General features: G+C 37.9%; 53 protein-coding genes, 3 tRNA genes and 1 pseudogene (1 of these 57 running past the window's edge). 39 read left to right on the forward strand and 18 right to left on the reverse strand.

The annotated features are described in order from the left end of the window. The first annotated feature begins 286 nt into the window (after positions 1 to 286). From rpsF to dnaB, 4 genes are all read left to right on the forward strand, one after another. Complete coding sequence (rpsF, locus tag ASC84_RS03750; protein ID WP_004719337.1) at positions 287 to 673, forward strand: 30S ribosomal protein S6; 387 nt, start codon at positions 287 to 289, stop codon at positions 671 to 673. An 11-nt stretch (positions 674 to 684) separates the two neighbouring features. Continuing rightward, positions 685 to 912 (forward strand): 30S ribosomal protein S18, encoded by a 228-nt coding sequence (gene rpsR / locus ASC84_RS03755; protein WP_004719336.1) that lies wholly within the window; start codon positions 685 to 687, stop codon positions 910 to 912. 9 nt (positions 913 to 921) lie between these two features. Continuing rightward, entirely contained in the window at positions 922 to 1,368 is a 447-nt protein-coding gene (rplI, locus tag ASC84_RS03760) for a 50S ribosomal protein L9 (protein WP_004719333.1), read from the forward strand. Between the two features lie 219 nt (positions 1,369 to 1,587). Next, complete coding sequence (gene dnaB / locus ASC84_RS03765) at positions 1,588 to 3,033, forward strand: replicative DNA helicase (protein ID WP_004719332.1); 1,446 nt, start codon at positions 1,588 to 1,590, stop codon at positions 3,031 to 3,033. 57 nt (positions 3,034 to 3,090) lie between these two features. Here the strand turns inward: dnaB and ASC84_RS03770 are convergent, their stop codons facing one another. After that, complete coding sequence (locus tag ASC84_RS03770; protein WP_004719330.1) at positions 3,091 to 3,513, reverse strand: DUF4259 domain-containing protein; 423 nt, start codon at positions 3,511 to 3,513, stop codon at positions 3,091 to 3,093. A 283-nt stretch (positions 3,514 to 3,796) separates the two neighbouring features. Between ASC84_RS03770 and alr the strand changes: the two genes are divergently transcribed. Then, positions 3,797 to 4,870: an alanine racemase gene (gene alr, locus ASC84_RS03775; protein ID WP_056511930.1), complete on the forward strand. Its 1,074-nt coding sequence runs from the start codon at positions 3,797 to 3,799 to the stop codon at positions 4,868 to 4,870. Between the two features lie 66 nt (positions 4,871 to 4,936). On the opposite strand, the gene ASC84_RS03780 is transcribed toward alr, so the two are convergent. From ASC84_RS03780 to ASC84_RS03800, 5 genes are all read right to left on the reverse strand, one after another. Then, complete coding sequence (locus tag ASC84_RS03780) at positions 4,937 to 5,365, reverse strand: BLUF domain-containing protein (RefSeq protein WP_056511934.1); 429 nt, start codon at positions 5,363 to 5,365, stop codon at positions 4,937 to 4,939. A 333-nt stretch (positions 5,366 to 5,698) separates the two neighbouring features. Next, the gene (locus tag ASC84_RS03785) at positions 5,699 to 6,433 is read right to left on the reverse strand and encodes a proteasome-type protease (protein ID WP_004822453.1); all 735 of its coding nucleotides are present in this window, start codon (positions 6,431 to 6,433) and stop codon (positions 5,699 to 5,701) included. 73 nt (positions 6,434 to 6,506) lie between these two features. Further along, complete coding sequence (locus ASC84_RS03790; protein ID WP_004822455.1) at positions 6,507 to 7,286, reverse strand: transglutaminase family protein; 780 nt, start codon at positions 7,284 to 7,286, stop codon at positions 6,507 to 6,509. Beyond that, positions 7,283 to 7,891: an alpha-E domain-containing protein gene (locus ASC84_RS03795; RefSeq protein ID WP_004822456.1), complete on the reverse strand. Its 609-nt coding sequence runs from the start codon at positions 7,889 to 7,891 to the stop codon at positions 7,283 to 7,285. Before ASC84_RS03795 ends, ASC84_RS03790 begins: the two co-directional genes overlap by 4 nt. Before the next feature lie 38 nt (positions 7,892 to 7,929). After that, positions 7,930 to 9,531 (reverse strand): circularly permuted type 2 ATP-grasp protein, encoded by a 1,602-nt coding sequence (locus ASC84_RS03800; protein WP_056511936.1) that lies wholly within the window; start codon positions 9,529 to 9,531, stop codon positions 7,930 to 7,932. A 310-nt stretch (positions 9,532 to 9,841) separates the two neighbouring features. Between ASC84_RS03800 and ASC84_RS23020 the strand changes: the two genes are divergently transcribed. Further along, a complete protein-coding gene (locus ASC84_RS23020) occupies positions 9,842 to 10,837 on the forward strand; it encodes a YafY family protein (protein ID WP_004719313.1) in 996 nt (331 codons plus the stop codon). A 479-nt stretch (positions 10,838 to 11,316) separates the two neighbouring features. Here ASC84_RS23020 and mnmG read toward each other — a convergent pair whose 3' ends face one another. After that, positions 11,317 to 13,197, reverse strand: a complete 1,881-nt coding sequence (gene mnmG, locus ASC84_RS03810) for a tRNA uridine-5-carboxymethylaminomethyl(34) synthesis enzyme MnmG (RefSeq protein WP_056511939.1) — start codon at positions 13,195 to 13,197, stop codon at positions 11,317 to 11,319. Between the two features lie 259 nt (positions 13,198 to 13,456). Between mnmG and ASC84_RS23540 the strand changes: the two are divergent. The 7 genes and pseudogenes from ASC84_RS23540 to purD all read left to right on the forward strand — a co-directional run. Then, positions 13,457 to 13,690: pseudogene (locus ASC84_RS23540) on the forward strand (hypothetical protein); the annotation flags it as partial. Between the two features lie 517 nt (positions 13,691 to 14,207). Beyond that, positions 14,208 to 15,083 (forward strand): bile acid:sodium symporter family protein, encoded by an 876-nt coding sequence (locus ASC84_RS03820; RefSeq protein WP_056511944.1) that lies wholly within the window; start codon positions 14,208 to 14,210, stop codon positions 15,081 to 15,083. A gap of 127 nt (positions 15,084 to 15,210) precedes the next feature. Then, entirely contained in the window at positions 15,211 to 16,113 is a 903-nt protein-coding gene (gene prmA / locus ASC84_RS03825) for a 50S ribosomal protein L11 methyltransferase (protein ID WP_056511947.1), read from the forward strand. A gap of 21 nt (positions 16,114 to 16,134) precedes the next feature. Next, positions 16,135 to 16,995: a zinc-ribbon and DUF3426 domain-containing protein gene (locus ASC84_RS03830; RefSeq protein ID WP_004719306.1), complete on the forward strand. Its 861-nt coding sequence runs from the start codon at positions 16,135 to 16,137 to the stop codon at positions 16,993 to 16,995. 375 nt (positions 16,996 to 17,370) lie between these two features. Beyond that, on the forward strand, positions 17,371 to 17,640 hold the full coding sequence (fis, locus tag ASC84_RS03835; protein ID WP_001086304.1) for a DNA-binding transcriptional regulator Fis: 270 nt from the start codon (positions 17,371 to 17,373) through the stop codon (positions 17,638 to 17,640). Between the two features lie 94 nt (positions 17,641 to 17,734). After that, entirely contained in the window at positions 17,735 to 19,309 is a 1,575-nt protein-coding gene (gene purH / locus ASC84_RS03840; protein ID WP_056511950.1) for a bifunctional phosphoribosylaminoimidazolecarboxamide formyltransferase/IMP cyclohydrolase, read from the forward strand. A 144-nt stretch (positions 19,310 to 19,453) separates the two neighbouring features. Next, a complete protein-coding gene (gene purD, locus ASC84_RS03845; protein ID WP_056511952.1) occupies positions 19,454 to 20,737 on the forward strand; it encodes a phosphoribosylamine--glycine ligase in 1,284 nt (427 codons plus the stop codon). Positions 20,738 to 20,869: 132 nt separating this feature from the next. Here the strand turns inward: purD and ASC84_RS03850 are convergent, their stop codons facing one another. After that, the gene (locus ASC84_RS03850; protein WP_056511955.1) at positions 20,870 to 21,499 is read right to left on the reverse strand and encodes an alpha/beta hydrolase; all 630 of its coding nucleotides are present in this window, start codon (positions 21,497 to 21,499) and stop codon (positions 20,870 to 20,872) included. Between the two features lie 560 nt (positions 21,500 to 22,059). Between ASC84_RS03850 and ASC84_RS03855 the strand changes: the two genes are divergently transcribed. The 7 genes from ASC84_RS03855 to ASC84_RS03885 all read left to right on the forward strand — a co-directional run bounded on the left by ASC84_RS03855 (position 22,060) and on the right by ASC84_RS03885 (position 27,841). Beyond that, positions 22,060 to 22,932 (forward strand): MetQ/NlpA family ABC transporter substrate-binding protein, encoded by an 873-nt coding sequence (locus tag ASC84_RS03855; protein ID WP_056511959.1) that lies wholly within the window; start codon positions 22,060 to 22,062, stop codon positions 22,930 to 22,932. A 113-nt stretch (positions 22,933 to 23,045) separates the two neighbouring features. Next, positions 23,046 to 24,071: a methionine ABC transporter ATP-binding protein gene (locus ASC84_RS03860; protein ID WP_056511962.1), complete on the forward strand. Its 1,026-nt coding sequence runs from the start codon at positions 23,046 to 23,048 to the stop codon at positions 24,069 to 24,071. Beyond that, positions 24,068 to 24,763 carry a methionine ABC transporter permease gene (locus ASC84_RS03865; RefSeq protein WP_034613374.1) on the forward strand — a complete coding sequence of 232 codons (696 nt, stop codon included), beginning with the start codon at positions 24,068 to 24,070 and terminating at the stop codon, positions 24,761 to 24,763. The genes ASC84_RS03860 and ASC84_RS03865 overlap by 4 nt, the downstream gene beginning before the upstream one ends. A 233-nt stretch (positions 24,764 to 24,996) precedes the next feature. Then, a complete protein-coding gene (locus ASC84_RS03870) occupies positions 24,997 to 25,614 on the forward strand; it encodes a hypothetical protein (protein WP_056511965.1) in 618 nt (205 codons plus the stop codon). 204 nt (positions 25,615 to 25,818) lie between these two features. After that, positions 25,819 to 26,550, forward strand: a complete 732-nt coding sequence (gloB, locus tag ASC84_RS03875) for a hydroxyacylglutathione hydrolase (RefSeq protein WP_004719298.1) — start codon at positions 25,819 to 25,821, stop codon at positions 26,548 to 26,550. Between the two features lie 24 nt (positions 26,551 to 26,574). Beyond that, the gene (locus ASC84_RS03880) at positions 26,575 to 27,315 is read left to right on the forward strand and encodes a carboxylesterase (protein ID WP_056511968.1); all 741 of its coding nucleotides are present in this window, start codon (positions 26,575 to 26,577) and stop codon (positions 27,313 to 27,315) included. A 322-nt stretch (positions 27,316 to 27,637) separates the two neighbouring features. Continuing rightward, on the forward strand, positions 27,638 to 27,841 hold the full coding sequence (locus tag ASC84_RS03885) for a hypothetical protein (RefSeq protein WP_004719296.1): 204 nt from the start codon (positions 27,638 to 27,640) through the stop codon (positions 27,839 to 27,841). 173 nt (positions 27,842 to 28,014) lie between these two features. Here the strand turns inward: ASC84_RS03885 and ASC84_RS03890 are convergent. The 5 genes from ASC84_RS03890 to ASC84_RS03910 all read right to left on the reverse strand — a co-directional run bounded on the left by ASC84_RS03890 (position 28,015) and on the right by ASC84_RS03910 (position 30,764). After that, a tRNA-Leu gene (locus ASC84_RS03890) sits at positions 28,015 to 28,099 on the reverse strand. A gap of 36 nt (positions 28,100 to 28,135) precedes the next feature. Then, positions 28,136 to 28,209, reverse strand: a tRNA-Trp gene (locus ASC84_RS03895). Between the two features lie 41 nt (positions 28,210 to 28,250). After that, positions 28,251 to 28,335 (reverse strand) — tRNA-Leu (locus ASC84_RS03900). Between the two features lie 108 nt (positions 28,336 to 28,443). Beyond that, the gene (locus tag ASC84_RS03905) at positions 28,444 to 29,256 is read right to left on the reverse strand and encodes a protein kinase (protein ID WP_056511970.1); all 813 of its coding nucleotides are present in this window, start codon (positions 29,254 to 29,256) and stop codon (positions 28,444 to 28,446) included. After that, positions 29,253 to 30,764, reverse strand: coding sequence for a DUF3336 domain-containing protein (locus ASC84_RS03910; RefSeq protein WP_056511973.1), 1,512 nt, complete (start codon positions 30,762 to 30,764; stop codon positions 29,253 to 29,255). The genes ASC84_RS03905 and ASC84_RS03910 overlap by 4 nt, the downstream gene beginning before the upstream one ends. A gap of 201 nt (positions 30,765 to 30,965) precedes the next feature. Between ASC84_RS03910 and ASC84_RS03915 the strand changes: the two genes are divergently transcribed. The 6 genes from ASC84_RS03915 (at position 30,966) to ASC84_RS03940 (ending at position 40,786) form a co-directional block, all read left to right on the forward strand. After that, positions 30,966 to 31,838, forward strand: a complete 873-nt coding sequence (locus ASC84_RS03915; protein WP_056511974.1) for an ATP-binding protein — start codon at positions 30,966 to 30,968, stop codon at positions 31,836 to 31,838. A gap of 484 nt (positions 31,839 to 32,322) precedes the next feature. Then, positions 32,323 to 35,895, forward strand: a complete 3,573-nt coding sequence (gene dnaE / locus ASC84_RS03920) for a DNA polymerase III subunit alpha (protein ID WP_056511977.1) — start codon at positions 32,323 to 32,325, stop codon at positions 35,893 to 35,895. Positions 35,896 to 35,936: 41 nt separating this feature from the next. Next, positions 35,937 to 36,770 (forward strand): RNA methyltransferase, encoded by an 834-nt coding sequence (locus ASC84_RS03925; RefSeq protein WP_004719290.1) that lies wholly within the window; start codon positions 35,937 to 35,939, stop codon positions 36,768 to 36,770. Beyond that, the gene (gene cysE, locus ASC84_RS03930; RefSeq protein WP_004719288.1) at positions 36,770 to 37,594 is read left to right on the forward strand and encodes a serine O-acetyltransferase; all 825 of its coding nucleotides are present in this window, start codon (positions 36,770 to 36,772) and stop codon (positions 37,592 to 37,594) included. Before ASC84_RS03925 ends, cysE begins: the two co-directional genes overlap by 1 nt. A gap of 149 nt (positions 37,595 to 37,743) precedes the next feature. Further along, positions 37,744 to 38,670: an ABUW_2363 family tetratricopeptide repeat lipoprotein gene (locus tag ASC84_RS03935; protein ID WP_004719286.1), complete on the forward strand. Its 927-nt coding sequence runs from the start codon at positions 37,744 to 37,746 to the stop codon at positions 38,668 to 38,670. Between the two features lie 103 nt (positions 38,671 to 38,773). After that, positions 38,774 to 40,786, forward strand: a complete 2,013-nt coding sequence (locus tag ASC84_RS03940; protein WP_056511981.1) for an alpha/beta fold hydrolase — start codon at positions 38,774 to 38,776, stop codon at positions 40,784 to 40,786. Positions 40,787 to 40,894: 108 nt separating this feature from the next. Here ASC84_RS03940 and ASC84_RS03945 read toward each other — a convergent pair whose 3' ends face one another. Beyond that, complete coding sequence (locus tag ASC84_RS03945) at positions 40,895 to 41,314, reverse strand: GFA family protein (RefSeq protein WP_056511984.1); 420 nt, start codon at positions 41,312 to 41,314, stop codon at positions 40,895 to 40,897. A gap of 166 nt (positions 41,315 to 41,480) precedes the next feature. On the opposite strand from ASC84_RS03945, the gene ASC84_RS03950 reads away from it, so the two are divergent. Together ASC84_RS03950 and ASC84_RS03955 are read left to right on the forward strand one after the other, a co-directional pair. After that, positions 41,481 to 41,726, forward strand: coding sequence for a hypothetical protein (locus tag ASC84_RS03950; protein ID WP_004719281.1), 246 nt, complete (start codon positions 41,481 to 41,483; stop codon positions 41,724 to 41,726). A gap of 108 nt (positions 41,727 to 41,834) precedes the next feature. After that, a complete protein-coding gene (locus ASC84_RS03955) occupies positions 41,835 to 42,272 on the forward strand; it encodes a PaaI family thioesterase (RefSeq protein ID WP_004719280.1) in 438 nt (145 codons plus the stop codon). A gap of 36 nt (positions 42,273 to 42,308) precedes the next feature. On the opposite strand, the gene ASC84_RS03960 is transcribed toward ASC84_RS03955, so the two are convergent. Together ASC84_RS03960 and ASC84_RS03965 are read right to left on the reverse strand one after the other, a co-directional pair. Beyond that, entirely contained in the window at positions 42,309 to 42,998 is a 690-nt protein-coding gene (locus ASC84_RS03960; RefSeq protein ID WP_004719277.1) for a hypothetical protein, read from the reverse strand. A gap of 160 nt (positions 42,999 to 43,158) precedes the next feature. After that, a complete protein-coding gene (locus tag ASC84_RS03965) occupies positions 43,159 to 43,791 on the reverse strand; it encodes a hypothetical protein (RefSeq protein WP_056511987.1) in 633 nt (210 codons plus the stop codon). A 56-nt stretch (positions 43,792 to 43,847) separates the two neighbouring features. Here ASC84_RS03965 and ASC84_RS03970 point away from each other — a divergent pair, with 56 nt between their 5' ends. After that, entirely contained in the window at positions 43,848 to 44,420 is a 573-nt protein-coding gene (locus ASC84_RS03970; protein ID WP_056511990.1) for a hypothetical protein, read from the forward strand. A gap of 42 nt (positions 44,421 to 44,462) precedes the next feature. Here the strand turns inward: ASC84_RS03970 and yaaA are convergent, their stop codons facing one another. Beyond that, on the reverse strand, positions 44,463 to 45,242 hold the full coding sequence (yaaA, locus tag ASC84_RS03975; RefSeq protein WP_004719270.1) for a peroxide stress protein YaaA: 780 nt from the start codon (positions 45,240 to 45,242) through the stop codon (positions 44,463 to 44,465). Positions 45,243 to 45,366: 124 nt separating this feature from the next. On the opposite strand from yaaA, the gene ASC84_RS03980 reads away from it, so the two are divergent. Then, the gene (locus tag ASC84_RS03980; RefSeq protein ID WP_004719268.1) at positions 45,367 to 45,999 is read left to right on the forward strand and encodes an alpha/beta hydrolase; all 633 of its coding nucleotides are present in this window, start codon (positions 45,367 to 45,369) and stop codon (positions 45,997 to 45,999) included. Between the two features lie 49 nt (positions 46,000 to 46,048). Here ASC84_RS03980 and rtcR read toward each other — a convergent pair whose 3' ends face one another. Beyond that, complete coding sequence (gene rtcR / locus ASC84_RS03985) at positions 46,049 to 47,650, reverse strand: RNA repair transcriptional activator RtcR (RefSeq protein ID WP_056511994.1); 1,602 nt, start codon at positions 47,648 to 47,650, stop codon at positions 46,049 to 46,051. Between the two features lie 273 nt (positions 47,651 to 47,923). Here rtcR and ASC84_RS03990 point away from each other — a divergent pair, with 273 nt between their 5' ends. The 9 genes from ASC84_RS03990 to ASC84_RS04030 all read left to right on the forward strand — a co-directional run. Then, entirely contained in the window at positions 47,924 to 48,901 is a 978-nt protein-coding gene (locus ASC84_RS03990; RefSeq protein WP_056511996.1) for a ribonuclease Z, read from the forward strand. A 592-nt stretch (positions 48,902 to 49,493) separates the two neighbouring features. After that, on the forward strand, positions 49,494 to 51,125 hold the full coding sequence (locus ASC84_RS03995; RefSeq protein WP_056511998.1) for a TROVE domain-containing protein: 1,632 nt from the start codon (positions 49,494 to 49,496) through the stop codon (positions 51,123 to 51,125). Between the two features lie 1,169 nt (positions 51,126 to 52,294). Then, positions 52,295 to 52,576 carry a hypothetical protein gene (locus ASC84_RS04000; RefSeq protein WP_004719259.1) on the forward strand — a complete coding sequence of 94 codons (282 nt, stop codon included), beginning with the start codon at positions 52,295 to 52,297 and terminating at the stop codon, positions 52,574 to 52,576. 722 nt (positions 52,577 to 53,298) lie between these two features. Beyond that, positions 53,299 to 54,564 carry an RtcB family protein gene (locus ASC84_RS04005; RefSeq protein WP_056512106.1) on the forward strand — a complete coding sequence of 422 codons (1,266 nt, stop codon included), beginning with the start codon at positions 53,299 to 53,301 and terminating at the stop codon, positions 54,562 to 54,564. Positions 54,565 to 54,658: 94 nt separating this feature from the next. Next, entirely contained in the window at positions 54,659 to 54,841 is a 183-nt protein-coding gene (locus ASC84_RS04010; protein WP_056511999.1) for a hypothetical protein, read from the forward strand. A 26-nt stretch (positions 54,842 to 54,867) separates the two neighbouring features. After that, positions 54,868 to 55,329 (forward strand): DIP1984 family protein, encoded by a 462-nt coding sequence (locus ASC84_RS04015; RefSeq protein ID WP_004822548.1) that lies wholly within the window; start codon positions 54,868 to 54,870, stop codon positions 55,327 to 55,329. Positions 55,330 to 55,815: 486 nt separating this feature from the next. Further along, positions 55,816 to 55,995, forward strand: coding sequence for a CPCC family cysteine-rich protein (locus tag ASC84_RS04020; RefSeq protein ID WP_056512002.1), 180 nt, complete (start codon positions 55,816 to 55,818; stop codon positions 55,993 to 55,995). 410 nt (positions 55,996 to 56,405) lie between these two features. Then, on the forward strand, positions 56,406 to 57,437 hold the full coding sequence (rtcA, locus tag ASC84_RS04025; RefSeq protein WP_056512110.1) for an RNA 3'-terminal phosphate cyclase: 1,032 nt from the start codon (positions 56,406 to 56,408) through the stop codon (positions 57,435 to 57,437). Positions 57,438 to 57,623: 186 nt separating this feature from the next. After that, a protein-coding gene (locus tag ASC84_RS04030; RefSeq protein ID WP_056512004.1) for a DUF2147 domain-containing protein crosses the window boundary here: on the forward strand, positions 57,624 to 57,671 show its 5' portion. Its footprint extends 396 nt past the window's final position; 48 of the gene's 444 nt are visible here — the first part of the coding sequence; the start codon lies at positions 57,624 to 57,626; its stop codon lies off the right edge, out of view.

The following is a 57,671-nucleotide window of genomic DNA, read 5'->3' on the forward strand; positions in this document are numbered from 1 at the left end:
AGAATCAGAAAGCTTTTTTGAATCGAGATATTTCATACACAGATTATGCTTGAAAATCTTAATTTTTGCAGGATGAATATTGAATAAAAAGATGTATGTTTTTTGATTTATGAAAGAGGTTTAATATTAAATTGTGTTTACGCACAAACTTTCCTATAATAAGCGCTCGCAATTTTTGCGGCACAATCTATTGACTTTTAAACTGTTGTTTAAAGTTTATGCTGATTGTGACTCCTTGCTTCAATCTTTTTAAGGTTGGGGCTGTATAAACCGTAAGGAGCTGACAATGCGTCACTACGAAATCGTAATTCTGGTACACCCAGACCAAAGCGATCAAGTTGTGGGAATGGTAGAACGCTACATTTCTCACATCAAAGATGCTGAAGGTCAAATTCACCGTCTTGAAGATTGGGGCCGTCGCCAATTGGCTTACCCAATTAACAAAATCCATAAAGCGCATTACATTTTAATGAACATTGAATGTAACCAAACTACGCTTAATGAATTAGAAGAATTGTTCCGTTATAACGATGCAATCCTTCGTAACGTGATTATCCGTCGTGAAAACGCAATCACTGAAGAATCTTTACTCGCTAAGAGTGCTGAAGAAAAACGTGCGCGTAAAGCTCAACGTGAAGAAGCACAACAAGCTCAAGATTCTGTTGAAGCATAAGGAGAACATCAATGGCACGTTTTTACCGTCGTCGCAAGTTCTGCCGCTTTACAGCTGAGAACGTTACGTACATCGACTACAAAGATATCGACACTTTAAAACAGTACATCACTGAAAACGGCAAGATTGTTCCTAGCCGTATTACAGGTACTAAAGCTCGTTACCAACGTCAATTAGCGCTTGCTATCAAACAAGCTCGCTACTTAGCGTTGATTCCTTACACTGACAATCATAAGTGAGGTTGAGCCGTGGATATTATTTTATTACAACGCATTAAAAACCTTGGTAAATTAGGCGATAAAGTTTCAGTTAAAGCTGGTTACGGCCGTAACTACCTTATCCCTCAAGGTAAAGCAGTTGCAGCGACTGAAGCGAATACTGCTGCATTTGAAGCTCGTCGTGCAGAACTTGAGAAAGGTGAAGCTGAAGTTTTAGCTGCTGCTCAAGCACGTGCTGACCAATTGAACGAAGTAAACATCGTTATCACTGCGAAAGCTGGTGATGAAGGTAAATTATTCGGTTCAATCGGTACTCGTGATATCGCTGACGCGTTAACAAATGCTGGTCTTGTTGTTGACCGTGCTGAAGTTCGTTTACCGAACGGTGCACTTCGTCACACTGGCGAATTTAACATCGCAATCCAATTGCATCATGATGTTACTGCTGAAGTTCTCGTTACTATCGTATCTGAGTAATTTCTTGCAGAAAAAAAGAGCATACTTTTGTATGCTCTTTTTTTATCTTTAAATTTTACCTCGGATCAGCTGAAATTGTTTCTAGTTGATTCATTCCCCTACTTATCGGTATTACTGTTAGATACTTTTAGTATTTTGCATTAAGATAAGTGAGTACTTCAGTACACACGTACATTACGTAAATAATGTTTTTGCACGATTTAAAAATCAAGGTTTTATATGTCTCAGGCAACTGCCACAGCTCAACAGAATCCCTTCAGCACTGATGCAAAAAACAAAGACAATGCTCAGTTAAAAGAGTTTCGTACGCCTCCTCATAACTTGGCAATTGAACAAGCTGTACTGGCTGCATTGATGACGGTTGCTGAGTCTTTTGAACAAGTCAGTGATACTTTGAATGAAACTGATTTTTATGCAACACGTCACAAATATATCTTTCGTGCAATCGAAAAACTAGCACAAGAAAACTCTCCATATGATGCAGTTTTAGTCAACGATTGGCTGATTAAGCAAAACTTGCTTGATGCAATTGGCGGTGAAGAATATTTAATGCAATTGATGTCCGATTCACCTTCAAGTTTCTATAACCTAGAAACTTATGCGGGCAAAATCAAAGAATTTTCAACGTTAAGAAGCATGATTAAAGTAGGCAATGAAATCCTGCAAAATGCTTATGACACCAAAGGTCGTGAAGTGAGTGAAATTCTTGATCTTGCTGAAACCAATATTTTCTCTATTGCAGAACAACATAATAACAATGCCAAAGCACAAGGGCCAAAAGCCATTACCTCAGTTGTAGCAGACGTTTTTGATAAGTTAAATGAACTTTCTCAAATGGAAGGCAATATCACTGGTTTAACCACAGGTTTTATGGAGTTAGACAATAAAACCTCTGGTATGCAAGCTGGAGATATGATCATTGTTGCTGCACGTCCGTCGATGGGTAAAACAACCTTTGCCATGAACCTTGTTGAAAGTGTGTTATTTAACTGTGATCTTCCAGCACTGGTTTTCTCTATGGAGATGCCAGCAGACTCTATCGCCATGCGTCTAATTTCAGCATACGGTAAAGTCCATCAAGGGCATTTACGTTCAGGTAAACTTGATGGCGATGAATGGTCTAAAGTCACAGGAACCATTTTACAGCTACAAGAAAAACATCTTTATATTGATGATTCATCTGCACTGCCACCAACGGAACTTCGAGCACGTGCACGCCGTATTGCCAAACAACATGGTGGCAAGCTGGGTTGTATCATGATCGATTATCTACAATTGATGAAAGTGCCAGGCATGGGTGATAACCGTGTTGGTGAAATTGGTGAAATTTCACGAAGCTTAAAAGCCCTTGCCAAGGAAATGATGTGCCCTGTTATTGCACTATCACAGCTTAACCGTTCTCTGGAAAACCGCCCAAATAAACGTCCAGTAATGTCCGACTTGCGTGAATCAGGTGCAATCGAGCAGGATGCCGATTTAATTATGTTTATTTACCGTGATGAGGTTTATAACAAAGAGTCGAAAGAAGCAGGCACAGCTGAAATTATCATTGGTAAACAACGTAATGGCCCGATCGGGACTGTACGTTTAGCCTTTGAAGGCCAATACACACGCTTTAGTAATCTATCGCCTGAGTATTATGCGCAATATCAAGATGAAGAATAATGCTGATCAATAGAGTTAGCATCATTTAACACTGCTGTTGAGATGAGATTTTAATCCTCAAATCTTGGAACTTAAAGTCTCTCTCAACGTTTCAATATTCTTAGTCCATTCATCATAATCATCTGAATCTTGCCAAAGCTCATCCAATTCAGAGTTTTCACTGGTCAATAATAATAATGCAGTCAATGCTTTGGGAATAAGCGCATAATTGACATTGTTTTTATTCTGCTCAAGCCATTTTTCTACAGGTTCAGGATAATATTCATTTTCTTCAATCCCTTCACCAAATGATTTAGCTAAAACATCAGCCGCTGCATGCGCAATACAACCAATATCGGCATCAATAAACTCTTCGGTTGCCATATCAATCATTTCATCAAAAGCTTGTTCAATGACAACATGCCCATCTTGCTCTTCAAACTCATAGGCCCAATCACTTGCAGTATCATTTCCAAATGGTTCATGTGACCATGTTCCCATACACCCTCCGAAATAAATCCTTAAATTTAAATATAAAATGTACGATTTTATTTAAAAAATAAAGTGCAATATCTTTACAAATTATGTGCAAAGCGCTTAGCAAAAATTTTATCGATACAAAATCAATAAACCATTCAAAACACAAATGTTTATGTTTATTTAGAGCTGATAGGACTACAATATTTAGCGTTTTAAAGCTGCACTTTTTTTAAAGTTAGGCTTTTATCTCTATTTATGCGATTTAGCATTATTCAATCTTTGCCATTCCTCAGGAGTAACTAGGGTGCGTCAAGCAACAGTTTATATTGACAGTGCAGCACTGCAATATAATTTAAACCGAGTCAAACAACTTGCACCATACGCTAAAATTGTCAGTATGGTTAAAGCCAATGCATATGGACATGGCGTCAAGGACTGTTTAGCCGCCTTAAATGCGACTGATGCCTTTGGTGTCGCCTGCCTTGCTGAAGCCTTAGAGATTCGGGCATTAGGCTATCAACAATCGATTACTCTCATCGAAGGTATTTTCAGCGCTGATGAAATGATTAGTGTTCTTGAAAATAACCTTGAAATCGTTGTACATCATCAGCCACAATTGGCTTGGTTACGTGCACATAAAAAACAATATATCGACAAAGGTTTAAAAGTCTGGGTAAAACTCAATAGCGGTATGAACAGATTGGGTTTTAAGGTGGCTGAAATTATTGAAGTGATTCAATCACTCAAAGCAGAAGGCTTTACCTGTGTACTGGCAATGCATTTTGCCAATGCAGATGCGGATCATCACCCGTTAAATGAACAACAGAAAGATCAATTCTTACAGGTAAAAGCTGCTTGTGAACCGATCTTAGCTTCATGCTGCAATTCTGCTGCTATTTTTAAATGGCCTGAACTTAATTTTGATTTTGTACGTCCAGGTATCATGCTTTACGGCGCGTCTCCCTTTGCAGATCGAAGCGTTGCTGAGTTAGACATCAAACCTGTCATGAGCTTTACCGCTGAAATCATTGCACTCAATCATATTCAAGCAGGTGAATCTGTAGGCTATGGCTCTACATTTGTCTCCAAAAATGAAATGGATATCGCCATTGTTTCAATAGGTTATGGGGATGGTTATCCGCGTGCTTTTCCTCAACAAAACTATGTCAGCATCAATGGTCAAATGACAGCGATCATTGGTCGTGTCGCAATGGATATGATCGCAATTGATGTCACTGGCATAGATGCACCACTAGGTACAGTCGTTGAACTGTGGGGCAAGGATCGTTTGGTTGATGATGTGGCTGCTGCCAATGGTACGATCGGTTATGAGTTACTCTGTCGTATGAGTACACGTCCTATCCGTAAAAAACTTTGAGCAACCATTCTCGATTCAAGATGAAAATCCAAGCGATCGCTTGGATTTTTTAATGGTTTTCAAATTTTAAACAAATTCTTCTGGCTGTTCAATCTCATAGAGTAGTTTAAGTAATGTCGGGATATCCTGTTCATCTAAACCTAATGGGCGAAAATGGTTATAGCCCTTACTCTCGAAGTATTGTTGAATTTTGCCATTTCGTCTCACGTATTTCATAGACCACTGTGAAAAATGCCCTTGCTCAACATGGCCTGCTCTAAACAGCTTGATCTGATGATGTCTTGGATCTTTATGCAGTTTTTCCAATACATGTAAGATAACCACTTCCTCACCTTCTAGGCATTGAAAAAAATGCTCATCTGCAAAATACAGAACGCCTTGAACTTGATGAAGTATATTAAAATCTCTCGCTTCACCTAAAATATCTCTTAAATCATTGAGTATTTGGTGATGGGGTGAAGTTGTTTTACTTGCGTAGCATAATTGAAAAGTCATGTAATTCTTCTATTTTTAACTTTCATTATTTATAAACAATTATTTGCGATCATACAAGCCTTAACGTTTTATTATTTAATTGTTTATCTATTCTTTTATATGGATTGCTTTAAACTAAATACATAGCAACCGCGCTCTTTAATTTTTTAATTTAAAACAGTGATTTAATATATATTTATCATTAAAAACACAAAGTAAATCATGATCCACCTAGTCAATTGTCTCGATATAAATTTTAGAATAAAAGAAACATAGAATTGAATTTATGCGGCCTCTTTATAATTTTTAATATAAAAAAAGCGAGATTAAACTCGCTTTAAAGCACATACAGTATTATTCAAAATAATCATTGGTCGGTTTAGGTAAATCTTGCAAACCTTTCTTTAAAGTTTCAGACCATTGTTTGCTGATGTGTTGAAAATAAGGATCACTGTCGTTAATTCGCTTGCCTTTTGGTACCTCTAGGCTGTCTTTAAGATAAATCATAGCATCTAATGGCATACCAACAGATACATTTGAACGTAAAGTCGAATCAAATGAAATTAAACTACAGCGTAACGCTTCATCTAAAGGCATATCATAACTTAAGGCACGATCTAAAATTGGTTTACCATATTTACTTTCACCAATTTGGAAATAAGGTGTATCACTGGTTGCAGAAATAAAATTACCTTGCGGATAAATATTATAAAGCTGCATTTCCTCCCCACTGATCTGACCACCAACCAACAAACTACAATAATAATTACTTTGCTCTTGAGTATCTTCAGTGACATCTGCAATGACTTTGCGCAGAGTTTGCCCAACCAATCCTGCGACCTCGAACATCGTATTCACACTATACAAATTGGGTTCTTGCTTAAGTGCCAAATGATTTTCTAAATGCCCAATTACCGCTTGTGTCGTTGCAAGGTTGCCAGAAGTTTGAATACAAATAAAGCGTTCGCCTTTTACCCCAAACGTATAAAGTTTTCGATATACAGAAATGTGATCGACTCCAGCATTGGTTCGAGTATCACTAATAAATACTAAACCTTGTTTGAGTCTTAAAGCACAGCAATACGTCATGAAACTACCTATACAACTAAATTTGAGATTAATCACATTCTGCAATTATTCACACTATTTACCATTGCCACCACTAACATGCAAGCACTTGAACAATAGAGTACATGGTTTCAGTGCCACCTTGCTCTCTTACTCCACGAACGGGTGCAACATCCCAATAGTCGCGTCCAATCGCTACATAGACATGTGATTCTGGGCGGAATAATTGATTACTGACATCAATAACATGCCATTTACCATCTAAAAATACCTCTGTCCAAGCATGACTTGCTAAATGCGATTGATTATTTACATATAAGTAACCAGAGACATAGCGAGCAGGAACACCCAATGCTTTGGCCATCGCAATCAAGACATGACTATGATCTTGACATACCCCTTGCCGTGCTGAAAAAGACTCCATTGCGGTATGCGTTACTGTGGTACTTGCGCTGATATAAGGCATATGTTGCAACAAAGCTTCTGCTAATTTTTGGAAATTTGCCCAACGCTTATGCGTTATATATTGTTCAGCAAAAGCAATCATTTCTGTATTGCACAAGGTTGCAGTGGTTGGCTGTAAAAAAACCACAGGTGATACCTGATCTTCTATACCAAATTGATTGTCTACATTAATATCGACAATCCCCTGCGCCATAATGGACATTTGTTGATAAGGCTCAATTTGCGAACTGGTCAACCAGACATTATCAAAGGCATCTTTTTTAATGTGTTTTTCACCAGGAACGCTGACATGCCAACCCGTCACCTGTTGATGTAGATTAGACTGTGGTGTCATCTTGATATACTGAATACTATTTTTTGCCCATTCAGAATATTGGTAATGCGTTTGGTGATTAATCATCAGTTTCATAAGCGATCCAATTCAAATAATGAGTCAATATGGTCACTAAAATGATAATAATTCATACGGTCTGGTTGGTTTTTTAGTTCTTCCCAAACTTCAGGCAAACTACACATACCATGTTGATCTAAACGATCAATCAAATGATTCAATTGTGTCAAAGTCACTGATTTATCTTGATTCAGACGTAATTGACGATCAAATTGTTCCATTTTTTGCCCTAAGCTAAAAAATAGAAACAACAATTCATCATCCTCGGCCTCTAATACATCATTACACTCTTCACAAACATCACAAATAAAACCAGCATTTTGCTCTGCCTGTTGTAATAACTGATTTAATTCGGCAAAGGACTGTGCTGAAATCACCCCACGTAAATCATGAATATTATTTTTGGCACATAAAAAATGCTGATGAAATGATGCAGGTTGCTCATTATCTAAAATCAATTCATTTAAAGAACTTGCATCAAATGCAGGTAAACAAAAAGCATGTGCATAGTCTAAAGCCAATTCATTGGTTTTAAATGGAAATTGACTACATAAATATTGAATACGGGTTAAATAGCGTCCTAACCAAAATATATTCTGTGCATTGGTACTGAGTAAAATCATGTTTGCTCTCCTTTGGCTGGGATTATTTGAAGGTGGGGCTAAATTGAATATTCATCAATTACCCATGTATCCTTAATTCCACCACCTTGTGATGAGTTGACCACCAGTGAACCTTGTTGCATCGCAACACGAGTCAAGCCACCTGGAACAATTTCTATGCGTTCTGGTGAGCTGAGAATAAATGGTCGTAAATCAATATGACGTTCAGCAATTCCTTGGGAAGTTAGTGTTGGTGCAACAGATAAATTTAAGGTGGGTTGCGCAATATACGCAGAGGGTGAAGCCATTAACTTCATTTTAAATAGATCGATTTCTTGTTCAGTTGCTTTAGGACCGATGAGCATCCCATAACCACCTGAACCTTGAGCCTCTTTTACCACCAATTGATCCAGATTTGCCAAAACATAATCCAAAGCTTCAGCTTCACGGCATTGATACGTCGGTACATTGGACAAAATTGGTTTTTCATTTAAATAATAAGCGATCATTTGATCCACATAGGGGTAAATCGACTTATCATCTGCAACGCCTGTACCAGGTGCATTGGCAATCACCACATTTCCACTTAAATAAGCAGACATTAGCCCTGCAACACCTAAAGTGCTATCAGGTCTAAAGCTTAATGGGTCTAAAAAACCATCATCCAAACGCCTATAAATTACATCAACCTGTTGACGTCCACGGATGGTTTTCACATAAACCTTGTCGTTTTCAACAAAAAGATCACGTGATGTCACCAATGGCACACCCATTTCCCTTGCTAAAAATGAATGTTCATAATAGGCACTGTTATAACGTCCTGGCGTTAAAACCACAATTGTTGGGCTGTCTACCTTTGAATTTTCAGCCAAAACTTCACGCAACAATTGCGGATACAACTCAATATTGGCAACGTGTTGATTGCATAATTCAGGCATGAGTTTTTGACTCATCTTACGACTTTCAAGCATATAGGACACACCTGAAGGCGTACGTAGATTATCTTCTAAGACAAAAAATTCACCTTTGCAGTCTCGTACAATATCAATTCCACTGATTTGACTGTAAATATTTCCATTCAAGCGATGATTCATCATCACTGGTTGATAAGCTTCATGCGATAGCACTTGTACTGCTGGAATTAAGCCTTCTTTTAAAATATTTTGTTGATTATAGATATCAGCTAAAAATAAATTTAACGCTTGAATACGCTGTGTACAGCCTGCTGCAATCTTGTTCCACTGTTGCTTGGCAATCACGCGCGGAATTAAATCAAACGGTATGGTTCGATCAATTCCCGATGTTTCACCATAAACCGCAAAAGTAATTCCTTGATATAAAAAATGTGCTTTGGCTGTTTCATTCAGTTTTTCAAGTTGGTAAATACTGTGTTGAGATAACCAATCTTCAATTTTTTCAGCAGTTTCGGGCGAAAGAACGTGATCATCCGTCATTTCATTAAAAAAAACCGAATTCATCTGTTTAAGTAAATGATGTGAGGCTTGTTGTGCATCGATATTTAGATTAATGGCCTGTTGAATATTTCCTATCTGTTGTTGATTCGTCGTTTCAGTTTTTTCTTCTGTCTCAGCAATTGGCAAAGCGAAGCGATCTGCATAATTCTCATTACTTGAATTTGTATCTATGGTTTCTTTTAGCATACAAACCTCTTTTTATCTTCTCTAATGGCTTCTTTAATAATGCAATATCAATGCCAAAATATTATTAAATCGCCATATCCTGTATTCTTCACCTGTACAATTAAATCTTTCTGGCTCAGTTTTATTAATTCATTGTTTGCTATTGCACTCAATGTGAGTTTTGATCGAACTTGTTTCAAAATTTTTTAGCTAATATTTTCAACACCTAAGCAACTACTCACAGGATATAACTTGCAGAATCAGTTTTAATTTTCTATTGTGTAGCTGATTTATTTCCCTTAAACATTCACGATTCCATTGATACCAAACCATGTCTGCACAAGAAAAAGAAACTTCCAATAGCCTCTATCGCCAATGGCAAATCCTGTCCCGACTCTCTACGGGGAAGTGGATGGGCACACGTGAATTACAAGAAGTTTTAGAACGTGAAGGGATCGAAATCAGTTTACGCACGATTCAGCGTGATCTAAATCAGATTGCTCAACGCTTTCCTATCGAGAGTAACAAAACCGTACCACAAGGCTGGCGTTGGCGTTCAGATGCCCCGATTCAAAGTCTGCCGCATATGACCAGCTCGCAAGCAGTCACGTTTATGATGGTTGAAGAACATTTAAAACACCTGCTTCCACCGAGTTTAATTGATGAAATGAACCCTTGGTTCGATTTGGCACGGCGTAGCCTTTCTACGCAGAACAATGTTCGACAATGGATTAACCGTGTTCGAATTGTGCCCGCAAGCCAACCAGTAATCCCTCCTCTGGTGGAAAGACATGCACAGCAAGCCATTTATGAAGGACTACTACAAGATAAACAAATTGAATGTGTCTATCGTGCACGTGGTTATCAGGGTGAAGAGAAAACTTATACTCTAAATCCTTTAGGTTTGGTTCAAAAAGGTGCAATTATCTATTTGATTTGTACGCGTCATGACAAGACAGAAGTTCAAACCTTTGCATTACACCGTTTTAAATCTGCAACTGTTTTAGATTTACGTGCTTTACACCCAGTCAAATTCGATATTGATGAATATATCGATTCTGGTGCGCTGGGCTTTAGAGTCGACTTTTCTCGACCGACCGAAAATGTTGAATTAAAATTAGTTATGCACGAAGATGATGCACAATACTTTACGGAGAGCCAACTCAGTAAAGAGCAAAAAGTTGAACAACTGAATGAAGAACTGTATCAAGTCAGTGCTGTGGTTCCATTTACCTCACAACTGGTATGGTGGTTAAGAAGTTTTGGTAAAAAGATTGTCCGAATTGAGCCTGTTGAAGTATTTAATGCGGTACATGAAATTGAATAATCTATCGACTTCATCCAAGCGAAAACAATCAAAATAAAAAGAGCCTTTCGGCTCTTTGATTTATTGTTTTGATTGTTGTTTTTAAATTTTATTGTTTTTGCGCTGATATAAAACCCATGTCACATTTTTACATGTCCACAAGACATGGGATTTATTGGAGTATGTTAAACATCACATGTTACAGCACGCAAGTTCAGCACTATTGTAGCGGATTGATTTCATTGTCATGGTGTTCACCTCTCTTTTGAATGTAAATTGACTATAGCGATGATTTTGCAAACTGAAAAATAATTAAAACTGCTTTGTTTTTCATCAATTCTGTTTAGGAGTTATTTTTATAAAGTTAGATTGGATCTGTGTATTTAAAATTTGCTTTTAATAATAAATCGTAAATTTAGCCTTAACAAAGATAAGCAAGAAAAGACAAGCTAGAGACAATAAAAAACCCGCATATAGCGGGTTTCTTACAATTCAACATCTTAAGCTGATTTTCTCGCTTGGTTATTTTTACGAATTGTAATCATCACCAATTGAACAGCAGCAGGTGTTACACCCGGAATACGGCTGGCTTGTGCCAATGTTTCAGGTAATACATTTTTCAGTTTCATGGTGATTTCACGAGAAAGTCCTGAAACGATATCATAATCAAAATCAGCAGGAATTTTGGTATCTTCCAAACGCTTCATTTGCGCAACATCTTCTTGCTGACGATTGATATAACCTTCGTATTTCACAGAAATTTCAATCTGCTCACCAACAAATGCAGATACTTCAGAACCAGTTAATTCAGCAATTTGTGAAAAGTTGATGTTTGGGCGTTTAAGTAAATCGATTGCAGAACATTCTTTAGAGAGATCAGCACCGGTCAATTCAACGAATTTTTTACCCATTGGATTGTTCGGTGCAGCCCAAAGGTGTTGTAAACGACCTGTTTCTTTTTCAACTGCTTCCATTTTTTCACAATAAGAAGCCCAACGCTCATCATCAACCAAGCCCATTTCACGGCCAATTGCAGTTAAACGTTGATCAGCATTATCTTCACGAAGCATCAAACGATATTCCGCACGAGAGGTAAACATACGGTACGGTTCTTTGGTACCTAAGGTAATCAAATCATCAACCAAAACACCCATATACGCTTCATCACGTTTAGGCGTCCATTGCTCTTGATCCCATGCACGGCGTGCAGCATTTAAGCCCGCCAATAAACCTTGTGCACCAGCTTCTTCATAACCTGTTGTACCGTTAATTTGACCTGCAAAATACAAGTTATTAATCGATTTGGTTTCAAGTGAGAATTTCAAAGACTGCGGGTTGAAATAATCATATTCAATTGCATAGCCTGGGCGAAGAATGTGCGCATTCTCCATACCACGGATTGAGCGTACCAACTCAAACTGCACATCAAATGGTAAAGATGTTGAAATACCGTTTGGATAAAGCTCGTGTGTATCCAAGCCTTCTGGCTCAAGGAATACCTGATGCGAATCTTTATCGGCAAATTTATGAATTTTATCTTCAATCGATGGGCAATAACGTGGGCCTACACCTTCAATCACCCCGGTATACATCGGCGAACGGTCTAAACCACCACGAATAATCTCATGAGTCCGCGCATTGGTATGCGTGATATAGCAATTTACTTGCTCAGGATGCATCGAAGCATCACCCATAAATGACATGGTTGGTGATGGGAAATCACCCGGTTGCGGAATCATCACAGAAAAATCGACAGAACGCGCATCAATACGTGGTGGTGTCCCAGTTTTTAAACGACCTACTGGTAGATTTAATTCACGTAAACGAGCTGCTAACGAAATTGATGGTGGATCGCCTGCTCGTCCACCTGACGAATTATTTAGACCAACGTGAATCACGCCACCTAAGAATGTACCTGTGGTTAACACCACAGTTTTCGCATCAAAGCGAATACCCATTTGGGTCACTACACCTTTAACAGTATCGCCTTCAACAATTAAGTCATCTGCAGATTGTTGAAAAATATCTAAATTGGCTTGATTTTCAAGTGTATGACGAATCGCGGCTTTATAACGGATACGGTCAGCTTGTGCACGAGTTGCACGTACAGCTGCGCCTTTACGCGAGTTCAAAATACGAAATTGAATACCGCCCTTATCCGCAGCCAATGCCATTGCACCACCTAAGGCATCAATTTCGCGAACAAGGTGAGATTTACCAATACCACCAATGGCTGGGTTACAGCTCATCTGCCCTAAAGTCTCAATGTTATGAGTCAAAAGCAGAGTCTGTCGACCCATACGCGCCGCAGCGAGTGCCGCTTCCGTACCTGCGTGACCGCCACCGATAACAATGACATCGTAAACTTTAGGATAATGCATAGTGATAAATGAGAGATAAAAGAATGACAGGAAATTATAGCAAAATTTTACTTCTAGTTTTAGGCAGTTTTACAAATATTATTTCCATCAATCATGCGTATGAACGATTAAACATCTCTTATACATAGGCAACATAAATTGACACTTCGTTTCATGACTGCCCTACAAATAGAATTTAACTTATCAAAAACTCACGATACGATAGACAATACACGGACAAATTATTTTTTTCGAGACTTTATATAAAAGGAATATCATGATGAAAAATACCATGTCTAAAGTAATTACAGCATCTTTACTCAGTTGTGCTGCATTTAGTTTTGCCCATGCTGCTGATGAAAACACCAGCAAAGCCGAAGTGAAAAAGCAAATTCAGGTATGTGCCAAGAAAAAACAAGGTGACTGGGTCACCTACGCCAATAAAGGTGTAACTTTTAATGGTACATGTGAACCAAATGAAAATGGTAAATTACAATTTAGCTTCCCAGCACCGGCAGGTGGCAACCCAACCGCCGCTGCTGCAGCGCCTGAACCAGCCATTGAAAACCGCCCAGCTGTAGAACAATCTGCTCCAGCGAGTGCAGATGCACCAGCAACAAATGATGCATCACAAGCAGAACAACCTGCCATGGAGCAACCGAGTCAAGCCGCTCCAAGCGAAGATCCGATCCAAGCGCAATAATCTGCGTTAAGCATAGGCATATGCTTTTATAAATTCCTGCTTTTATAAATAGCATGTCTGAGCAAAAAGGTGTTCCATTGAAAAATGGAGCACCTTTTTTATTTCAAGTCTGTGTAGACTTGATTAATATCAGTATCCATATAGTTTTACATCTACGATGAATCAATTGTTATTCGGCCTAATGCTATATATTTAAAACACATATTTCCAAGAAGATTTCTGAGTCATAGATTTCATTTTTCAATTCGATACCTTTCGATTACACTCAAATCGAGTACGGAATATTCACATATTGAATTGATGTCAAAACAACAAAAAGGATGAAACTATGGATTCAGGGATAATTACCATAATGCTTCCCCTCGCCCTCGCCATTATTATGATTGGACTAGGTTTAGAACTTACTCCAAAAGATTTTGCGCGAGTTTCTAAACACCCTAAAGCCGTATTGATTGCGTTATTCTGTCAGTTGGTACTTTTGGTCGGTATCGCTTTTATCATTTGTAAAGTGCTTGCACTCCCACCTTTGCTTGCCGTTGGTTTAATGTTACTTGCAGCCTCACCTGGAGGAAGTACCGCCAATCTATTTAGTTATTTATTTAAAGGGGATATTGCACTTAATATTACCTTAACTGCAATTAACTCGGTCATTGCTGCCTTTACCTTGCCTTTAATCGTAAACTTTTCGATTCAATACTTTATGAATGATGGGCAACAAATCACCATGCAGTTCAGTAAGATACTGCAAGTCTTTGCAATTATTTTAATTCCTGTGTGTATCGGCATGCTCATTCGACATTATGCACCACACTTTACTGAAAAATTAAGTAAACCTTTACGAATTTTCTCAGTGGTATTTTTGATTCTCATTATTATTGGGGCAATCACCAAAGAACGTGCACATATCATGGAGTACCTGACTCAAGTTGGCCTAGCCACGGTGATTTTCTGTATTTGCAGTCTGGTTATTGGCTACTTTGTTCCAAGATTACTTGGTATTAATAGTGCTCAAGCACGCGCATGTGCATTTGAGATCGGCATTCATAATAGTACCTTAGCCATGACGATTGCTTTGACTGTCATCGCAAATTCTACTGTCGCAATGCCTGCCGCTGTTTACTCAATCTTTATGTATATTTTCGCTGCTATTTTTGGTGCCTTAATTTCAAGACATGCTACAACTGAAATTGAACCTGCGATATAAAGCCATTATGTGCCTCAACTAAAATGGATGCTTAAGCATCCATTTTTTATTTTCCTACTGAATATAAGCGTAACTTCCCAGTTTCGGCTACAATACTGCCTTTAAGAAAACGATTTAGGTCTTTGCCGTGAAGTGGTTACAAATTCATATTACTGTAGAACAAGCTCAAGTTGAATTTACTGAAACCTTGTTAAGTTCTTTAGGCGCAGTCAGCGTGACATTAGATGATGCTGAAAACCAAGACTTGCTTGAACCACTCCCAGGTGAAACTCCGCTGTGGAATAAAGTGATTGTTACAGGAATCTACGCGCAAGAAGAAGGCGAAGACATTGATGTAACAGCACTAGAAACATTTATTCGCACTCAACTCCCAACTGAACCGATGCGTAGTGAATTTCTTGAAGACCAAGTATGGGAACGTTCTTGGATGGATTACTATGAACCAATTCAAATTGGTGAAAAGTATTGGATCGTGCCTGAATGGATAGAGCCACCAGAAGCGGATGCAGTCAATATCAAACTTGACCCAGGCTTAGCGTTTGGTACAGGTAACCATGCATCTACTTTCCTTTGTCTGCAATGGTTAGGCAAAACCGATGTTAAAGATAAAGTGGTGATTGATTATGGTTGTGGTTCAGGCATCCTCGGTGTTGCAGCACTACTTTTAGGTGCAAAGAAAGTCTATGCAACAGATATTGACCCTCAAGCCGTCTTAGCAACCAAACAAAATGCTGAGCTGAATGGCGTTCTTGAAAATCTTTATGTTGGATTACCTGAAGAGTTCAATGCAGAATTTAAAAACCAACAGGCTGATATTTTAGTTGCAAATATTCTTGCAGGTCCACTTATGTCACTTGCTAAAGAATTCTCAACTTTGATTAAATCTGAGGGAGAGTTCGCACTTGCTGGCGTAATTGAAGAGCAAGTTACTGATGTTTCTAGTATTTATTCTGAATTTTTTGATATAGTAGAAGTCGAGAAACGTGAAGAAACCTGGTGCAGAATTTCTGGGTCGCGTAAGGCTGTTTAATCTATGAAAATATAAATATTTATGACCGAAAAACAAACCCGATGCCCAAATTGTGCTTCAGTTTATAAAGTATCAGTTACGCAACTCACTGTTGCGCAGGGTATGGTTTGTTGTCCGAAATGTTCACATAATTTTAATGCATTAATCCATCTACAAAACAGTCAACCTGCTCAACCCAAGATCGATCCTGATACTGTCGTGCAAAATCAGGCACAAAACCTCATTACGACGAAACGACAAATCGAAACCAATGTCTTAGATATTTTTAATCGTAAAATTGAAAACTCCAATATTGATTTAAGAACATACTTAAACAATTTGAATTATTTCAACAATGAACCGGTCAATAACATTCCAAGCTTAAACCTATCACAAGGTTTAAATAACTACGGGCAACATTTAATAAAACCCAAAAGTACGTTTTATTATCTGGCGTGGAGCTTGATCAACCTTGCCCTACTCAGCATTTTATTATTTCAAATCCTTTGGTTTAATCCAAACTTAACTGATCGTTATCCGTTTTTAAATACTGTCTTTACCCAAACCTGTGCCGTCTTACAGTGTGATACTGTTGATCAACGCTATAAACAAATTGTGATTAGTCATCTTAAAGTTAAAGCACTTGGTAGAGACGAGACTCAATTTTCGGGTCAACTCAATAACCAATATTCTAAAAGCTTAGAATTACCCCTAATAAGAGTCACCTTAAAAGCTCAAAATAAGGTCATTGCTACACATGTGATTACACCTGAGCAATATCTGATTGAAAGTTTGGTTGGAATTAAGCGTATTCCTAAAAATAGCCCATATCCTTTTAAATTTGTTGTTACAGAGCCAAGAAAAAGTTTTGATCAGTACCAATTAGACATTATTCACCCTTAAAATTAAAAAAAATTATAAAAAAATGAAAAAAAATGTAGTTTTCTTGCTCATTTTTTCTTAGACAATGGTATCATACGCGCCACGAAAGCTTTGTCCTGCAAACTCCTCGCATTTTTTCAAAAAAAATACTGTTTTGTTATGTGCTTTATATCCAATATCGCGCAAGTAGAACATTTTTTTGTTTAAAAGAGTGTTGTAACAAATATTAATCTATTGTTACGCTTATTTTTCACTCAACTCGACGATTTGTGGCAAGCTAATTGTTCTTGTTTTAGAGCCAACCGTTTTAGGATCTAAAACGGAGCTCAGATTTTTTTAGACCACATTTATATATTACTTTACCCAAGTAATATTTTGATTTTCGGATTAACTCGCATGAATAGCAAATCTCCTATTTTTACTGCACAATCTGACGTCGCTCTTCGTATTCACGTAGATCGCGCAGTTCGTCACTATTTTGCACAATTGCAAGGTGAGCAACCATCACAAGTGTACGACATGGTGCTAGCAGAAATGGAGAAACCTCTTTTATCTGTTGTCTTAGAATACACACGCGGGAATCAGACTCGCGCTGCTGAGATTCTCGGACTGAACCGTGGCACTTTACGCAAAAAGTTAAAAGCTCACGGTTTAATGAGTGAATAAATGATAAAATGCTCACGGCTTGCGTGGGCATTTTTTTTACCTATATTTTGCCTACCTGTTCAATCTCTAGACTTAAAAACTGTTGACGAAGATCATGACTATTAAACGCGCTTTAATCTCTGTTTCTGATAAAACCGGGATCGTTGAATTTGCCCAGAACCTTGTTGCTCTTGGGGTGGAAATTTTATCTACTGGCGGTACATATAAGTTGCTTAAAGACAACAATGTGGCTGTAGTTGAAGTTTCAGAGCACACAGGCTTCCCAGAAATGATGGATGGTCGTGTAAAAACACTGCATCCTAAAATTCATGGAGGCATTTTGGCTCGTCGTGGTCTAGACGAAGCTGTCATGGCTGAACACAACATCGATGCAATCGATCTCGTTGTCGTAAACCTTTATCCTTTTGCAGCCACTGTTGCTAAACCAGACTGCTCGCTTGCAGATGCAATTGAAAATATTGACATTGGTGGCCCAACAATGGTTCGTGCAGCTGCGAAAAACCATGCATCTGTGGGTATCATCGTAAATGCAACTGATTATGCAACTGTAATTGCAGAACTTAAAGCAGATGGCGCTTTATCTTATGCGACACGTTTCGATTTAGCGGTAAAAGCATTTGAACATACTGCCCAATATGACGGCATGATTGCTTCTTACCTCGGTGCACGTGTTGGTAAAGAAGAAGGTCAAGCAGACAAATTTGCCCGTACTTTCAATACCCAGTTAAATAAAGTACAAGATCTTCGTTATGGTGAAAATCCACATCAATCAGCTGCTTTCTATGTAGAATCGACTGCAACTGAAGCATCGGTTTCAACTGCTAAGCAGTTACAAGGTAAAGAACTTTCTTATAACAATATCGCAGATACAGATGCAGCACTTGAATGTGTCAAATCATTTGCAAAACCAGCGTGTGTCATTGTTAAACATGCAAATCCATGTGGTGTTGCAGTATCGTTAGATGGTCTTAAAACTGCATACGATCTTGCTTATGCAACTGACCCAGAATCAGCATTTGGTGGCATCATTGCATTTAACCGTGAGTTAGATGTTGCTACAGCTCAAGCAATTGTTGACCGTCAATTTGTTGAAGTGATTATTGCACCAAGTATTGCCGATGGTGTACTTGAAGTGACTGGCGCAAAGAAAAATGTTCGTGTTCTGGTATGTGGCGAACTTCCTAAAATTGATGAACGTGCTTCACAATACGATTATAAACGTGTCAATGGCGGTTTATTGGTTCAAGACCAAGACCTCGGTATGATCACCAAAGATGATCTTAAAGTGGTAACTAAGCGTGCCCCTACTGAAGCAGAAATCGATGATTTAATCTTTGCTTGGAAAGTTGCCAAATACGTTAAATCCAATGCTATTGTTTATGCTAAAGGCCGTCAAACCATTGGTGTCGGTGCTGGTCAAATGAGCCGTGTAAACTCTGCACGTATCGCAGCGATCAAAGCTGAACATGCAGGTTTAGTGGTTGAAGGTGCTGTTATGGCATCTGATGCATTCTTCCCATTCCGTGATGGTATTGATAACGCTGCAAAAGCCGGTATCAAATGTATTATTCAACCGGGTGGTTCAATGCGTGATGAAGAAACAATTGCAGCAGCAGATGAAGCTGGTATTGCAATGGTCTTCACGGGTATGCGTCATTTCCGTCACTAATTCACAATAAATCATTATTTAAAAATCCCCCTAAGTCCCTCTTTTCATAAGAGGGACTTGTCACGAACCACAGGACTCTTTAAATTCGTGATACCCCTTCCTGTATAAAGGGAGGCTGGGAGGGATTAAAAAAGGATACATAAGATGAACATATTAGTTTTGGGTAGTGGTGGTCGTGAACATGCATTGGCATGGAAAATTGCGCAAGACGATCAAGTCACTAAAGTTTTTGTTGCACCAGGAAATGCGGGTACAGCAACTGAACATAAATGTGAAAATGTTGCTTTAGATATTCTCAACAACCCTGCCATTATCGACTTTGCAAAAAATAATGCAGTTGACCTCATTATTGTTGGTCCTGAAGCACCGCTTGTAAATGGTGTGGTTGATGCAGGACGAGCAGCTGGCCTTAAAATTTGGGGACCGACCCAATTTGCAGCACAACTTGAAGGCTCTAAAGCTTTCGCCAAACATTTTTTAAAACGTCATAACATTCCTACAGCATTCTATGATGTATTCACTGAAGTGGATGCAGCCAAAGCATTTGTAGAAAAAAATGGCGCACCAATCGTAATTAAGGCAGATGGCCTTGCTGCGGGTAAAGGCGTCATTGTTGCGATGACCAATCAAGAAGCGTTTGATGCAATTGATGACATGCTTGCAGGCAATAAATTTGGTGATGCAGGTTCGCGTGTTGTTATTGAAGAATTCCTTGATGGTGAGGAAGCATCGTTCATTTGTATGATTGATGGTGACAACATCCTTCCTATGGCAACGTCACAAGACCATAAACGTATCTTTGAAGCTGATCAAGGTCCAAATACGGGTGGTATGGGTGCGTATTCCCCTGCCCCAGTTGTGACTGCAGATGTTTTTGACAGAGTCATGAAAGAAGTTATGCGTCCAACTGTAGATGGTATGAAGGCTGATGGTCATACCTACACAGGTTTCTTGTATGCTGGTTTGATGATCGATGAGCAAGGGCAACCTCGTGTCATTGAATTTAACTGCCGTTTTGGTGACCCTGAAACTCAACCGATCATGATGCGCTTAAAATCTTCTTTGGTTGATTTAGTTGAAGCTGGTATTGCTGGTAACTTACCCACTGAAGCTGAGTGGGATGAGCGTAAAACTGTTGGTATTGTGCTTGCGTCTAAAGGCTATCCTGAAACTTCGAGCAAAGATGATGTGATTTCGGGTCTAGATATCCAAATGACAGATGCTAAAGTTTTCCATGCAGGTACTGCAAACAATGCCAATGGTGATGTAGTGACTGCTGGCGGTCGTGTACTTTGCGTAACTGCATTGGGTAACACAATTGGTGAAGCGCAAGCAAAAGCCTTGGAACTTTGCCAAAAAGTGACTTTTGATGGTGTCCAATACCGCAAAGATATTGGTTACCGTGCGATTGCTCGTGAAAATGCTTAAACTCGATTGAGTTGTAAAACCCGCCAAGGCGGGTTTTTTATTTGGTAAATTTTTAGTGAGTAATGCTCTTCCAGAATAATAAATATAAGATTAATTACCTTGATTGATTTTTCGCTGAATCATTTGAATCACCTACCGCCTCAACACAACACCACCAATGACCATTTGAAGCCAATCTAATAATTGAGGAAATTCCCGATATCCATCACTCGCTAGAAAATGTCCAGCATTGGGAATAATCTCATAAGGAAACTCTAATTTTTCTGCCAACGAGATACTTAAATCAGTTGGAACATATTGATCATTACTCGATATAAACATTTTTCGATTTAATATTTTATTTTTAAAAGAAAAATCCTTATTTGTTTCAGCGATATATGAATCCAGTTGAGGTAATACTGCCAATTTATTCGAAAATCCAGATACACAGACAACACCACCTATCTGTTGAAAATCCAATTCAGACAGAAAATCAAGCAGCGTAATACATCCTAAACTGTGCGCAACAAAAAATGTATGCTGATCAATTTGAGCAACATTATTTTTTAAGGTTTGCTTCCACTGTAAAAGATTTGGATTGCTTGAATTCGGTAACGCGATCTTTACAACTTTAGTATTTTTATCTTGTAAATTTTCCTCAATATAATCAAACCAATGATCATCCACCTTTGCACCATAGCCATGAATGATATAAACATTATTTTGAGCATATACAGTATTTAGCAATAACAAACTGCTTAAAAGTAAGATGATTAATTTCATTTATTGATCTCTTTGATGTATATAAGATCTTCATGCTAAAGTATGACAGTAGTGTCAATGTCAATCACTGTTTGAATAAAATCACCCTATTTCGCCTAACAATCTGAAATAACGCTTATCAGAGCACTGCTATAAATGCAGATCTAAGTTTATTTTACTTATTTAAAAAAAAGATAATAAATCCTAAAAAATTTATATATTATGAATAAGTATAAAATTTAATCATTTATCGTTTAGCATTCAACAAAAGCATTTGTTTTCTTTATTAAATTAATAAAAAAATTGATATTCATGCAACGACATCGCTACCCAATATCAACACGTAGCCACTATGTATAATTTTCATTTATTGATATGATAAACAAATCTTTAGAGTCTGTTTTAAACAATTAAAATTCTTTTAAAACATACTGCTAATCCTCAAATGTAAAGAATATAGATAGCGCAATCAGACAAGTACGTCACCGCATTATTTATTTTCAAAATGTTAAAAATTCGATTTAAATGATCGAGAATGCAAAGGACAAAATTCTACTGCATTTGCTACTTAGGATTTATTCATGAAAAAGCTGTTTGGCGTTTTACTTAGCGCGTCTGTGCTTACTCTTTCTGCTTGTGGAAAACAAGAAGCTCCAAAAAATGATGCTGCTCAAGCAGATGCAGGTAAAGAACAAGTCGTTACCATGGCTTCTACAGGTTCAGATGCCGATATTTGGCGCTATATCGCAACACTACCAGAAACAAAGCAAGCTGGAATTAAATTAGAAGTTAAAAACTTCACTGATTATGTTGCAATGAATACTGCTGTGGCAAACAAAGAAGTCGATATCAATGCATTTCAATCTTATGCATATCTTGTTGCTTTCAATCAATCCAACAAAGAAAAAATTGCACCAATCTCTACAACATATTTAGAGCCAATGGGTATTTATTCTAGTAAAGTTAAAAAAGTTGAAGAGTTTGCCAATGGTGCAACCATTGCTATTCCAAATGATGGCGCAAATGAATCGCGTGCATTGTTACTTTTACAATCTGCTGGTCTCATCAAATTGAAAGATGGCTTTGATTTAGTTAAAGGCACGCCTGCTGATATTACTGAAAATGCAAAGAAAATTGTTATCAAACCTATTCAAATGGCGACTGCGGTACGTGCTAAAGATGAAGTTGATGCAATTGTTTTAGGTAATACTTTGGCAATGGAAGGCGGTTTAAACGTGCTTAAAGATTCGGTTTATTATGAGCCAGTTGACCAAACAACCAAAATGAATGTCAACGTACTTGCTGTTGCAGATGCACGTAAAGACGATGCCCTTTTGAAAAAAGTGGGTGAGTTATATCATGTTCCTGCTGTAGGTAAATATGTTCAAGAACACTTCGGTGGAACTAAAGTTGATGTGAATAAACCTGTAAGCTATCTTACAGAATCAAAATAGTTTTATAATGGATCAGGTCTATTGACCATTCTTTTATGAAAGGTCTACAGGCCCTCATAAAACAGGCAAAGTGAATTTGCCTGTTTTTTCTTTTTGCTATAGTTTTTGACGATATGATTGAATTTAAAAACATTTCAAAACACTATGAGTTGAAAGGTCAAACCATACGTGCACTGGATCAGATTAATCTTGAGATTCCAGCGGGCAGTATTTTTGGCATTATCGGCTATAGTGGTGCAGGTAAAAGTACCTTAATCCGTTTGATTAACTTGCTTGAGCGTCCCAACCAAGGACAAGTCATCATTAATCAAAAAGACTTTACGGCACTTGATGCACGTGCATTACGTCAAGAACGTGCAAATATAGGCATGATTTTTCAGCATTTCAATTTGCTACAAACCAAAACTGTAGCTGACAATATTGAAATGCCGTTAAAGTTGCTGAGTGTCACTAAAGACCAACGTGAAAAACGTTTAAATGAGTTACTTGAGTTTATTGATCTAAAGCACAAAAAAGATGCTTTTCCAGATGAACTCTCGGGAGGACAAAAGCAACGTGTCGGTATTGCACGCGCCTTGGCCAACCACCCCAAAATTTTACTTTGTGATGAGGCAACCTCTGCACTTGATCCACAAACCACGAAATCTGTTCTCGCTTTGCTTAAAAAGATTAATCAAGAGCAAGGGATTACCATTGTCATGGTTACGCATGAAATGGATGTGATTGAATCTGTTTGTGATTATGTTGCGGTCATGGAACAAGGCAAAGTGATTGAAACTGGCTCTACCTTAGAAATTTTTAGTCAACCGCAACACCCGACGACGAAAAATTTTATTCAAACTGTTTTACAGCAACAGCTCCCTGTTAATATCTTAAACAATCTCGAAAATCAAAATCATAAAAGTATTTATAGCCTGCAATTTTTGGGTACTTCAGCGCAAGAGACTGTGGTACAAGCAGCAATTAAGCAATTTGATGTCAGCTTAAATATTTTATTTGCCAATATGACTGAAATTAATGGCTCAGTCATCGGTCAAATGTTTATACAACTTTTGGGAGATGCTGAAAGCATTCGCCAAACCATAGATTTCTTTGAAAAAAATGGGGTCAAGGTGGAACAGTCAGGAGTTAGACTATGAGAGAACTCATTGTACAATGGCTCACTACGCTTACTGCACCATTTTGGAAAAGCTCTTTAAGCATTGACCAATTTGTTACAGCGATGCAAGAAACCATTCAAATGGTCATTTTTGCAATGCTGTTTGGTACCATTTGGGGCTTTATTCAAGCAATTACCTTGCTGGTCACTCGCCCTAATGGCATTTTACCCAATCGTGCTGTCTATCAGATTTTAAATCCTATCGTCAATGCACTACGCTCGCTCCCCTTTATTATTCTATTGATTGCGGTTTTTCCACTGACCAAAGCGATCGTGGGTACAACAATCGGTACTTGGGCAGCGATTGTACCGTTGACCATTTATGTTGGTCCTTATATTGGTCGTCTTGTAGAAACATCATTGCTTGAAGTGAATGAAGGGATCATTGAGTCTGCACAAGCAATGGGTGCATCGCCTTGGCAGATTATTTTTAAGTTTATTATCCCTGAATCCCGTAGCTCACTCATTTTGAGCCTTACCACAGCAACCATTAGCTTGATTGGTGCAACAGCAATGGCGGGTGCTGTAGGCGCTGGCGGTATTGGTGATTTAGCAATTTCTTATGGTTATCAACGTTTCGATCAAAGTGTGGTTTATCTCACCGTGATTGTCTTATTGATCCTTGTACAAATTGTACAGAGTCTTGGAAATTGGTTATCAAAGCTTCGATAATCCTTGCTTGCCATTTCCAGCTGTTCTTTTTTCTAAAATCATACCCTCCTTGTTGAGGGTATTTTTTATTTCTTGAGTTAGCTACAGATATAAATACTTATAAAATTTATAGATCCGTACTTGATTCTATACTTGCTTAGTCCTATCCACTTTAATTCCACTCATTTGATCATCTGCTCTTGATCAATCAGTCAGAACTAATTATGTTATAGAAAACTTAAGAAATATTTGAAATGAATAATTTTACACAAACAATCGCCTCACTACTCCTTATGCTACCTATTTGTAGTTTTGCGCAAGCTTCAGACGATTACACCACCACAGTAAAAGTCAATGGTGTAGAGCTCAACCAAGCGCTAAGTGCAACGCAAATTGAAAAGTTGCTCGGAAACACCTCTCAAAAAACTACAAAAGCATTTTCAGAATGTAGTGGTAACTATGAATACTCAAGCTCTACTGCATCAGGGAAAAAACTGATGTTTGAAATTTATAGTGAAGACAATCCACAGATTAAGTCTGAGACTTTCTATAAAGGCAAAAATAATTTTCAACAACTTGGCACAACCAAAGGACGAGTTTGGCTTTCTTGGTCAAATGCGCCAGCGATCACGGATACAATCCTGATTAACAATAAACCCATCACTAATCTGTATAGCATGAATCAATTTAAAAAAGACTTCCCAAACAGCGCCAAAACAGGCACCAGTGTTTTAATTTTAACGGCATCGGAAGCCAAAGAGTTTTTAAAAAATCCTGCTGAATTTGAAACAGGCTATCGCAGTTATGTCGATTTTAGTTTTAAAAATGGCAAACTGAGCAAATTAGAAATCAACCAAGGGATGGCCTGTTAAGTTTTATTGAGAATAGCATATTGATCTATATACTATTCTCTAAAAGAATAACCTACCATATGACTAGTTTGTTTAAGCAAACAGCATGCAGTACTGTCGAATTACATATGTTTTCACATAAAAAAGACTGTAATCAGTTTTCTAACTTGTCTATAGCCTGATTTTGCTATTAAATTTGTGTCAGCATATCCATGGAATTCAACGATGCAATTTAAAATTCACGTCATAGATGTAAAAAATCAATTACAAAACTATATTTGGCTGATCGAAGACAGTCAAAGCCATGATGTCGTTGCAATTGACCCCACTGAAGCATCACTCGTTGAAGATTATTGCCTTGAACATCAGCTGAATTTAAAACAAATTTGGCTCACACACTGGCATAAAGACCATATTGGTGGTGTTCCAGAATTAATCGCAGATCATAATATTCCTGTTTATGGGCCACGCGCTGAACTGAGTCACATTCCTTTTATTACCTACCCGCTGCAACACGATGATCAATTTGAATTTCATGGATTAAACATCGACATTATCGCTGTGCCAGGTCACACCCTAGGGCATGTCGTTTATTTTATTGATGCATTAGACAGTGTTTTCTGTGGTGATACCCTTTTTGCTATGGGGTGTGGACGTATGTTTGAAGGAACCGCAGAGCAGTTTTATCACTCTCTCAATCGTCTCGCTGCTTTACCACCAAGAACCAAAGTTTACTGCACCCATGAATATACGCTTTCTAATGCACAATTTGCTTTGCATATCGAGCCAGAGAACCGAGCAATACAACAACGTGCCGAAGAAATCAAACAGCTCCGTGAACATGGGAAAATCACCTTGCCCAGCACCATTGAACTTGAGCTTGAAACCAATCCTTTTTTACGTGTCGAAAGTGCTGAAGAATTTGCGCGTATTCGTGCATTGAAAGATCATTTTTAAGCAATCACGATTATTGTCCCCACAATGTTAAAACTGCGCCAGCCCAAGCCTCTGTTTTTAAAAGCCTCTCAGCGGGCGGTACTGTTATTACATGCCTATACCAGCACCGTTCAAGATATGAAGGCCTTAGCAAAATTTCTGCATAAACATGGCTACACTTGCTATGCACCTAGCTACGCCGGGCATGGTTTAACGATTGATGAGTTTCTCAATTACACTACAGATGATTGGTGGCAAGATGCATATAATGCTTATCAACTCTTAGAAAATCAGGGTTATAAGCATATTGCTGTCATTGGGGTTTCTTTAGGTGCAATTTTATCGTTAAAACTCACTGAGCACTTTCCAATTGATGCTTGTATTAGCATGTCTGCGCCACAGGATCGAAGTGTAAATGATCTTTTTAAGCGATTAGAACACTATGCCGAATATCTTCATCAATTTCAGAATAGCAATGTAGAGCTAGACTTAAAAAGCTTAGAAAATAAAGCAGCAATACAACTACAGGCATTTCATCAGTTTGTTGCCGCAACCATAAGCAATGCTTCTTTAATTCGTGCACCTATTTTTTTATTGTATGGCGAGTTAGATGATGCACATTATCAATCCAGTGCACAAACCATTTATAATCATGTGAATTCTACAAAAAAACAGATTAAAAGTTATCCCAATACAGGGCATCTCATGACTTTAGGCAAAGATCAGACACAACTGTTTGGCGATATTTTAGATTTCTTAGATCAACATCATCCCATACAGGCATAATAACCTATACTTCTGTTAAATTTACTTACATTTAGCCAAAGTAAAAATGAGAAAAATTCTGCTTTTTTAAAACGATATCTTTGCATCAAAATATTACAAGCACAGTTTTCATATTTAATTAATTGGTTGTTTTATTTCAAAATTTTTAAGTAAATTCACATTTCATCCATATTGATAGCAAAAAAATACGCATTGATACAAAAGCGTCATTTCTCAAATTGCTCAAATATTGATATAAAAAATAAGTTTCATCAAATTTCCCCTTTAAAAATTTAATGATCACCCCTATTAAATTTATAGGCAGGAATTAAGGAGATCTTCTGTGAAAAAGGTTGTAAAGGCAAAGAATTTAATCGCTTTTCGTATTTGGTTAGAAAAATTAGGCTATTCAGTAAAAAATTTAGCTGATGGAAAAGGATTTACTTTCAGCTTTAAAAAAGAATATGGTTTAGTCACTTGTGATTTATCTGGTAATAACTTAGCAATGCAGCTCGGTGAAGAGTTTGAGGATCACTTAAAGGCTTAGTAAGTGTCTAAATGAAGTTTCTCTTTGAAAAGACCTAAACGATTACGTTTAGGTCTTTTTATTGATCTGGATAAAATTTTAATTCCCAAAAACCTGTGATCAAAATATAGCATAGCCAGAATAAAAATTTAGGCATAAAAAAAAGCATGATTTTCATCATGCTTTTTTAAATTTGGTGGGGACGGAGAGACTCGAACTCTCACACCTTGCGGCGCTGGAACCTAAATCCAGTGCGTCTACCAATTTCGCCACGTCCCCGAATAAAAACTAACGCTGTAGTCATTTTAAATAACTTGGCAGAGGATCAAGGATTCGAACCTTGACGAACGGTTTTGGAGACCGTCATGCTACCATTACACCAATCCTCTATAACCCTTCATTTTGTTTTAGTACCACAAAATGAATTGCTTGGTGGGGACGGAGAGACTCGAACTCTCACACCTTGCGGCGCTGGAACCTAAATCCAGTGCGTCTACCAATTTCGCCACGTCCCCAATGGCTGTGTATATTATAGAGATCGTTTTATTATGACAAGCCCTTTTTTCGAAAAAGACACTCGTTTGTTTAAATAAAAAACAAATGTTGCAAATACTGCTTTTTGTTTAAACAATTTGGCTTAATACTTGTTTTATTTGATAAATATTTGAGCAACGTTGCCCTATTTTTTTCATTAACATCGCTGTTAAAACCATTTCAAAAATTTTAAATTGCTGTGGTAACACCACATTTAACTGCTGACAATGCAAAAATGCCCAATCTTGATAGCTTTTCGCCGATAAGCGCTGTTGTGTCAACCACTCCAACCAAACGATTCCCAACGCATAAATATCAGATTGAAATGATTTTGGTTGCGCATGAAACAATTCAGGCGCCATATATCTTGGTGTTGCTGTATGTGTTGTGATACTGGTTAAATTTGCGTCTTGTGCGATGTTTACAGCCTGTTCAAAGTCAATCAGATAACTTTTTTCATCCTTAACTCGAAAGTGCTCAACTTTGATATCGCCATGCAGATAACCATAGTCATGCAAATGTTCAAGCACATCTAAGCTGAGTACTAATCGCTTACCAATTTCAGCCAAACTAAGTCGATCAGGCAGATCCTGAAAAAGCTTTGGGGCATCTTCCACCCATAAAGCTTGATCAATGACCTCTTCTTCAATTTTAAATTGCTGAAATGGATCAAATATTGAGAAATTTAACAATACAGGTTGAGCTTCAGTCTCCAATGCATTCAACTCGCTATAACAGTTCAGTTCATTGAAAAAGTGCTGTTTATAATAGCGATTTGAATTTTTGAGCTGTAATTTCAACCAAAACCATTGCTGTCCCTGTTGAATTTGATAAACACGGCGACCAAATTTTTGACTTTGGATTGAATTATATGCAACTGGAAGAATTCTGCTTTGGCTCATACTTCGGTCAATTGTTCTGCGGGTATATCTTTCGTCATTGGATGATTCAAAACTTCTAGACAATGTTGGATTGTTTTACCAATACGCGCATGTGTTTCTATGCTTGAAATTTTTGGCCAAGTTGCACGCTCACCTTCTCGTTGCAACAGCTTGAATAGATATGGGCGTGGGTTCTGTAACATATAGCTATAATGGCGCAGACTATACTCCCCAATAATATTGACATCACCATAGTAGCGCTGGTCAATAATACCGTAACCGTGATCGAGTAAACGACGCATAGAAGGAACTCGTCCCATACGGCCTCTGGCAAAGTCCATGATCCCCATTGCAGCCATGCGTCCTTGACTACGCACAATACGTTCAGGCCAACTCAGTAAATCTCTACGGTAACGTTCTTCATCATTCTGCATAAACGGTACAATATGTGGATTAACCTGACTGGCAATGGTGTAATTCAAATTATAAAGACGTGACATGCGCTCTTGAGGGAAATCATTACGGACACTGCCATCCACCCAACGCGTATTTGCCAAATAAGGGGTATGTACACCATCGTAACGTTTACTGATCAAACGCACAGGTGGAAATAAAACCGGTACAGCACATGATGCCAATACTGCACTCCAGACCAATAAATCTGGTGAGGTATATTTATTCATGATTCGTACATCTTCTTGGGAAACATCATAAGGCGCGACGGTGACATTGATATCCAAGCCTGATTTTTCAAACGCCTCCTGAAAGGTTACATCACCTAAATTTTCGACCAAGAACTTTTTAAGATATCGGACATCTGCAAAACCACCATTGCCTTTGATTAATTCTTTTAAGCTACGGAAGTGAAAGGCTTCACTATAAAACTGGTCACCACTGAGCAGATTTGGAATTTCACCCGGTTCATTTACCCCCAGCATCGCCGTCATGATTGCCCCAGCACTTGAACCAGAAAGTACTTTTGGCATTAAGTCTTGTTCCATTAATGCCTTACAAACACCGCTATGGAATAAACCTAAGGTTGCCCCACCTGAAAACATCAGTGCGGGCTGACCATAGGCCTTTTCACAGTTTTCGAAAAACTTCCTTTTACTTTCATGACACAAAGCTTGGCAACTTTCTGAAGCGATGAATGCCAAACTATTACTGACTTCATCGATATAATCTTCAATTATTTTTTTAGTTCCAACATAGGTATGTGCAAATAGCATCGGATGCCCGATATTGGCAACATCGTGACTAAATCCTTCTCGTAAGATATACATCAAATCTTGGGTGCGATTTTGCAGACGGTAACGGCGTAATAAATTTAACCGATGGGAAATAATTTCAGCATCAAAATATGGAGAGGTATTATCCAGCTTCCACTCCTGTGCCCCCGTTTCTTCATCCAGTTTTAACGCTATAGATTTCCACTCTTCATAGTTTTCCGCATGTTTCAGTTTTCTTTTTAGTTTTTTAATACGATAAGCCTGATGCGGATTTAAATCTTGAGTAAGTTCTAATAACATTTCTAATATTCCTTTGATTTTTAATCCGACACTTTTAGATACCTGTCGATAAACTATGCTGAAAAATAACCAGATAATCAATTACCATAAGTCATTTAATTCTTGCTTTAGATTCCAATTATCGCCTATTGAGATTAGCTCAATAAAATTACTGTGCTAATATCAACCACACATTGTAATTTCTGAAAATAGCGAACGGATATGGCAACTTTCGACTTACCTGACAATATCATCCAAAAATTATCCACTGTTCTTGATCAGTTACATCAAGTCCTTCCTGAAACAAAAAAGGATACTGACTTTGAAGCAGTGGCTTTTAGATGGCACGATAAACAACTCAAAGCGATTTATAACCCGAAAGCAATGCATTTGGATGATCTTAAAGGGATTGAACGTCAGAAAGCTAAAATTTTACAAAATACTGAACAATTTCTACACGGCTTACCGGCCAACGATATTTTACTGACTGGCTCACGCGGTACAGGAAAATCATCCATTGTCCGTTCTTTACTTACCCAGTATGCAGAACAAGGCTTACGTTTAATTGAAATTGAACGAGATGATTTGTCTGACTTGCCAGAAATTCAAAAAATTATTAAAGATCGTCCAGAAAAGTTCATCGTTTATTGTGATGACTTAGCATTTAATGCTGAAGATGAAAATTACCGTAGTTTAAAAAGTGTCTTAGATGGCTCGCTACAATCTGGCTCAAGTAATTTTGTGATTTATGCGACCAGTAACCGTCGTCATTTATTACCTGAATTTATGCATGAAAACACGCCTGTAACCAAAGTCGATGTGCCGCAATATAAAGAGTTGCACCCACAAGAAGCCATCGAAGAAAAGATTTCTTTATCAGATCGTTTCGGTATGTGGTTGTCGTTTTATCCGATGGATCAAAATCTTTATTTAGAAATTGTGGAACATTATTTAGCAAAAGCAGACATGCCCTTTGCTGATGATGTACGTGCTGAAGCATTAAGATGGTGTCAAGCTCGTGGTCAACGCTCAGGGCGTGCAGCATATCAATTCTCTAAACATTGGATTGGTTCAGAACGTTTAAAGGCTTTATAAGTCTGATTTTTTAGATATACACAGCCCTAACTGAATAATAGTCAGGGCTTTTATTATTTATCAGTTAGATCATGTGCGATAAGAATAAGTAAGCTAAGCGAATAGCGATATCAAAACGTCCAATAAAAGATCATATTTTTATAAGCTCATTCATGCTAAACCCATTTATCACCCGATAAAATCTCACTACTTCTTTGTCTCATTTGATAACAATAGCTTGAATGGATTGCCCTGTTTCATTCAATCCCTATCATTCAAATAAAGCTTAAATTATTCGTTTCTATGTAAAAAAAACCATCAACACACAACTCAAGCTGACTGCTGGTTAATCATGCAACTAAAAGCCAAAATTAAAAAATTCAGTATATTTAAATATATTTCAAATACTTAAACACAAAGCAATAATTCATCCAGAACATTTTATTTCAGCACATCACAGTTTAAGCGTGATAAAATAGCCGACAGTTTCATATAGGATAGGTCTATGCAGTTTGTTCATCTTGGTATTCATACCGAATTCTCGATTACAGAATCGATCGTACGTATACCTGATCTGATTAAAGCTGCCGCATCTGATGAAATGCCTGCTTTAGCCATTACAGACCTATCCAACCTGCATGCAGCTGTTAAGTTTTATAACAAATCGCTGGGGAAAGGGATTAAACCTATTTTCGGCAGTGTAATTCGATTAAACGATGCAAACCATAAAGCAACCTTACTGGCAATGACCAATAAAGGCTGGCGTGGTCTGACTGAAATTGTCTCTCGCGGCTTTATTGAAGGGCAACAACTGTCGATTCCATGTGTACAAAAAGAATGGGTGCTTGAACAGTCTCAAGACCTTATTGTACTTTTGGGTCTACATAGTGATGTCGGAGAAATGCTCTGTGCAGCTTATCCTGAAAAAGCCGAACCACTGTTAGAACAATGGATCGAAAAATTTGGCAATCGTGTTTATTTAGCGCTGACGCGTACAGGTCGCCCATTAGAAGAAAGCTTCAATGAGGAAGCGGTTAAACTCGCTGCAAAATATAATATTGGTGTTGTGGCACATAATGATGTGCATTTTGTTAGACCAGAAGATTATGAAGCACATGAAGCACGCGTTTGTATCGCAGATGGTTATGTTCTAGGCGATAGTAAACGTCCTAAGCATTACAGCCCTGAGCAATATTTTAAAACCTCTGCTGAAATGATTAAGCTGTTTGCAGATATTCCAAGTGCGATAGAAAATACCTTACAAATTGCAAAGCGTTGTACAGTTTCACTCCGTTTAGGATTCCATGACCTACCAGACTATCCAATTCCGGAAGGTCATACCATCCATTCTTACTTTGAGCATCTCTCTGAAATTGGTTTAGAAGAACGCTTAGACTTCCTTTACCCTGTTGAAACACGTGATGAAGATTGGGCTGAAATTCGTAAGCCTTATGATGAACGTCTGGCCTATGAGCTTGGCATTATCAATAAAATGGATTTCCCTGGTTACTTCCTCATCGTCATGGACTTTATTCAATGGTCTAAAAACAATGGGGTTCCTGTAGGTCCCGGTCGTGGTTCAGGTGCAGGCTCACTCGTCGCTTATAGTTTAAAAATTACTGACTTAGACCCGTTGCGTTATGACCTACTCTTCGAACGTTTCTTAAACCCAGAACGTGTATCCATGCCCGACTTTGATATCGATTTCTGTATCGCTGGGCGTGATAAGGTCATCGATTATGTGGCACGCCATTATGGTCGTGATGCGGTTTCTCAGATTGCAACCTTCGGTACCATGGCTGCTAAAGGTGCGATTCGAGATGTAGCACGGGTTTTAGGTAAATCTTACGGTTTGGCAGATCGTATTTCTAAAATGATTCCGACTAAACCTTTAGGTCTCACCTTAGAAGAATCTATTGAGGCTGAACCACAACTTAAAGATATTGTGACCAATCCATCCAACCCAGATTATGATGATGCTGCTGAAATCTGGGAAATGGCGCTCAAGCTTGAAGGCATTACCCGTAATACAGGTAAACACGCAGGTGGTGTGGTCATCGCACCAACCAAAATCACCGATTATTCGGCAATTTTGTGTGAAGCTGATGGCACAGGACGGGTTGCCCAATTCGATAAAGATGATGTTGAAGCTGCGGGCTTAGTAAAATTCGACTTCTTGGGCTTACGTAACCTTACTGTAATTGAAGATGCGATTCAAAATATTAATAAGCGTATTCAATCTGATAAGCCGTTAAATATTTCAAACATTCCTTTGGACGATCCTAAATCCTATGCAGTATTTGCTGACGCAAATACCACCGCGGTATTCCAGTTTGAATCCGTGGGCATGAAAAAAATGCTTAAAGAAGCACGCCCAAGTAAATTTGAAGAAATTATTGCCTTCGTATCCTTATATCGACCGGGTCCAATGGACCTTATCCCCGACTTTATCCATCGTATGCATGGTGGTGAATTTGAATACTTACATCCGCTGTTAGAAAGTGTACTCGAACCCACTTATGGGATCATGGTATATCAGGAACAGGTGATGCAAGCCGCACAATTCTGTGCAGGCTATACACTGGGTGGTGCAGATTTACTTCGTCGTGCGATGGGTAAAAAGAAAGTCGAGGAAATGGTCAAGCAACGTGCCACCTTTATTGAAGGTGCTGCGAAAAAAGATATTGATGAAGGTACAGCCAACCATATCTTTGACTATATGGAAAAATTCGCAGGTTATGGTTTTAACAAATCACATGCCGCTGCGTATGCTTTAGTTGCCTATCAAACGGCTTGGTTAAAAGCACATTACCCTTCGGAATTTATGGCTGCGGTCATGTCTTCGGAAATGCAAAATACAGATAACATTGTATTTTTAATTGATGACTGCCGAATCAACAACTTAGTGGTATTGCCGCCATCGGTAAATATGTCGTTCTACCAATTCTATGCCAGTGATGTAAACACCATTATTTATGGTTTAGGTGCAATTAAAGGTGTCGGCGAACAGGCCATGCAATCCGTGATTGATTCACGTGAGCAAGATGGTCCTTTTAAAGATTTATTTGATTTCTGCCACCGTGTAGATTTGAAAAAAATCAATAAAAGAACATTGGAAGCATTGATTCGCGCTGGTGCACTGGACTGCTTGGGAATTGAACGCTCAAGTTTAATGGCACAACTTCCAGAAGCTGTCCAAGCCGCTGAACAGGCACGTTCAAATCGTGAAACGGGTATTATGGACTTATTTGGTGAAGTTGAAGAGGTTCAACGTAAGCCAGCTAAACCTGTAAAACCGTGGTCTGATGAAGTGCGTCTAAAAGGTGAAAAAGATACATTGGGTTTATATCTGACAGGTCATCCAATTGATGTCTATCGTGCAGAATTAAAATCCTTTATTCCAAATAAAATTAATGAATTAACCCCTACTCGCCGTGGTGTAACCACTGTTTTCGCAGGTTTAGTGGTCGATATTGCCAATTTCCCGAATCGGATGATGATTACCCTTGATGACGGCACAGCACGTATCGAAGTCTCTGCGAATCATGAACGCTTCCAACGCTTTAAAGACATCATTCAAAATGAAAAAGTGGTGGTGATTGAAGGTGAAATTTATGAACGTGAAGGTTTTGACCGTCCTATGGGGCGTTTGACCAAAGCATTCACCCTCAATGAAATTCGACAAAAGCGTGCCAATAGCATTGCCATAACACTGAATACAGAAGTGATGACGAAAACTTTAGCCTCGGATATTCAAAAGATCTTACTGCCTTTCTGTAATGTCGATATGTGTCAACACATTCCAATGCAGATTCAGTTAGATTACGACTATGCCACGGCTGAGTTACATTTAGGGCAACAATGGAAAGTTGCCCCATTGGATGAGTTACTTTCTAAATTACGTGATTACTTTGGTAAAGAATCTATTCATATTGAATACCAAGTCAAATCTAAAGCGGCAAAAGCCGTGGATCATCGTGGACTTGCCCAACCGACTCAAGTTGCACCACCGCCAGAAAATATGAGTATGGATGATGCAATGGATGACTATATGGCAGATGCAGGCCAATTCTCCTAACCTCCTTATTTGAATTTAAAGCTTAATATTTTGGAATATTCATGGATATTTTCGACAATGCTGTGATTTCACAGCATTTAAGTCATGTACGTATTGTCATGGTCAATACGACGCTTCCTGCCAATATCGGAAGTGCTCTACGTGCTATGAAAACAATGGGCTTAACCAAACTTGTGCTCGTTGCGCCTAAAACCTACCCTCACCCTGATATAGATGCGTTAGCGGCTGGCGCAGCAGATCTGATCGAGCAAATTGAAATTGTCGACAGCTTAGAAAATGCCATTAAAGATTGTCATATCGTATTTGGAACCAGTGCACGTAGTCGCACCATTCCGTGGCCTTTGCTTGATGCACGCCCTGCGGCGCAAAAATCAATGCAGGCTGTTATCCAACACCAACAAGAAATCGCTATTGTCTTCGGTCGTGAAGATCGTGGTTTAACCAATGAAGAACTTGCGCTGGCAAACTTTCATGTCACAGTCCCAGTAAATAGTGATTATGGTGTGTTAAATGTTGCTCAAGCAATTCAGGTACTGTGCTATGAAATGCGTATGGCAACATTGGAATTAGCTGACAAGAAACTGGATACTGAAGCGGTGATGCGGGTAACAGATTCAGAAGATATGCATTGGGATGAACCTTTGGTCACACATGAGCAAATGGAACAATTTTATCCGCATATTGAAAAAATGTTGGCTGATATCGAATTTTTAGACCCTAAAAACCCGCGTTTACTGCCTTTACGCTTGCGTCGATTATTTGGGCGTATACAATTAGATAAGATGGAATATCATTTATTAAGAGGCATTTTTAGCCGAGTTCAAGCCTTGAATAATGGTACATGGAAAAAGTCAAAAGATGAGGATCAAAACTAATGCTAAAACAGCTTAAAGAAGATATCCAAGCTGTATTTGCGCGAGATCCTGCTGCGCGTAATACATTTGAAGTTTTAACCACATATCCTGGGATACATGCATTAATGATGCATCGTGTTGCCCATGAATTATGGGAAAAAGATTGTAAAACTTCAGCGCGCATTTTGTCTTCTTTTAGTCGTTTTGCAACAGGTATTGAGATTCACCCTGGCGCTAAAATAGGTAAACGCTTTTTTATCGATCATGGCATGGGTGTGGTGATTGGTGAGACAGCAGAAATTGGTGATGATGTCACCTTGTATCATGGGGTGACTTTAGGCGGCACGACATGGAATAAAGGTAAACGTCATCCGACTTTAGCAGATGGTGTTGTAGTAGGTGCTGGTGCAAAAATCCTAGGTCCTTTTGTGGTCGGTAAAAATGCCAAAGTAGGCTCAAATGCTGTTGTAACTAAAGCTGTACCTGATGGCGTCACTGCGGTAGGCAACCCTGCTCGCTTTATTAGCAAAGATAAAGAAATCGTCACTACACCAGAACCAAGTTGTCCAGAAGAAATGAGCAGTGGCATTGAAAACACAGAATTTCAAGCCTATGCAGCCGTACCAGAACAATCCGACCCTATGCTGGACGGCATGCGTGTTCTGTTAGATCGTTTGGAACAAAATGAAAAACGCATCAATAGTTTGTGCCAGCGTTTATCACTTTTAGACCCAACGTTCAATTTACAGCACAATATTGAACAGCCTTTGAGTGATGATGAAATCAAAATTATAGAAGAAGTTAGACGTGAATGTGCAGCACAAAACCACTCATCGAAAGCATAAGGTTGCTTAATACTTCACAAAATGAAGTGTCAATAGACTGTAATGTATAATTTTTAATAATACGAACCAAATCAAGTTGCATGTTCAGACGTCTTTTCATAGACTGATGCGCATGCACGTTTTTTAATATAAATTAATGGAAGAAACACATGACGATTAAGCCTTTGGCATATGCATTGCTCGCAACATCATTACTTACTGCGTGTTCAACAACACCCACCAAGCAACAAAATAAAATAGATGCAAACGAGCCGTTTATTTACACTGAGCCTGAATTGTCTCCTCCGTTCTATGCATTAAACCCTTTCGATTACTCGCAACCGCCTGTTTTTGAATTAGAGTTAAAAAAAGCATCGGCTCAACCTGTAAACAAACTCGAAGTTACTGATCCCGCAAATCCAAGCCAAAAAATCATTTTAGATACCAATAAATTGATTGTACCTACAGTAAATAGCTCACAACGTGCTATGAAATATGCAGTACTTGCTGGAAACAATGAAATTGACATCACTGCAATTGATGATTTCTTACAAATGGTTGAAGGCAAAGCACGTCATTACCCACCACAATTTAGTGATCGTAAAGAACGTAAAGGCTTTGAAGCTAAGTTGAAAGAAGTCTCTACTCAGCTTGACCAATTAGCTGCAGCACCAAATGCTTCTTTTGATATTTTGATTCGTGCATTTAAAGCCAGTGTTTTGGGACGTAACCTTGACCTAGGTTCTTCTTATACCACCAAGTCATTAGAGTATGCTCAACGTATTCTTAAAATCAACAAAGATGATGCTGAAGCAAACTTGTGGTTTGGTTTCTCTTTATCTGAAGGTGGCGGTCAAAAAGAAGCGATTCCATATTTAGATAAAGCCATCAAACAAGGTGTTCAAGAAGCCTATTTATCTTCTGCAAACAACTTTATTGGTATGGAGCAAAAGAAAAATGCGATCCAAACCTTGAAAAACTATAAAGTGAAATACCCAGAAGAAGCTGAAGTTGCAGATCGCTTAATTCAAGAAATTGAAAAGCAAGGTCGTTACAACGTTTGGCAGGTTTTGAAAAACCCAGCTCTAGCAAAATAAATTTATAAATTTTTGAAAAAAATAGGCTGAACATTCAGTCTATTTTTTTGTTTATAAATTGAATAAAACTAACGTATGATTCAGACAAAGATTGATCTAGTTAATGATTATGCAATACTCAAAAAACAATATTTTGCTTTGTGCTTTAGCAATGAGCCCATTGATTTTATCTGGATGCCAAGTTGTCAGTGTAAAAAATCAAAAGGTGAACGTAACCATTGCCAATGAACGTGACAGCATTTTGACACGTTCAAAAATGAGTGAAGCCAGCTTAAATGTCTTGTCGATGACTGGACGAGAAGCCAAATCTTGTACAGATGAACCCGAAAAATGTGTGGCAGATTTAGCTGAAATCCCACAGATTCAAGATGAACAACTGCTTTCGACCGCAAGTGAAATTTACTTAACCAAAGCAATCAATCTTGGCGACTCATCAGATTGTAAAGTCAGTCTTTTTTCTAAGCATCAATCCACTGACAAACAACAAGCCTCGCAGAAAAACTATGAGCAATGTTTAGATCAGCAAATGGTGATGTTAGATAACAGCATCCGCTATAGTTATGCCTATTTATTTAAAACTGAACGCCAACCTCAAGACCGTATTTTTAATAACCGACAAGTTCAGATACGTGACTTTTATAATCAAGCCTTAGCTAAACTGATTTCGACATATGCCGTAAGAAATAAAAACCAAAAAGTAGCAAAACAAATTAAAGTTGGCAAAAGCACTTATCGCATTAACTTTAATGGTTACCCTGCACTGGCTCAGATTGAACTTGAGGATCTTGTTTCAAGCTATAATTTAAACTTTTCAGGTTTACGTTCGATCAACCGTAGAGACGGTTTCGGTGCAGAATTTGTCGCAATTTTACCCAACACGACAGCACCTGAAGAAAACAAATATATTGTGAATCCATTTGATTATAAATACAAAAATGGCATGAATCCCAATATTCATCAACCCCGTTATTTATCGGTTAGTATTGCAGCACAACCTGAAAATGCAAATGAATCACTACAAAACATCTTACACAACCCAAACTTTCAACTGAATGTTTATGATCCTTATAGCATTGAAAATTTAAAAATTGGTGGCAAACAATACCCGCTTGCTGCAAACTTTTCAGCTCCCTATGGTCTATGGCTGGCTCAAAATAACTTAGGTATTGCGGCTTATCTTAGCTTAATCGATCGTGATCAAAGCCTGACCATGCCTCATTTATATATGCTTGAACCGTACAACCCGAATAAAAAAGTGATTGTTTTGGTACACGGTTTAGCCAGTAGCCCTGAAGCTTGGATTCGTTTAACCAATGATATTATGGGCGACAATGTATTGCGTGAGCACTATCAAGTTTGGCAGGTTTTTTATTCAACCAATATGCCAATATTAGAAAGCCGTTTTCAGATCAATGCTATCATTAATCAAGGTTTCGCTTCAATTAATCAAAATTCTGCTTCTGCTAAAGATGCCGTTTTGATTGGGCATAGTATGGGCGGGATTATTGCGCGCTTATTAGTCAGTGACGCCAATCTGACACAACCCGCCTTAAAGATGTTGAACAATCGTAAATTTGATAAATTTAAAGATGATCCAATGTTCAAATCTCGTTTGACTATTCAATCTGTGCCTAATTTTGATCGTGCTATTTTTATTTCAGCACCACATCGTGGTACTGCATTTGCTGATCGCTGGTTCACTTTGGCTGCCCGTCGGATTATTAAGCTGCCAGGTGCATTCTTAGGGGCCTTAGCTGACTCTATTGATGACCGTGATTTAAATGCAAAAAACTTTTTAAAAGATGTTGGGCATGGACTGATTCAAAATGGTCCAAGTGACTTAAGCCATAGCTCAAACTTCACCAAATTGACTGAAAACGTTATGCCTAAGAAAGACATGATCTATCATTCAATTATGGGGAATATTACCAATAGCACAGATCCTAACGTGATGACGGATGGAATCGTTCCATATACCAGCTCACATTTGGATGGCGCAGTATCTGAGAAAATTATCAAAGGTGGTCATTCGATCCAAGAGACACCTGAAGCCGTATTGGAACTTAGACGGATTTTAAGATTACATTTGACGGAACTTGGGCTTTATAAACCTTAAACTCAGCATCCAAGCACATAAAAATGCCAGTCAATTTTAAATTGGCTGGCATGGAATTATTGGTTTTATAAAAACCTAAGGTCTTATCAGAATCAGTGAATAACTTATTTATAAATCAGTGGTTCCTGCAAAAAGCGCGATTACATCTGCTTCGGTTAGTTTTTTTGTGTCATTGTTAAAAGCATAAAACTCAGGCTTATTGTCTATAAAAATTTCCATATCGAATTTTATATCTTGAGGCTGTTGATCCAATGCAAATGCATTGATATTGCAATAACTTTGGTCTTTAGTCCGCCAAAATAAATTTGTGCCACAGCAGTTACAAAAACCTCGCTCGCCCCAATCAGAAGAATTATAAATACTTAAGTGCTCATCTTGAGAAAACTGTAAACTGCCCTGTTCGACATCAATCGTCATAATTACACCACTCGTTTGTCTTCTGCAAATTGAACAATGACACGCATGAACATCATGATTTTTTAATTCAACCGTAAAAGTTGTTGCCCCACAAACACATTGCCCTTTCATAATGATTTCCTTGTTTTATAAATTTTCCACAAAGATACTACGATGATGTAGTGAAATTATAGTGAAACAGATATTTTTTATCATATCCATGTTTTTTAATTGAAAAGCGAAATGATTCACTCTAAATTAGTCAATACAACAATTTAAATATAATATTTGGAAAAGTATGCGTTATAAAATTATAGATGTTTATCAGCTCCAAAATATTCAACGGTATATTGCAAAGTGCCTAAAGACACAATCACCTCAATTCATTGTGATTGAAAGTGATCAAACCTTATGTAAAGAGCTCGATATTATTGATGTCGACTTACAAGCATCGATTGCCACGTGGGCAACGGGTGAAAGAATTGATTTAAAAATCATTCATCAATCCAACCATATTGAAAAATTCTACGATTTTGAACATTAAAAAGATCAACTCAATCGTTCAAATTCAATAAAAAGTTTGACAGTAAATCCCCCAACATCATATTTTACTTTAAGTTCTCTTTTAGAACCCTATATAAAGGATAAATATATGAAACACCCAAAAGAAATGACAGGGCTTGAATTTCTACAAGCAATGGTTGCTGGACAAATTCCTAGAGCATCGATTAGTGAAACCATCCCGATGGATTTACATGAAATTTCGCATGGTCATGCAAGTTTTAAAGTCAAAGCGGACCAACGTCATTTAAATCCTTTAGGCGGCGTACATGGCGGTTTTGCAGCAACAGTTTTAGACTCAGCAACAGGTTGTGCAGTACATACCACCCTAGAAGCAGGCGTAGGTTATGGCACCATCGATTTAAATGTAAAAATGTGCCGCCCTGTACCTCAAAATAAGCAATTATTTGCTATTGGACAGTTGATTAATTTAAGTAAAAGTCTTGCCATTTCTGAAGGGAAATTGGTCGATGAAGATGGCAAATTATATGCACATGCAACAGCGACCTGTATGATTATTCGTACATAATTGACTGCTTAGAGTGCTATTTATATTGAATAGCACTTATTCAGCATTAGCCTTCGGTTCATCAACATACATCTTACCCATCTTCAACTGTTTTAGGCTCTCATCCCATTCCAAATTACGCTTACAATTGATTGCTTCTGCACGGCTAATTTCTGCCATGTTTTGCCCACAATATCCCCCACCAACTTCGACTTGAACGATAGCTTTGGCTTGATTATTGATAATCTGATAAGAAAATACCGCACTGTTAAAAATTTCTTGTATGGTTTTATGATCTTTAGATTGGTAGATCACCAGCTGATCTCCCCCATGCCCTCTAAATACACCATCTTCAACACACCGAATTGAGTCAGGTTCATAAATATATTCTGGCTGATCATCCCCAATTAAATCCACAACCGTAACAACATCTTTCATATCAACCGCTACAGCTTGCTTACAATGTTTCTGTGCATCTTTTACCTGCTGTATAAGCTCATCAGGATAATTTAACGCTTTAGATTTATGCTCTATTTTTGCTTCAGTAACAGTCGTAGGAATTTCGACTTCAACTTCACTGCTTGACTTTCCTGAATCAGCTTTTGCACGATCAACTTTGTCATTATTATCTGCTGCAATCGCTACTTTTTTCGTAGACTCCGCTGGAGCTGCATTCTGAGAATTTTGTTGAGAACAAGCGCTTAAGAAAACAAGCACTGATAAACTCAAAATATTGACAATGTTCAAAATATTTTCCTAAATATAAATAGGGTTTGATGTAAAATTTTATGTAAGGTTTAATAATGTAGTAAATACTTAATGATATGAGATTTAACTATAAAAATGAAATCAGCAAATCCATAAAAGACCGAATAATAACGATTTTTGCTCTGATATAAATTCACCTTTAAAATTTTAACAAATTTACTTTCGCATTTTGCTCAAAATGTTTTCTAAAATATTCAGTCTGATACAAAGGTTGCATGTGATAAAAATGCTGTAAAACTTCTGCTCTTTTGACTTTATAGATTTCAGCATCAACCCACGCGTATTCTTGTTGAATTTGCTGTTCATATTCTGCAAAACGTTCAGAGGGGCTAGCCAAAATTGCTAAATCGATATCAAGTAAATAATTTAAATCATGCTGTTTAGACGGTTGATGCTCTTGTGTTGCAATGATCCATTGAGAAACTTTGTCTAAGACCGATTGCGTTAAAATACCCACACAATGCTTGTACATTAATTGAGCACTTTGTTGTTCATTATCTTTTACTTGTGGATTATAAACGGCATCATGAAACCAAATTGCCAACTCAACAGCAACAGGATCATTCAATTGCGCTTTTACTTGGTGAAATAACTCAAGGCATTCGACAATATGTTGAACCGTATGATAATGACGTTGTGGCTCAGTATAAGCAGCAACAAGCAACTGCTGTAAAAAAATACACTGCTCTGTTTCGATTTCTATCTGATTCGCAAATTCAGCCCAATATTGATTGAATGGTTTGAGGTAATTTTCTGTTTTAGCTATGATCATATTTATAGAACATCTAAGACTTTATATATTAATACAACATTTTTGGCTGTTATCCCATGATCAATAAATCAAAATTTTTAGCCCCTTCTCATTTAGACAAATTTGCTTGTTATAAACACGCTGACTATTTTCAAGATCTCATTGATATTGAATGGCGAGGTCAAATACAGTCCTCCACACAAAATAAACGATTTAAAATCAAATATTATGGAGATATTTTTGAAGAATATCAGCTCATTTGTGGGACAGACTTTGCACCAGAACTCATCTACGCGGTAGATGTAGAAAGCAATGAAGAAATTTTACTTTTTGATGGTACGCAACATGGCTATGATCCCATGTTCTGCGATGAGTTTACACATAAACAAATCACCGAAAGACCGTTAATCCATTTTTATAAAGATCAGGACAATCAGGATCAATTCGAGATCATTTTTAGTGTCTATCACAATATAGATTATGATGAAGAACTAGATGATTTTCTCAATCAAGACGGTGAAATTGAGCTTATTTCGGGGGAAATAATTTCTGTTGAGAGATTAAAATTAGATGGCTTTGATTTTGTTCAAATCAAAGCGGTAAATTCGCTTGGTCATGAATACATTATTTTTGAAAAAGAGCTGGCTTAAAGCAAGCCAACTCTCTTTCAATACATTAAACGATTGAAATACTTAAGCAACTTGCTCATCACGCTTAAATACCAGTTCACCTTTCAATGAACTCTCGGCATCGAAATAATAACCATCAGTATTAAAGGATTTAAGATCATCCATTTTTTTCAATTGATTTTGAATGATGTATCGAGCCATTAAGCCACGCGCTTTTTTAGCATAGAAGCTAATCACTTTATATTTACCATTCTTCTGATCTAAGAATACTGGTTTAATAATATCAGCCTGAATTTTTGCTTCCTTGACCGATTTATAGTATTCATCAGAAGCAATATTGACCAATAACGTTGAGCCGCTTTGTTGCAAATCCTGATTGATCAAATCGGTAATTCGATCCCCCCAAAACTCATAAAGATTATGACCACGGGTATTGGCAAGTTTTATTCCCATTTCCAAACGATACGGCATCATTAAATCAAGAGGACGTAATAAGCCATATAGACCGGATAAGCTGCGTAAATGATCTTGCGCAAAATTGAGATCGTCTTGCGACAAACTATAAGCATCCAGACCTGTATAAACATCGCCTTTAAATGCAAAAATTGCTTGTCGCGCGTTGGCAAAACTAAAGTCAGCATTCCAGTCACGAAAACGCTCCGCATTGAGATTGGCAATTTTTTCACTGACACTCATCAAACTGGCAATATCTGAAGCGGAGAGTTTACGACTTAGGTCTATAAGCTGTTGAGATTGATCCAGCAGTCTTGGTAGAGTGTGCGTATCGGTCGGTAGTGCTGACTGGTAATCGAGTGTCTTAGCAGGGGAAATTAAGGCGAGCATGGTCTTCCTGATCAAAAAATAACTAATCAAACTATAACAGTCGGGATATTTTAATTCCAATTCATGTTTTCTGTGAACAGAATCGGTAAACTATCGCACTTCCCTGCTTATGATCGTTTAAATTATGTCCGAACAACTGTTCATTCAAGGTTCGGTTGGCAAAATTGAAGTTTTTGTTGACTATCCTGTGGGCGAAGTAAAAGGTTTTGCTGTCGTTTGTCATCCTCACCCACTGCAAGGTGGTACACCTCAACATAAAGTTCCTGCTTTACTTGCACAAATCCTCTCTGAACAGGGTTGTGTGGTCTATCGCCCAAGTTTTCGCGGTTCTGGACAAAGCGATGGAATCCATGATGAAGGCTTTGCTGAAACTGAAGATATTCTAGAGGTCATTAGACACGTTAGACAATTACACAAAAGTCTACCTTTCTATGTTGGCGGTTTTAGTTTTGGTGCACATGTAATGGCAAAAGCCTATCATGCGCTCCCTGATGAAATTAAACCGCAACAAGTGATCTTATGTGGTTTACCAACATCCACTGTAGATGGTCTACGTCATTATGTTACCCCAGCAATTAAAGGCGATATCCTGTTTGTACACGGTGAAGCAGATCCGACGACTAAACTCTCTGATTTGCTTGAATGGGCGAAACCACAACGTCATTTGATCACCGTATTGCCAGGTGCAAACCATTTCTTTACAGGTTATTTAAAGCAGTTAAGAATCGCAATTTCGCGTTTTCTTCTTGTGCCATAAATCTGAATTTAAAAAATTTAGGATAAATAAGGTGAGTGATTCACTTTATTTATCCGTTCACATCATCCCAACTCAAACCAAATTTCGCCAAATACTTTTTCACGCGATCGCTGTCGTTGGTGGTTTGTCTTTGCTCGCGAGATACAGAAAATAAACGCCGTCCAGCATCGGCCATGGATTTCGATTTTTGGCAAACATCAATCACCCCCTGCAATTGAATACGATCAAATTCATCAATCTGCGCCACTTGTTCAGCACTTAAAATTTTCATCAGTGACGATTGGGTTAAAGCCTCTTTATTTTCAGCAATATTCCAAATTTGTTGTAGTCGGCCAATCTCAGCATTTACTTCATGTAAACCAATACGCTCACCATTGGCTAAAGTCGCCATACGTGTCACGCTTGCAGTTAAATCACGAAAATTCCCTTGCCAACTGGCGTCTAAAGATTGCGCAAATTTTAAATATTTTTCTAAGGCATCGGTATGAAAACGTAACTGCCGTTGATGCGCAACAGCAAAACGCTGTAACTCAAAGGTGATGTTCGGTTCAATATCTTCCACACGATCTTTTAAGCTCGGTAAAAAGAAGGTCCATGTATTTAAGCGAGCCCATAGATCTTCACGGAACCGCCCTGCACGGACTTCCTCACGTAAATCTCGATTGGTTCCAGCAATCAACTGAAAGTCAGCCTGAACCTCTTTATCACTTCCTACAGGAAAGAATGACTTATCCTCCAAGGCCTTGAGCAACATGGCTTGCTCATCCAACCCTAGCTCGCCGATTTCATCGAGAAATAAAATGCCATTATCCGCACTTTTTAAATAACCAGTACGTGCTGCAATAGCACCTGTAAATGCACCTTTACTATGACCAAATAATGTCGACATCGCACTATCACCAACCAGCGTTGCGCAGTTCACATCAATAAAGCGCCCAGAAAGATGAAATTTTTCCTTTTTCAATTGATAAATTTGCTTAGCTAAATGCGACTTACCGACCCCTGTTGCACCCATAATCAAAATTGGCGCACTTGAGCGTGTTGCAACCAGTTCTACTTCTTGAATCATTTGATTAAAGTTTTGGTTCTTCGTGGCAATATTGGCTTTTAACTGCTGCCAATTTTCAGATTGTTCATGTTCAAACCGCTGGGTTAATGCTGCATATCGAGATAAATCTAAATCTATAATACGATATTCACCCTCAGGTTGTTGTTTACCTGTAGGTGCACTTTGAATGAGTTTGGCTGGTAAATAATGCGCATCAATTAATAAATACCAACATATTTGCGCAACATGCGTACCTGTGGTGATATGTAATAGATAATGATTGTTCTCAGTATCAAAAGAATATGATTTTACAAAGTCATATAATGCACCATACATATCCGAAAAATCCCAGGGATCACGGATATTCATCTTATGGCCAGTAATTTGGGTTTGCGGTGAAATTTCTAAAGCATCTTGTCGCAAATGATCAATTAAGCTGACATTTCGGCGATCATGTAATAAAACCAGCTCATCAACCACTAAATCTTCATGCATCAACAAACTCATGGTAGGACGCCAGCGTTGCCAGCGATCAAGTTTTTTCCCTTGATCTAAAGTTGAACCCACAAAACCAATCACGACTGTTTTTTTAAATTTTTGCATATTTCTATAAATCTATAAAATTTTATATATCTTGCTTAAAGCATAGTTTTATTTTGTCAAAAATCAAATACTGTTTATACCGTCATTTTTTAATATTTTAAAAATCTCAGTTTCTCTTTTGAATATAATGCGACTATACTATTGATGTACAAAGCTTTTACTCACTTCTCCCATCACCGTCTGATTCGACACTTTTTTGATGGAATCCACCCTGCTTTGTTGTAAAAACAATCATAGAAAACATTTTAAATATTCAATAGGTTTTAATTCCTCATGTTACAGTTTACATTCTTAGGGACATCCTCTGGTGTGCCCACATTAACACGCAATGTGTCAGGTTTAGCGATTCATTATTGCAAAAGCAAAGACTGGATATTGGTTGATGCAGGCGAAGGTACACAGCATCGTATTCAACAAGCAAAACTCTCTTTACAACATTTAAAAGCCATTTGCATTACGCATGTACACGGCGATCATTGTTATGGCTTGATGGGTTTACTGGCAAGTGCTGGTATGAATGCACGCAAAGATCCGATCACGCTGATTGCACCCAAAGAAATTCAGCAATGGTTTGCAGTAACCTGTCAATTCACTGAACTTTTCCTGCCTTATCCAATACATTTTATCGATGTAAATACTTTGACGAATCCCTTTCAATTGGATGAGCATATTTCCATTGACGTTCATCACTTACACCACCGTGTGACAAGTTATGCTTATGGTTTTAAAGCGACACAAACTCAGCGCAAACTCAATGTTGACGTTTTAAATCAACTCAAAATTCCAAAAGGTAAACTATGGGGTGATCTACAACAAGGTCAAAATATTGAGTGGAATGGGCAGTCCGTCTTAAGTCAAGATGTTCTCATTCAAAACACTCAAAGTGTTTATGCCATTGTCGGTGGAGATAACGATCAGCCAGAATTACTATCGAACGCTTGTCAGGATGCAGCACTGCTGATTCATGAAACAACCTATACTCAATCGATATTAGACAAAGTAGGCGCAGGCCCAATGCACAGTTCTGCGAAAATGGTCGCTGAGTTTGCAGAATCGATTCAACTACCTAATTTAATTGCAACGCATCTCAGTGCCCGTTACCACGATGCACAAGGTGTGCAAACCATTGGTAATGAAATTGCCCAGTACTATCATGGCAATTTTTACATTGCTGATGATTTTGATCAGTATGAACTAAATATGCACGGCGAATTAACACCGTTTCGCACTGGGAAACCCTGGGAAAAGTAATTTTCCCAACTTCAATTTAACGCTATGCAATATTATTGAATCATAGATGGTCGTTCTATCGTGTGGAGATATGGATATCGCCCATTGTGTAGGAATGCTGGGTACAGGATCTATCCCTCGCCCAACATGAGCAAAACAAAGCTCAGCTTTGTTTGCAGCGCAAGGTTTGGCCTCATCTTCAAAAGGTGTGGCAGTGTAAGCTTTTTATATTCAAATAGTTTATTCCGCCATGCAATTAATTTAATTAAAAATATGAATTAAAAAAAACATCTTTTTGTGCCTGAGTTTTTAATAGGTTGACTATATCCCAACTAACTTTGCTTTTAGCTGGAGTTAGTGTCCTTTTTTATTTGCACAACATTAGGCTCATTGATTTTTTACTTTAAAAATAGAAATAAAGATAAAAATCTATAAATAAAGATATTTTATTTTATACCTTTTAAATTTTAAAACAAATAACCACTGAAATTTTAAATTTTTTAAACTCATAAAATCAGTCACTTAAAAATAAAATTTCATTCCAAAACAAAACTTGGCACACTCTCTGCAATATCTATCTCAAGAAATTAAAAAATCACTTGAGGATGCTGTCATGGCGAACAAGACAATTTTTGCCTCTAAACAACAGGCAAAACCAAAAACCATTGAATACAACGAAGCTGGTGGTCGCGCATATAAATTAAAATCTCGTGCCGCATTAGCGCAGCTTGCTGCAACAGGTACACTGAATCAGACCTTTTATCAAAATGCACAAGTGCAACTTGATAATATTCTAAACCTAGCGCTTGAAGTAGAGCCTGAATTTGTGGCTAAAACTGCAATTTATGCACGCCAAAAGGCACATATGAAAGATACACCTGTAGTGTTATTGGCTTTACTTTCTGAACTTGATGCAGAATTATTTAAGCAAGTTTTTCCTTTGATTATTGATAATGGAAAACAGTTGAGAAATTTTGTTCAAATCATGCGCTCTGGAATGATTGGTCGTAAGTCATTAGGTTCATTACCGAAACGTATGGTCAATGAATGGATTCTTTCAGCATCGGATCAACAATTGATTGCGGCCAATATTGGAAACAGCCCTTCACTTGCCGATGTGTTAAAAATGACTCATCCAAAACCAAAGACAGTTCAACACGATGCTTTTTTTGCCTATGTCCTAGGAAAAGAATACCAACTTGTCCAACTACCGACTCAAGTGCAAGCATTGGAAGAGTTTCGATTGGGAACAGCAACACAAGTACCTAAAGTGCCGATGCAGCTTCTAACCAATTTAAATTTGAATGCGAAACAATGGGCCGAAATTGCAAAAAATGGTTCTTGGCAAATGCTACGTATGAACTTAAATACCTTCTTACGCCATGATGTTTTTAAAATCAAAGGAATGACAAAAATCATTGCCGATAAATTGATGGATGAGCAAGCCATAGCCAAAAGTCGAGTATTTCCATATCAATTGATGATGGCTTGGTCTGCACTTGCAGAGGATATGCCACATGAAATTGCCAATGCGCTAAAGTTTGCTATGCAGCGTGCCATCGCCAATGTACCGAAACTTGAAGGAAATGTGGTGATTGCGATTGATGTTTCCGGTTCGATGTCAAGTTCTGTGACAGGTTATCGTCAGGGTGCAACCTCTCAGTTACGTTGCGTAGATGCTGCTGCATTATTTGCTAGTGCATTTAAATATGTAAATCCAAATATTCGTTTGATGCCGTTTGATACTGAAGTTCGTCAATTATCCAATTTCAGCAAAGTACAGGAATATTTAAAACGAAAAAATTTTGGAAAACAGCAAAATTCAGAAATTGATATTTTTGCTTTGGCTAAAAAATTTGCCAGCATGTGTGGTGGTGGAACTGATTGCTCTAAGCCTTTGGAACTGTTAGTGAAAGAAAATGCCAAAGTCGATATGGTAATTTACTTCTCTGATAATGAATCATGGGCAGATCAAGTTCCAAGATCACACCGAAAAACTGGGATGATGCATTATTGGAAACAGCTAAAACAGCATAACCCTGATGCAAAACTGGTGTGTGTTGATCTGCAACCCTATACCACTACGCAAATGCCTGAACATAGCGATGTGATGAATGTCGGTGGATTTTCCGATACGGTATTTCAACTGATTGAAAGTTTTGCCAAAAATGAAATGCATGCAGATCATTGGGTAAACGAAATTGAAAAAATAGATATTACACAAACTCAGCTTTATGCAAGCTGAATGTATAAACAAATTTGATCGAGTCTCTTCAAGTGTTTACATTTAACAATGTCCACACTTGATAAGACTGGGTTAGATAAAAAGCACAAATGCCATAGGAACTACATTTCAAGATTATGCTGTTTCTATATTTAATTGTTGTGCTAAGTAAGAAATTGCCAAATGCAGATAGAACTACATTACTTTGAATAATTGATGTTTTATCGACACCTTTGTTGGCAAAATACATCGCATAAAATGCGTTAAGAACTACATCTTTAATGCGTAGGTCGGTGGTTCAAATCCACCCTTTTCACGCTTTTCCAAGTTTGAAAAGTAGCTCAGTTGGATAGAGCAACGAAACGTCTTTAACATTTTGTTTATGCAAAGCAGTAAAAGAATCAAATGTTTCAAGGACTACATCTTAAAATTGACGTCATCGGTGGTTCGAATCCACCCCATCATTTCGATGATGGTCGCCAAGCGGTAAGGCACGAGCGTCTTTGAAAAACTTGTTGATTCACTTGTAGGGCAGTATATGAAAATATACTGGGGTCATCAGTCCATCAAATACGCATAGGACTACATTAGAATTCACAGATCAGAGGTTAGATTCCTCTGCTGTATATACATACAGTCGCTTAAAGCAAAAGCGGTGAATTGTTTGTCTTATAATCAAATTTGTTGATGGACTTGTGACCTATGTTTAAACGATCAAATGCCTGTTGGATTACATCGCGATCTCACGCACAGTATTTCGGGTACTGCACATATCCAACACCAACTTTTTTTGATCTTGTATATGCAATAATGAAAGTAGATCAAATGCTTTGAGGACTACATTACGCGTTTGTCGGTGCTTCGATACCACCCTGTATGACAAAATACAGTAGCTCAGTTGGTAGAGCCACGACTGTCTTCAGCTCTTTGTTGATGTACTCTCATTATAATAAATAGATTTACACGATAAGCAGTCACGAATATAGATTGGATTTCATGGTAACGCTTTAGTGTAGGGTTTAAACCCTCCTATCGTGTTCACTCACAAAATCTAATCTTAACGTTTGTGGCTGCTTTTCTTTTTAAACTCATCATGTTTAAAAGCGATGCTTGTGAATCAACAAAAAATTTGCTAGCTTGGAGACTCACCTTAAAACCGAAGACAGGTGTCAGTCTGTAAAACGCAAATTATGTCTATACAAGTTATTGTTGACGATAACAATCTTGATCTTGCTTTAGAAAAACTAAGAGTTAAAAAGTACTATTTAGAAACTAACCACTGGTATAAGAAGTGCCAGAACTATCATGAAAAACCGCCAAGTAAAAGTCGTAAAAAAAGCGAACTGAAACTTTTAGATGGGCATAGTCAAATCCTAGAAGATGATCCTCTCGCACTGAGGTTAAAAATTCATATCGAAGAACATTATCAACCAACTGATGATAATACGATATGGGATATGAACAAAAATTAAGATTCACAAATTTCATCAAATCTAGCTTGGGAGAAGAAATTCTCCCAAGCTAGATTTCATACTATAATCTGTAACATGATAAATATCCTGAATAATAACAATGCGTACTTGGTTTGCTTTCCTCTTATTTCCTTTACTAATTTTTGTATTCTTATTTTTCTTCTATGTCATTTTTTTACTTTCACTCACTTTGGGCTGCGGTTTCCGGCAAGAAGATATCCCAACCTGTTCAAAAATTTATTATTTTTCAATTATATCAATATTCCCAATAGCTATTTGGCTTGGCTATTTTACAACTAAATTTGCACCACATTGTGGAAGATATTTCCTTAGTAGTATTTATAGCCTAATATTTTCAATCACTTTATTTGCATATTTACAAGGCTCTAAAGTAAGCCTCATCTTTTCAATTGGTTTTAGCCTCCTTTTCTTATTATGTTTAGGAATTGGTTGTTTTATATTTTATTTAAAATATAAAAATAGATAAATTACTATCTAAAATAATATTTAAATTTGCATATTTTTTTTAAAATGCACATTTAAAATAAAATATAAATTTATCTATTTATTATAAATCAATATCTTATAAAATAAAATCAATTAAAAAACAAAGTTGGCACACTCTCTGCAATATATAGAGCATACATCATGAGATGTATATAAATATCACCTGCCTGCAACCGCTTGGCAGGCAGGTTTTGAAAAGGATCAAAGCAATGACAATGTTAGTCGCAGAACAAATCGAAAAACAAACTTCCTTAGCACAGGAACGTACTTATAACGTAATTCAGGATGCTAAAGGTGTTCCTATAAAAATGTGGACCAAAGGTGTCCCTGTCGATGAGAAATCAAAAGACCAATTATTAAAAACAGCACAAATGCCTTTTATTTATAAATGGATGGCAGTAATGCCAGATGTACATGTAGGAATCGGAGCAACGATTGGAAGTGTAATTCCAACCAAAGGCGCAATCATCCCTGCTGCGGTCGGTGTAGATATTGGCTGTGGAATGATGGCTGCACGTACTTCGCTAAGCGCATCAGATTTACCAGATAACTTATACGCACTGCGTACCGAACTTGAACGTTTAATTCCGCATGGTATGACCAAAGGTCGTGGTCGTCGTGACCGAGGTTCATGGGATACACCTACTGCACGTGTTGATCAGGCTTGGGCTGAGTTGGTGACTGATTTTGAATATATCTGTGCCAAGCATCCCCGTTTGAAAAATACCAACAACCATAAACAGTTGGGTACTTTGGGAACAGGAAACCATTTTGTTGAAGTCTGTTTAGATGAGCATCAACAAGTATGGATTATGTTGCACTCAGGATCTCGTGGTGTAGGAAATGCAATTGGTAACCACTTTATTGAGCTTGCACGTAAAGATATGCAAAAGCACTTTATTAATCTGCCTGATAAAGATTTAGCTTATTTAGTGGAAGGGACTGAACACTTTGATGATTATTGGTTTGCAGTGGGTTGGGCACAACGATTTGCCATGAAAAACCGTGAGTTAATGATGGAAGCTGCGGTTCAAGCTTTACGAATCATCATCAACAAACCATTTAACGCCAAAGTGGAGGCTGTAAACTGCCACCATAATTATGTGGATAAAGAAGAACACTTTGGTCAGGAAGTGCTGGTAACACGTAAAGGCGCTGTACGTGCCCGTTTGGGTGAGTATGGAATTATTCCGGGTTCAATGGGTGCCAAGTCATTTATTGTCAAAGGTAAGGGAAATCAGGAGTCTTTCTGTTCGTGTTCGCATGGGGCTGGTCGTGTACATAGCCGTACTGCAGCGAAAAAGTTGTTTACTGTGGAAGATCAGATTGAACAAACCAAAGGTGTGGAATGCCGTAAAGATGCAGCCGTGATTGATGAAATCCCTTCTGCCTATAAACCTATTGAAGATGTGATGAAAGCACAAAGTGATTTGGTGGACGTGGTTTATACCTTAAGTCAGGTTGTTTGTGTAAAAGGTTAGTTGATGCATAAATTAGGGAGTTTAGATTGTAAAATCTAAACAATGCTATTGGGCTTTAGCTTGGGGCTATGAATGTTCAATTTGGGATGATGCATTGGATTATTCTTATTTAGAATTTTGTAATTATGATCTACCTGAAGACGATGATTATAATTTCATGACCACTTGGCATGAAAATCAAACTTTAGAAGACGTTAGAGAATTTGCCGAATCAATTTCAGTTGATACATTACCCCAGCAAACTTTATATGAAATCGTTGTGTTAAATATTTATTGACTATTAAAAGCGATAAGGAAAATAAAATGAAACTTGCAGAAGCACTCTTATTACGAAGCGATCAACAAAAGAAACTCGCTTCATTAAAACAACGTATCAATGCGAACGTATTGGTACAAGATGGTGATGAGCCATCCGAGGATCCAAATGAGTTATTAAAGCAAGTATTTGCATTAACTCAAGAATCCCAAAAACTTGTTTATGCCATTCATCAAACCAATGCTTTAGCAAAATTAACGGATGGTCGTTCATTATTGGCTTTACTTACTCAACGTGATGAGCTTGTCGAGCGCCATAAAATTTTAACCTCAGCCATCAGCAACACACAACGTGAGCCTGACCGCTATAGTACACGTGAAATCAAATGGCATAAGGTCATTCCAGTATCATCCTTGCAAAAACAATCCGATGATATTAGTGCCAAATTACGCGACTTGAATGTATTGATACAAGCCACCAATTGGCAAGTTGATTTACTTGACGTTTAAAGCCATCATTTAAAAGCTTTGATAGGGCTTACCCTATCAGATCTCGAAATATATTGGGCGAGTACAAGATCTAAGGCTGTATAGATTGAAATAAAAGTCAGCATCATTTTTGGGTAATGACAGCGAAGCGGATTTAGAGCGGAAACGCACCAATCAAATCCTTCACCTTTCATCACTTAAACCTTTGTGAATCAGAGTGACTATTCACACTGTATTACCACGTACTGACAATATATTTCACCTTTTCTCAAGTGATTCGTCATTTGAGATCACCCGAACATACTGGGCGAGTGCAAGATCCCCTACCTCCACAACACAGGATTGAAAATAAGGTGTAGTGGCTTGATGAGCGAGCGGGTTAGCTTAAAACTTTAAGCACAAATCAACCTATCACTACGTACAAGGCAAACCTTTGTGAGAGCAAAGTTACAATGCACTAAGCATCACCATGCACTGACAGTATGTTCACCCCTTTTAGGAATTTTAATGAATTACCATTGTTCTTGTTGTCATCATTACACTAGAGATCAACCTTCGGGTAATTTTGACTTTGAGATTTGTCCAGTTTGTTTTTGGGAAGATGATCCTGTACAAAATATTCATCCAAATTCAAAAAGTGGTGCAAATGCAATCTCATTAGCAGAGGCACAAGATAATTATCAATAGGGTCTGTTGACAATTCGTCTATGTTTGCGACTACGTGTGTTTTTTAGACGATACTAGGCGCGAAATACGAAATTTAGTCATTCTAAATGAGTAGTTCGTAACGACGTAGCGGCAAAAAACACACAAGTCCCGAAGGGTTGTGGCTAAAATTATCTCAGCCTACGTTATGAAACTCGAAAATAGTCTCGCTATTCTCTTCGTTTCATGCCTTGCCTGCTCAATTTTAACCTTTATGAAACTCGAAAATAGTCTCGCTATTCTCTTCGTTTCATGCCTTGCCTGCTCAATTTTAACCTACAACGCAAGCCATTTATGAAATGTCTACAGACCCTAATATGGTGTAAGTGAATTACGATTTTTAAAACATGTTCGAAAACCGAATGATTTAGAAAGAAATGATGAAAAACAAAATGAACACATTAGTAAAAAATAAAGCCATCCAAATTGATGGCTCACAAGGCGAAGGTGGAGGGCAAATTTTAAGAACTGCCCTTTCACTGTCTATGTTAACGGGTATTCCATTTGAGCTTGTGAATATTCGAGCAGGGCGTAAAAAGCCGGGCTTAATGCGACAGCATTTAGTCTGTGTACAAGCATCACAACGCATCAGTAATGCCATTGTGGAAGGTGCTGAACTACATTCACAAAAATTATATTTTCAGCCCCAACAAGTTCAGGCGGGTAAATATGATTTTCATATTGGTTCAGCCGGTAGCACAGTATTGGTTTTACAAACACTACTGCCTGCACTGATGATGCAAAATGAAATCAGTCACATCAGTATCCACGGCGGAACACATAATCCAATGGCACCGACTGCAGATTTCATAGAGTCTTGTTTTCTACCGGCTCTTCATAAACTTGGAATAAAGGTTGATTTTGAATGTGAACGTGCTGGTTTCTTTCCAATTGGTGCGGGTCAAATCAATATTACTACTTATCCTTGGATAGATAAGCTTGAATATTCAGTATTAAATAAAGGCAAATTACTGGAAATACGTGGCTATGCCGCTGCCTTAAATATTCAACAGAATATTGCGGATCGTGAACTGGAAGTATTGCATAACAAATTGAGCTTAAGCCAACGTAACAGACTAAACTTTCAAGGGATTAGCCAAGGGAATACAGCTTTTGTGGTGTTAAATTACGAACACCATCAACAAGTATTTTCTGTGTTAGGTGAAATGAAGAAAAGTGCAGAAAAAGTAGCGCATGATTTAGCCAAAGAAGTTAAATCCTTTTTAGCTTGCGATGCTGTGGCTGACGAATATCTAGCAGACCAACTTTTATTACCTTTAGCTTTAGGTAAAGGTGGTGAGTTTACTGCTCAAGTTGTCAGTGAACACACCTCGACACAAGCTGAAATGATTCAAAAATTCTTAGATTGTGAAATTCACTTTGAAGCAATCAATGATATTTTTAAGGTGAGTGTCATCACATAAGCTTCAGCTATGCTAAATCCAGCTTACAAGCTCATCAATTGCTTATCTTTATGTGCCAATTCATTTTAAATTTCATACTTATTGGCACATTATGTAAATAAATGACCCAACTATTCATTATATAATCAATGCCTTAAATAAGTATGATTTTTAAAGTAGAAAATACCCACTTAAGGAATAAGGGAAATGATGAGAGTTTTATTGGGGACAGCATGTATCGCATTTTTAACATCG

The sequence above is a fragment of the Acinetobacter sp. Root1280 genome (genome assembly GCF_001425285.1).
GTDB lineage: Bacteria > Pseudomonadota > Gammaproteobacteria > Pseudomonadales > Moraxellaceae > Acinetobacter > Acinetobacter guillouiae.

Excerpts from the sequence above, each read along its gene's own strand:
- ASC84_RS04015 (WP_004822548.1), top strand. The coding sequence starts at position 54,868 with ATGAAACTTGCAGAAGCACTCTTATTACGAAGCGATCAACAAAAGAAA.
- ASC84_RS04020 (WP_056512002.1), top strand. The coding sequence starts at position 55,816 with ATGAATTACCATTGTTCTTGTTGTCATCATTACACTAGAGATCAACCT.
- ASC84_RS03940 (WP_056511981.1), top strand. The coding sequence starts at position 38,774 with ATGATTATGCAATACTCAAAAAACAATATTTTGCTTTGTGCTTTAGCA.
- dnaE (WP_056511977.1), top strand. The coding sequence starts at position 32,323 with ATGCAGTTTGTTCATCTTGGTATTCATACCGAATTCTCGATTACAGAA.
- ASC84_RS03990 (WP_056511996.1), top strand. The coding sequence starts at position 47,924 with ATGTTACAGTTTACATTCTTAGGGACATCCTCTGGTGTGCCCACATTA.
- rtcR (WP_056511994.1), bottom strand. The coding sequence starts at position 47,650 with ATGCAAAAATTTAAAAAAACAGTCGTGATTGGTTTTGTGGGTTCAACT.
- ASC84_RS03970 (WP_056511990.1), top strand. The coding sequence starts at position 43,848 with ATGATCAATAAATCAAAATTTTTAGCCCCTTCTCATTTAGACAAATTT.
- fis (WP_001086304.1), top strand. The coding sequence starts at position 17,371 with ATGAATAGCAAATCTCCTATTTTTACTGCACAATCTGACGTCGCTCTT.
- ASC84_RS03995 (WP_056511998.1), top strand. The coding sequence starts at position 49,494 with ATGGCGAACAAGACAATTTTTGCCTCTAAACAACAGGCAAAACCAAAA.
- ASC84_RS03955 (WP_004719280.1), top strand. The coding sequence starts at position 41,835 with ATGAAACACCCAAAAGAAATGACAGGGCTTGAATTTCTACAAGCAATG.
- ASC84_RS03910 (WP_056511973.1), bottom strand. The coding sequence starts at position 30,764 with ATGTTATTAGAACTTACTCAAGATTTAAATCCGCATCAGGCTTATCGT.
- cysE (WP_004719288.1), top strand. The coding sequence starts at position 36,770 with ATGCTAAAACAGCTTAAAGAAGATATCCAAGCTGTATTTGCGCGAGAT.
- ASC84_RS03770 (WP_004719330.1), bottom strand. The coding sequence starts at position 3,513 with ATGGGAACATGGTCACATGAACCATTTGGAAATGATACTGCAAGTGAT.
- rpsF (WP_004719337.1), top strand. The coding sequence starts at position 287 with ATGCGTCACTACGAAATCGTAATTCTGGTACACCCAGACCAAAGCGAT.
- ASC84_RS03965 (WP_056511987.1), bottom strand. The coding sequence starts at position 43,791 with ATGATCATAGCTAAAACAGAAAATTACCTCAAACCATTCAATCAATAT.
- rpsR (WP_004719336.1), top strand. The coding sequence starts at position 685 with ATGGCACGTTTTTACCGTCGTCGCAAGTTCTGCCGCTTTACAGCTGAG.
- ASC84_RS03945 (WP_056511984.1), bottom strand. The coding sequence starts at position 41,314 with ATGAAAGGGCAATGTGTTTGTGGGGCAACAACTTTTACGGTTGAATTA.
- purH (WP_056511950.1), top strand. The coding sequence starts at position 17,735 with ATGACTATTAAACGCGCTTTAATCTCTGTTTCTGATAAAACCGGGATC.
- ASC84_RS03860 (WP_056511962.1), top strand. The coding sequence starts at position 23,046 with ATGATTGAATTTAAAAACATTTCAAAACACTATGAGTTGAAAGGTCAA.
- yaaA (WP_004719270.1), bottom strand. The coding sequence starts at position 45,242 with ATGCTCGCCTTAATTTCCCCTGCTAAGACACTCGATTACCAGTCAGCA.
- ASC84_RS03820 (WP_056511944.1), top strand. The coding sequence starts at position 14,208 with ATGGATTCAGGGATAATTACCATAATGCTTCCCCTCGCCCTCGCCATT.
- dnaB (WP_004719332.1), top strand. The coding sequence starts at position 1,588 with ATGTCTCAGGCAACTGCCACAGCTCAACAGAATCCCTTCAGCACTGAT.
- ASC84_RS03800 (WP_056511936.1), bottom strand. The coding sequence starts at position 9,531 with ATGCTAAAAGAAACCATAGATACAAATTCAAGTAATGAGAATTATGCA.
- ASC84_RS03980 (WP_004719268.1), top strand. The coding sequence starts at position 45,367 with ATGTCCGAACAACTGTTCATTCAAGGTTCGGTTGGCAAAATTGAAGTT.
- ASC84_RS03830 (WP_004719306.1), top strand. The coding sequence starts at position 16,135 with ATGACCGAAAAACAAACCCGATGCCCAAATTGTGCTTCAGTTTATAAA.
- ASC84_RS03855 (WP_056511959.1), top strand. The coding sequence starts at position 22,060 with ATGAAAAAGCTGTTTGGCGTTTTACTTAGCGCGTCTGTGCTTACTCTT.
- purD (WP_056511952.1), top strand. The coding sequence starts at position 19,454 with ATGAACATATTAGTTTTGGGTAGTGGTGGTCGTGAACATGCATTGGCA.
- ASC84_RS03790 (WP_004822455.1), bottom strand. The coding sequence starts at position 7,286 with ATGAAACTGATGATTAATCACCAAACGCATTACCAATATTCTGAATGG.
- ASC84_RS03935 (WP_004719286.1), top strand. The coding sequence starts at position 37,744 with ATGACGATTAAGCCTTTGGCATATGCATTGCTCGCAACATCATTACTT.
- ASC84_RS03870 (WP_056511965.1), top strand. The coding sequence starts at position 24,997 with ATGAATAATTTTACACAAACAATCGCCTCACTACTCCTTATGCTACCT.
- ASC84_RS03880 (WP_056511968.1), top strand. The coding sequence starts at position 26,575 with ATGTTAAAACTGCGCCAGCCCAAGCCTCTGTTTTTAAAAGCCTCTCAG.
- ASC84_RS03915 (WP_056511974.1), top strand. The coding sequence starts at position 30,966 with ATGGCAACTTTCGACTTACCTGACAATATCATCCAAAAATTATCCACT.
- ASC84_RS04005 (WP_056512106.1), top strand. The coding sequence starts at position 53,299 with ATGTTAGTCGCAGAACAAATCGAAAAACAAACTTCCTTAGCACAGGAA.
- ASC84_RS04000 (WP_004719259.1), top strand. The coding sequence starts at position 52,295 with ATGTCTATACAAGTTATTGTTGACGATAACAATCTTGATCTTGCTTTA.
- ASC84_RS03785 (WP_004822453.1), bottom strand. The coding sequence starts at position 6,433 with ATGACGTATTGCTGTGCTTTAAGACTCAAACAAGGTTTAGTATTTATT.
- mnmG (WP_056511939.1), bottom strand. The coding sequence starts at position 13,197 with ATGCATTATCCTAAAGTTTACGATGTCATTGTTATCGGTGGCGGTCAC.
- gloB (WP_004719298.1), top strand. The coding sequence starts at position 25,819 with ATGCAATTTAAAATTCACGTCATAGATGTAAAAAATCAATTACAAAAC.
- ASC84_RS03795 (WP_004822456.1), bottom strand. The coding sequence starts at position 7,891 with ATGATTTTACTCAGTACCAATGCACAGAATATATTTTGGTTAGGACGC.
- ASC84_RS03950 (WP_004719281.1), top strand. The coding sequence starts at position 41,481 with ATGCGTTATAAAATTATAGATGTTTATCAGCTCCAAAATATTCAACGG.
- ASC84_RS23020 (WP_004719313.1), top strand. The coding sequence starts at position 9,842 with ATGTCTGCACAAGAAAAAGAAACTTCCAATAGCCTCTATCGCCAATGG.
- rtcA (WP_056512110.1), top strand. The coding sequence starts at position 56,406 with ATGAACACATTAGTAAAAAATAAAGCCATCCAAATTGATGGCTCACAA.
- ASC84_RS03850 (WP_056511955.1), bottom strand. The coding sequence starts at position 21,499 with ATGAAATTAATCATCTTACTTTTAAGCAGTTTGTTATTGCTAAATACT.
- ASC84_RS03780 (WP_056511934.1), bottom strand. The coding sequence starts at position 5,365 with ATGACTTTTCAATTATGCTACGCAAGTAAAACAACTTCACCCCATCAC.
- ASC84_RS03865 (WP_034613374.1), top strand. The coding sequence starts at position 24,068 with ATGAGAGAACTCATTGTACAATGGCTCACTACGCTTACTGCACCATTT.
- ASC84_RS03905 (WP_056511970.1), bottom strand. The coding sequence starts at position 29,256 with ATGAGCCAAAGCAGAATTCTTCCAGTTGCATATAATTCAATCCAAAGT.
- ASC84_RS03925 (WP_004719290.1), top strand. The coding sequence starts at position 35,937 with ATGGATATTTTCGACAATGCTGTGATTTCACAGCATTTAAGTCATGTA.